A 56,272-nucleotide genomic window follows, 5' to 3' on the forward strand; every position below is an offset into this window, starting at 1 on the left:
TCCCTCAATGCGCTTCCATAATGACCTGGCGGGGTCTGCCAACCGTGAACATCGGGCATATGCAGCACCGCTGCGATATGAACGCCCAGGTACAATAGGATTCCTGCGAGCAGCAATATGCCGCCGATCGCGGTTGTCGCGAATTTATTCATGCGTAAACGCTCCTTTTTTCAGCATACGACTACTCATCTGGCCCGCTTCGAACTAATTCAGGTAAGCACGCAGAATCGCCAGATCGCGACAACGGATAAAATGCCCCGAATAGCTCTTGGGTTGATCGTTCTCCATCAAACTCAGTGCTTCGTCCGGCTTTACCCACATCGCCGCAAATCCGCCTGCCTGCTCTTCCTCGGTAAACGCAGACTCGCCCGGCGATCCGACAAGCTCGGCCGAATAGGCATACGAAAACTGCTTGAGCTTATATTCCGCAATATACTCCGCCGTCATGCCGATCGTCCCCGTTACTTCGATCTCCGCACCGGACTCTTCGCGCATTTCGCGGCGAAGCGCCGAATAGACGTCTTCGCCCGGTTCGATTCCGCCGCCCGGCAGCTTATGGTAGCCGTCTTTGGCAACATGCATCAGCGCCATCCGACCTGCTCCGTCCGTTAGCACGGCCCGAGCCGCTTGTCGCAGGGCAAAGCCATGTTCGTCCGCGGGCTTATCGGGGTTCCGGTCAGCGAACAGTTCCGCATCCCGAATCTCGACGAGGAGTTCCGGCTTCGCGTAATCGAACAGACAAAAGTCCGAGTCCTGCACGGGATAGCTTTCTCCTACTTTTACATATCCGGCATGGGCATAAAATCGTTGATTGCGCGTGCTTCCGGCAGGCGTATCAAGCGACCACGTCCGAGCCTGCGGATAATAACGCTCAATAGCCTCCATCGCCTGCTTACCGATGCCCCGGCCATGCAGTGCAGGATCGATAAACAGCGAGCCCAATCGAAACGTTCCATCACCCAAGTCGAATATCCGGGCTCCGCCCGCAACTCTTTGTTGCGATTCGATCACAAGATAACTTCCGTCACCAAGCCCTTCTTCGTGCCATTCTATCGTTTCAATACCCTCCGGCATCATTCCGTAACGGCGAAGGTCTTCCGCGAACGCAGCGATCGCGATTCGGCGTAATTCCTCCAGTTGAAAAGATTGAACGGGAGATACGGTTACGATCTGTTTGGCTTCTTTTTGCACGGACATTAGAATCGCTCCTTGGTTCGATATAAGTATCAAGCGCAGCCCTATAGACGTCTAAGTTCTTTCAAAATCTGATCCAGCTTGTGCGCAATCTGTTCGTCCGCTTCGGCTTTTCTTTTCAACCTGGATTCGATAATCGAGATCTCGATCGCGACGAACACTAATATGACGAAGATCAAAAACATGATGCAACCTCCCTTTTCTCACCTTTATAAAAAGAACGAGTGTTTGAAAGGAATGGTTACGCGCATCGGTTCGTTCGATCTGATCGGGCAAGCTTAACCTGGAGACGCTGATTTATAACAGAATGAGAAAACCCTTAGTGATGAAAAATCCGCAAAATGAACTCTGCATCCGGCACGTCGAGTTCATGATAAGCGCAATAGTACTCAAGTTTCCCTGCCTGACAGACTTCGCTTGCACCGCCAATCCTCCACCTTCCTATCTCACGTCACCTTCCAACGCACATCTGCCAATTTCTCTCTATTATATCTAACGTCCTTTTTTTAAGCAGAGAAAAAAAGCACCTGCCGAATGACTTCGGCAGATGCTTCATAAATTCGTGATTCAGATTAAGCCTGCGGGACGGAAGCTGGAAGGCTCACCTCGTATTCCGCACCGGCGATCCAGGAACGCTTCACAAAGTCACGACCGCGAACGACAATCCGATCCTCGTAAATCTCGACCTGCAGCCCTTCGCTTCCGGTCAGATGCTCGTCTTGGTCCGTCCAGAGGTAGGCGACTGATGAGGCATTGAACATGGACGGCATCGCGCCTTGTCCATCGAACATCATCCGCTCGGCTTCCAACTGCCAGTGCGTGTGTCCGGTGAACAGAATGGCTTGCGGATAACCGGACAGCACTTCCTTCAAAGCTGCATCCTGATTCACTCCATACCAGCCCTGCTCGCTCATGGAACCCGCCACGGTATCGCGAAGCGGTTGATGCAAAAAGATGAAGATCGGTCGATCCGACGCAGCCTCTTCGGCCAATCGATCCTGCAACCAAGTCAATTGAGCTTCGGACAGATCGCAATCCTTCGGATGCGGGCTCTCGCTGCCCAAGAAAATAAAGTGATACCCGCCGATCCAATGGTCGTGGTAAGGCGCCGCTTCTCCCGTCCCGTCGGCAAAACGACGCATGCGACGCTCCCACAATTCCCGCGCCCGGCCCGAAGTTGCATCGGATCCGCCCAGGCGCTCGGCCATGCCTGCCAGATCCAATCCCATCTCGGCAGCCGCTTCAGCCAGAGACTCCGCCGCGTTTGGCGGTTGTGCGGCCTGCTGCTCACCGTTCGCTGATTCAACCCGGTTTGCGTCAATCGTATCGTTTTGTTGATCGGCTTGCTTTTCTTCGACCGCTGTCCGATCTGCCCGATCCGGAAAATGACCGTCCAAGGCATCCTCCACTTTAAAGTCAGGCAAAGCGCTCAGATCGACAGGCGTTCCGCCTTCTTCCCACAACACAGCCCCGATATCATGATTGCCGAGCGTCACATATAGCTCAGGCAAATTTGCCGGACGCCCGTTCCAAATTCGACGAAACTCGGCGTACTCGCGTGCCAATCCGCGATCCGTCACATCTCCCGCGTGCATAATCCCCAGGCTTCTTTCGCAGTACGAAGAAATATCCTGCAACGCTTCTTCGAAATGCCGGTTGTGGATATGACCAGCCTCATCCCGAACATGCGTATCCGTGATCACCTGAAATGTCGCCAGCAGTCGTTGAGCGCTTCCCGCACCCTGTTGTTCCTTTTGCGTCATATCAATTCCCTCCGGTTCTCTCTATTATTGAATCAAGATTCGCTCCACTTCAGCCCGACGATTCCGATCAGAATAAATCCTATCCAGACCAAAGAATTCAATTTCAACCGCTCTCCGAAAAAGTAATGCCCGACCACCCCGATCAAAGTGATGCCGACGCCTGACCAGATCGCATAAGCCACGCCCAGCGGAATATGCTTCACCGAGAAATTCAGCAGCGTGAAGCTCGCACCGTAGCAGACAAACATAAGTATGGAAGGCCACAGTCTGGAAAATCCGTCGGAAGCTTTCATCAGGACGGTACCGCTCAGCTCCAGCGCAATAGCTACGGCGAGCAGCCCCCATCCGATCGACGAATTCTGATTCACGGCTTCACCGCGCCTTCAAGCAGCCATTCGAACGAAGGGACCGTCAAGTCCGCCAGCTTAAGCACACCGTGCTCGCCGATGCCGATCTTCAGCGCGGCCCCCGCCGCTCGCGCCATTTCCATGTCTCCGTCCGTATCTCCGATCACGATCGTCCGTTCCGGCGGAACGCCCAGACGCTCGCACGCAAGCAGGCACAAATCCGGATACGGCTTGCCCCGCTCCGCCATATCCGTGCCGATCACAACCTTGAAATAATCCTCAATGCCGAGCCAGCGCAAATGCAATCGCGCACTGTCCGTATCGTCCGCGGTGACGACAGCCATCGGGATTCCCTGCAATCGGCAGCGATCCAAAAAGGCTTGTACGCCTGGCAGCAGCCGTGCAGGACGCACCAACTCCATCTCGTCATCGGCATGCCGCAAGCAGTCCCGCACGATCATTTTGGATTCGGCCCAAGATAGCCCCGCCCGATAACCATGCCAGACGAGAATCGCGTACATCTCATCCATCGTGCCCATCGCCAAAGGTCCGCGCTTGTCATAACCGGATGTCCAGCCTGCCGCATCATGCTGCGTTCCCCAGATGCCCGGAATATCTTCCTGCAACATGATTAACCCGCGTTCAGCCAACAACCCGCGGAACATATCGATCACCACATCCGCCCAAAATCCCCACATATGCGTAAAATCGAGCAGCGTGCCGTCTTTATCAAACAAAATCGCGTCCGCGCGCAGCACGTCGCGCTCTCCCTCAAGCTTCCACCCTTCCATGTCGCGCCCTCCCGTACTCCTATAATGAGTGTAAAAAAAACCGCAGGACGGCGCAGCTTGCGCCCCTCCTGCGGTCGGTTTGTTCGATGCAAGTTCGGGTAGCGTACCTTTACTTCGAGATACGATCCAGTTCGCTTTGCGCTTTTGCTTGGGCTTCTTTCAATGCTTGCTCAGCAGGTACATTGTTGATCTGAACCTGGTCAGCCGCGACTTTCAGCGCATCCGTGATCTTGCTTCCGGTCGGGTCCTGGAACGGAACCGACGCGTGCGAAGCTTGTTGCAGCGGAACGCTGATTTGCGGGTTCTTTTCGCTGAATTCCTTGAATGCCGGATCTTCGAGCGCCGACTGGCGAACCGCGATGTAGCCTGTGTTCATCGACCAATCCGCCGTGTTTTCCGGCTGCATGAAGTACGTGAACCATTTGAACGCCGCTTGCTGCTGTTCAGGGCTTGCTTTGGCTACGATACCGGCTTGAATCGCGTTTGCGACCGGTTTGCCTTCGCCGACGCCTTCCCAACCCGGTTGTTCCATTGCCGCTACGATGCTAAAGTCCAGGTCGCCTTGGTCGCCGCTGGAACCCGTGTAACCAGCCGCTTTGTTTTTCATCACGTCATCAATCGTTTTGTACCAATACTCCCAGCCTTGGCCGCCGGAGTGGATACGCATGATCTGATCTTCGTGAATCCATTTGCGGAAATGCTCCCAAGTCTCGATCCATTCCGGAGAATCGATCGTAACCGTCTTGCCGTCTTCGCTCAGCACGCTGCCGCCGCGGCTCAGCGCCGCGTCGATCATGTTGCCTTCGCCCCACATCGGTTCCCAGCCGTAGAAGGTCGTCTTGTCGCCTTCCTTCTTCGTCATCTTCGCCGCAGCGTCGGCCAGAGATTCCCATGTCTTTAAGCTCGCCGGATCAATTCCTGCCGCTTCCAACGCGTCTTTACGGTAATACATCACTTGCGTCGTTCCGTACATCGGCAGGAAATATTGTTTGCCGTCCACTTTGCCTTGGTTGAGGAATGTTTGCACGAAGTCTTCCGCCTTGAAGTTGCTGTCGGCTGCGATCATATCATCCAATTCCGCATAGTAGCCTTTGCGTGCCCAGTCGATGTTCGAGCTGAGTACGGCTGCGGGTACGTTGTTCGACGCGATGGCCGCTTGCAGCTTTTGCTCCGTTTCCGTGTAATCCGCTTGAGCGATGCCCTTTACGATTACTTCGTCTTGCGAAGCGTTGAACGCCTCGATCTTCGCCTTCATGTTATCGCCCAGATTGCCGCCCAGGCCGTACCAGAACTCGATCTCGACCGGCTTGGCCGATTCGGTTGCGGCAGGTGTCGGGCTTGCGGCAGCCGTTGGCGTCTCGCCTGTCGACGAGCCGCAAGCTGCAAGCAGCGTGAAGCTTGCCGCGAGCAGCATGGACATGCCGCCCTTCCAGCTCAATTTTTTGACACCCGATTTTTTCATCGCAAAGCGCGCTGCGTTCAGACCTTGTTTCATTCTTTGTTCTCCTCCAATGGGTGTGGGATGTCCCTCTTTTTATGAATGAATGGGTTGGATCAAAAGGTTGGGCGAAGCTAGAAATCGGATCGATCAGCTCTTGTTGACGCCAGCCGACATGTTGACGCTCTGCATGATCGTCTTCTGCGCAAAAGCGAACAGGACCAATAGCGGGGCGATCGTGAATGCGCTAGCAGCCATAATCTGCGGCCAAGCCAATCCGTAAGCGCCGCCTTCGACGAAGAATCCGCGGAGTCCGGCAGACACGAGTCTCAAATCCGGATCTTTGGTAATCAGCATCGGCCAGAAGTAGTTGTTGTACTGTTCGATGAAGGTGATCAGGATCATGACCGCGAACGACGAACGAATCAGAGGCGACATGATCGTCCACAGGATTCGGAAGTGCGATGCTCCGTCCAATTGCCCCGCTTCGACCAACTCATGCGAGACCTGCATGAACGCCTGACGCAGCAGGAAGATCGAGAACACGCTGACGCTGTTGGAGATAATCAATCCGGCGTACGAATCCAGCAGATGCAATTCGTTCAGGATCATGTAACTCGGCAGATAGACGGCGGTGCTCGGAATCATGTAGCCGACCAGCACCATCGCGGTAAAAGGTCCTTTGAGGCGGAATTTCATATGGGTCAGCGCGTAAGCCATCATGCTGGCGTTGATCACTTGGATCACGCAGATGCAGACCGCCACGAAGATACTATTGAACATGTACCGGGCAAAAGGCGCCGAATTCCAGGCATCCGCATAATTGCTCCAGTTGATCGATTCCGGCCAGAAGGTTGGCGGGAACTGCCAAATCTCGTCGTTCGTTTTCAAGCCGCTTGTGACCATCCAATAGAAGGGAAAGGCCATTGCCAAGCTGATCAGCGCCAACAGGACGTAACGGATCGTGCGGCCGAGACGCTCGCCGACGGGAACAAATTTGCTGCTGCGTTCGCGTTTATTTCCGCGACCGAGTTCCCGTTTTTGCTCTACTTTTCTTGCTTCGGTTATGTTCATGAGTAGTGCACCAGGCGTCGGCTGAGCAGGAACGACAGTCCCGACAACAGTACGCAGATCAGAATGATGATAACGGCGATCGCCGAAGCTTCACCGACGTTAAACGACTCAAAGGCCGATTGGTAATACATATACAACAAGGTACGCGTCGATCCGGCCGGACCGCCCTGCGTCATGACGTTGATCTGGTCATACGCTTGCAGCGATTGAATCGTCAGGATGATCGACAAGAACAGCGTCGTCGGCGAGATCAGCGGCAGCGTGATGCCGCGGAACTTGTCCCATGCGTTCGCCCCGTCCATCGCGGCGGCTTCCATCAGATCCTGAGGCAGATTGCGCAGCGCAACCAGATAGAATACCATCGACCAACCGATCGACTTCCAGACGGTTACGATCATGACGGCTACCAGCGCCCAGGTCGAATCCTGCAACCAACCGACAGGCGAGACTCCGATCCAGCCGAGCACCAGATTGGCAAGTCCCACATCCGGTTCGAAGATCCATGACCAAGCAATCGAGACAGCAACGGTCGGCGTGACCCACGGCGAGAACATCATGGCTCGGAACAATCCGGTAGAGCGCAGTTTGCTGTTCATCAGCAGCGCGAGCGCCAAGCCGCCCACAATAATCGGGATCACTGTGCCGAAGCCGAACAACAACGTGACTTTAAGGGCTTGATAGAAATCAGCGTGCGTCAGCAGATATGTATAGTTTTCCAATCCGACGAACAATTTCTCCGGACTCATAAAGTCCCACTCGGTAAAGCTCAGGTAGACGATATAACCGAGAGGACCGAACCAGAAAACCAGCAGCGGCACGAGAGCCGGCAGCGTGAAAAGAACCGCTTCCCCTTCTCTAAATGCTTTCAAACGCAAAACTCCAACTCCTCTATGTTCAATTTTTTTTGATGACTGCTTAATTTCGGCGTTTTGATGTCTGTACTTGCGATCCGTACAAACATGATTGTACAATCGAATTGAAAAACGCAGATTATCCCAATGTTAAATCTTTAGGCAGTCTTGTAAACATTGAATATGTAAGAAGCGGGCGTATGACGTCCGAATTTCCGTTCAGGGGTGACATTGTGGAAAAGGAATGGATTGAGACGACACCGACGGCTTCCGTATCGCCACAGCGGAGCGAGCTGCGGAAGAAAGTGATCGAATCTATTGCAACAACCATGGATTTGTACGGCGTGAACCATTCGTTCGGTCAGCTCTACGGCATCATGTATTTCGAAGACCGACCGATGACGCTGGAAGAAATGAAAGATTACATGAACATGAGCAAAAGCAATATGAGCTATGCCGTGCGTTCATTAACCGAGTCGCAGATGATTTACAAACTCGACGAGAAACGCGATCGCAAAGATCAATATGTCGCCGAGACCGACTTTTTCCGCACGTTCCGAAACTTCTTCGGGGCCAAGCTGCAAAGAGAAGTGGACGTGATGCTGGAGAGCATTCGCGAGGTCACGCCGGACCTATCGGAGATCGTGCTGTCGGCGAAAACGTCGGCTGACGAACGGGAGGAAGCACTGCGGGATTTGCACAAGATGCGGCATGCGGAACAGTATTATGTATGGCTGCAAGGGTTCGTGGATCGGCTGCAAGGCGGAGATGCGTTTTTTGAAGAGAGTAGGTGAAGGTCCTATTCGTTGTAGGAAGCTGGGGCGCTGCGGGAGAAATTCGTTCAATACGCTGTCTCGCGCATAAAGCCTCCGGCTTTATGCGCTCAAAGGCGTCTTTCACTGAATTTCTCCCTCCGCTATTAGCTTCATTTTGAATAGGAGCTTTTGTGGGTATGAGAAAGCCGGGCATCCGCCCGGCTTTTGCTAGTCAATAAGATCAAATAAATGCGAATATCCATTTATTTCGTTTATATCTTCATTTTTCGAGCGAATACATGCATATATCCATTTAATTTCTGATTTTTTCGCTTATTTTCGCCTATTCACTCCGAATAACTGTATATATGCAGGTAATCGAAACGAATAAAGCAAGCTTCGTCAAATAACTGGATATCCGTATTTATTCCGACTCCATCGAAGCTGCTGCTACCTTGTCAAAGCTAAAAGTAAGATCAAGCCCGTCCGATCAAGAGCCAACAAGATACGATTACATGGATTTATTCGCAGGGTACGAATTATCGATACTGCCTCGGATCATTCGGCTTCGGGATCGGTTCGGGACGGCTTTTGCACCATTCGACGGCGTAATCGCTCAGTTCATCGAATAACTCATAATTACGGTAAGCAATATGCGGTTGGCGCATACGATTCAGGATGATCTCGATCCGTTCACGGTCGTGGTTATTCAGCCTCATCGGGTCAAATGTGATCTCGATAAAGTCGCAAAACAATTCATGACCTTCGTCCCAATTGGCATTGCCGTTGCGTTCGGCTTCGTCGCGCAGGCGCCCTACCGAGCGAATCAATTCTCCCTGCACCGTAGAAGCTTGACCGCCGTCGGGAACCAGGCTTTCCCACAATCTTTTAAATTCTTCCGCATGCTTCATAAGGTTCTCCTCTCGCATCTATACCCTCAGACTCTCTTTGGATATAACCTATTACTCTATACTCGATAAACACAGGGCTTTCGCTAAAAAATCCCCAGCTCGTTCGCAGTCACCCGACTGAGCTGTGCTTCAAAATTTTCGCTCGCCGCGATCTCGGATACAAGATGCCAGCGGCCGCCGCTGTCGAGTCCGTACACGCGCCAGCCTCCGGCGTCCAGTCGGAACTGCGCGACGGGCAGCTCGATCCAGCGCGTGCCGTCTTTCGAGGGGCGCTGTTCGACCAGAGTCAATTCGTCGCCTTCGAGCGCATAGCCGATGCTCCGACGATTGCGCAATTGTTCTTCGGCGGTACTCTCCATATAATGCCGCATAACCTTTTCGATCCGTCTTTTCGTAAAATCATCCATTGCCGCTAAGCCTCTCTTCTCCAAGTTCTACTCTGCCTATTTAGGGTCGGATCTCCAATTTCTTGTTCAATTCCTGCTCAAGCGGCGATCCGTCTTCTACGCGACGATAAGAAAGTGGCGGCCGGAAGCCGAACGTATCGCGAAGTTCGGTAAGCGGCATCGGTTCGATCTTCTGCAGCGACAGCAAAGGAAGCGCATATCCTTTCGACGCGCCTTTGAAATAAGCGAGCGTATCCGCATAGGAACCGGCCTCGTCTTTTTCCGCAATCGCGGCCAGTTCTTCGGGCGTTCCGATGATCGGACGGCCGAATTCGGCATAAGCCGCGACAGCCGAGACCGGCGCAGCCAGATACAAAAAGGCCGAGGTCGCTTCGTCCGGAAAACGCCGCCGGAATTCGTGCCGCTTCGTCCCTTCGATCAAGCGCGCATACGGACCCGGACGAAGACTGAGAATCAACGGCGCGCCGCTCATCGCAGACTCCTTTTGATCGATTGCCGATCACTTTCGTTCACATATCGCGCCATGGCAAACCCTCCGTTTTCGCTATCGAATTCTTCTACATGCTTCAGGATACCACTTCGCTCCGCACGATTCGCGTACGTTCACCGATTTGTGACAAGGTTACGGACGTTGACAATTTTCATTCTTCGATTTTATAATGAATACCGCAAGCAAACGACATACTAAAATCGAACGGTCGTGGATTTTTCTAGGGACGCTTCCCTATTTTCGCCACACGAATGCCTTAGGACGTGTCTTCAAACCTACTGACGTGTATCTTTTACTGCCTTTTCGCCCTCAGCTGCGTCACTTTCCCTTGACGTGCCCCGGCACGCCTGCGGAAAAGTTCCTTGCCGAGAACGAAAATTCAGTAAAATCTACGTCCGTCGAGGTTTGAAGACACGCCCTAGGGCGTTCGTGTGGCTTTTTTGCATTCATTTCAAGGAGGATTTTGATGAAAACCTGGCAGTACTCGTTGATCGTTTTTCTCGGAGGTTGTTGTTACGGTATTCTCTCCACATTCGTGAAGTTGGCTTACAGCGCCGGTTTTTCTTCGCCTGAAGTCACGGGCGCGCAATATTTTTTCGGCGCGGTGCTGAGTTGGATCGGCGTGCTGTTTATCCAAAAGAAACGCCTTGATCCGAAAACAATCGTCAAGCTCCTATTGTCCGGCATCCCTTTCGGTCTTACCGGAATCTTTTACTATCTATCCTTGCAGACGCTGAACGCTTCGCTGGCGATCGTGCTTCTGTTTCAGTTCATTTGGATCGGGAGCTTGTACGAGTGGCTGTTCCATAAGAAAAAGCCGACCCGTCGCAAGCTCGTCTTGATCGGCATTCTGCTCGTCGGCTCGCTGCTCGCGGCCAATGTGTTTTCTCAAGAAGACTTTTCCGTATCCTGGCAAGGAACGCTATGGGCCTTGTTGGCGGCTTCGACGTTCGCCTTGTTCTTGCTGCTCAGCGCCTCTGTCGGGAAAAGCGCTTCGCCGGTGTTAAAAAGCGCCTTTCTCTCGACCGGAGCCACGATTACCGTATTCATCTGCTTCCCTCCGATCTTTTTGCTCGACCCGGACAGGCTCTTTGCGTTAAGCCCTTACGGTCTGGTGCTCGGAATCTTCGGCGTGTTGCTCCCGCCTTTGCTGTATTCGATCGGCATGCCGCATATCGGTTCGGGAACAGGCTCGATCATGACGTCGTCCGAGCTTCCGATAGCGGTTCTGATGTCTTCGATCGTGTTGGGCGAAGCGGTAAACGGGTATCAATGGATAGGGATCATCGTGATTTTATGCAGCATCGCGCTTGGAAGCTGTACACCGAAGGAGGAGACGGGATCATGATTTCGAAAAAAGACATGGAGCACTTGGAACGCTGCGTGGAACTTGCGCGGGAAGGATTGGCCGACGGCAACGATCCTTTCGGCTCTTTGCTGGTCGATCGGCAAGGCCGCGTGCGCAAAGAAGACTACAACCGGGTATCCGGCGGCGATCCGACGCAGCACCCGGAATTCGCGTTGGCGCGTTGGGCGGCCGAGCACATGACGCCGGACGAACGCGCGCAAGCTACCGTCTATACTTCAGGCGAACATTGCCCAATGTGCGCCGCGGCTCATGCCTGGGTCGGATTAGGAAGAATCGTTTACGCGAGTTCTTCGGCCCAATTATCGCAATGGATGCAAGAACTCGGCGCCGCGCCGTCGCCGGTTTGCAATTTATCGATTCCGGATGTGATTCGCGATGCGCAAGTAGACGGACCCGCGCCTGCGTTGTCCGATTCGATCAAGGCTTTGCAGGTCGAAGCGTATCGCCGAAACAAGTAATCATTCGCTTCATGCCGACGATACGCGATAGACGAAAATCTCTCCCCAAACAGACGATGCGGCAAAAGGCCGCTCGCTGCAAGGAGAGATTTTTCGGTTGCGCATCATAAATCCGCGACCATCGTCATCGAGGTTCCTTCCCACCCGACTTCCTGGAATCCGAAACGCCGATACAGCTTTACGGCAGCCGCGTTATCCGGATCTACGCTGAGCGACGCCCGCTTCACGCCTTGCGCCCGCAGTCCGTCCAGCAAATGGCTCATCAAAGCACTGCCGATTCCTTTTCCCCGGCTGGCTTCCGTAAGCGCCATACCCAACTCCGGCACGTCCGGCGCGACGTAGCCGTAACCCCGGTCGCTTTCCGGAAAAATCCGCGCCGTAGCCGATCCGAGCGGCACACCTTCGGGGGTTTCGGCGATCACGCCGAAGTCGCCTTCGCGTCCCCAACCTTCCATATACTTGCGCATAAACGGCTCTTCCAAAATGCTGCGCTCGAACGGCTTTTCGTCTTTTTTGACATACAGCGATTCGAACAGCATATCCCACAAAAAAGGAATATCTTTTTCCTCTGCGGCGCGAATCCGGTATTCGGTCGATAATCGTTCCATGCTTATCCTCCTTATGATGCTTCTTGTTAATTCTTTCGGCCGCGAACGGCAATCCATCCTCCGACGACGATCACGATCAGAGCGACGCCTCCGAGCGTGACGGGAAGCCAGGACAACCCTCTTGTTCGTTCCGGTTCCGCTGCGGCTGATTCTTCAGCGTTCGCGCGATCCGGCGGATCCTCGAATTTCGTGCCCGCCCCAAGCTCCTGCAAGTCCTTCATGACGTCCGCGTTCGCCTGCGTCACTTCGCCGGATCGGCTGCAATTGACGACTTCGTATCGACCGTCATGCTCGTACGGATACAGCAGATACGTTTTCCCTTTTTCAAAATCGAACTGGCAGCTGCTCCAGCTCGTATATACGACCGTTTCCGGTTCGTCCATGCCTTTCCAGCTTTCGTTCACGCTCAAGGTTGCGGCATAATAAGCCTCTTTTCGATCGCTTTTAAATTCCCCGATGCTTTGGACCGTCCCCGTAAACGTCGCAGCCGATCTTTCTTTGGCTTCCGTTGCGTTTTCCGGTAACAAACAGCTGCAAGCCGCGGCTTTTTGTATCGGAAAAGCGACCGACAGCGTCATCAGCAAAAGCGCGATAGCGATTGCAAGTTTCCATACTTTTCGCATCTTTTTCCCTCCTTCGAATCGATCGATAAGCAGAGTCTTCTTTATAGACGCACGTTTTTGGAAAAAAGTTCCACGGACTCCATAATGGCGACACTTATTCGATCTATCCTTTACGCATTTGCGTCTCGACGGTCCATTTCGGGTAATAACTGAAGAATTGTTGAAAACCGCGCATTTATTTCACTCATTTTTTCAACGCGTTTTTTTATCCCACATTGATTATCCAAGAAGGAGAGCTGGTCCATCCTATGAGTAAAACGATTTTCGTATCCAACCGCCTTCCCGTCACCGTCTCCAAGAACGAATCCGGCCTGGACTACAAAGAAAGCATAGGCGGTCTGGCTACCGGGCTTAAAAATTACCATGAACAAGGCGACACGATCTGGGCAGGTTGGCCCGGCGTCTCGCAGGACGACCTGAGCGAGGAAGAAGCGTCTTCGATCGCTTCCACGTTGAAAAGCGACTACAAATGCTTGTCGGTTCCGCTTACGTCCGACGATATCGAAGAATACTACCACGGCTTCTGCAACGAAACGATCTGGCCCCTTTTCCATTACTTCACGAGCGCGGTCGAATACAAAGCCGAGACGTGGGAAGCGTACAAACGCGTCAACCGCAAGTTCTTCGAAGCCGTCGATCCGCTGATTAAAGAAGACGACACGATCTGGATTCACGACTACCAACTCATGCTGCTGCCGCAGATGATCCGGGAAAAGCATCCTGACGTCAAAATCGGTTTTTTCCTGCATATTCCGTTCCCTTCCTACGAGATTTACCGTCAAATGATCTGGCGCACCGAGATTCTCGAAGGCTTGATGGGCGCGAACCTGATCGGTTTCCATACGTACGATTACGTGCGCCACTTCCTGAGCAGCGTGCGCCGTTTGCTCGGACACGAACATAGTCTGTATAAAATGCAGCTGGAGTCGCATATCGTGCAAGTGGACGCGTTCCCGATGGGCATCGACTACGACTACTTCGCCAACACGCCGACCCGCGAGAACGCGTCGCAGGAAACGATGGATTTCGTGAAAAGCACGAAAGACGTGCGCAACATCATCTCGGTCGACCGCCTGGATTACACCAAAGGCATTCCGGACCGCATCAAGGCGTTCAAAGCCTTCCTCGCCAACTATCCGGAATATCGGGAAAAGGTGCGCCTCAACCTGATTATCGCCCCGTCCCGCGTCGGCATCGAAAAATACGACAACCTGAAGCGGGAGATCGAGGAGCTTGTCAGCGAAGTGAACGGCGAATACGGCACATTCAACTGGATGCCGGTCTGGTTCTTTTTCCGCACGGTATCCCAAGACGACCTGATCGCCTTCTATCGGCATAGCGACGTGCTGCTCGTCACGCCGCTGCGCGACGGCATGAATCTGGTCGCCAAGGAATACGTCGCGTCGCGCAACGATTACAAAGGCATGCTCGTCATGAGCGAAACGGCCGGAGCGGCCAGCGAACTGGGCGAAGCCGTAATCGTCAATACGAACGATCACGAAGCGATTGCCGCGGGGATCAAGATGGCGCTCGAAATGCCGGAAGACGACAAAATGGACCGCAACAAAAACATGCACCGCCGCATCTCCCGCTACAACGTCAAGTTCTGGGCGGAAGAGTTCTTGAACACGCTGCAAGGTTCGCCGGAGGAGAAGATCCATACCGAGCCGCTGGACCGCCTGACTTCCGCTTCGTCGGAACTCGATCTGGCGTATCGGACCGCGGAGAAGCGCGTGCTGTTCCTGGATTACGACGGAACGCTCGTCGGCTTCAAGCCGACGCCGGATCAAGCGCGTCCGGACCGCGAACTCAAGCAGCTTTTGACCACGCTGACCGAAGATCCAAAAAATACGGTCGTTATCATCACGGGACGCGATCGTTTCACGGCGGAAAAGTGGTTGGGCGACCTGAATCTCAGCATCGTTGCCGCGCACGGACTTTGGTTCCGTCCGGCGGGCGGCGAATGGACGATGACGCTCAATATCGACAACGAGTGGAAAGAATCGATCCGTCCGATCATGGAGACGTATACCGACCGGACGCCGGGCTCCCTGATCGAAGAAAAAGATTATTCGATCGCTTGGCACTACCGCCAATCCGAACCGGATATCGCGGCCGTAAAACGCAATGAGCTGAAAGAAGCGCTCATGTCGATCACCCAATCCATGACAGTCGGCGTGCTGGACGGCAACAAAGTCATCGAAGTGAAAGACACGCGAGTCAACAAAGGCCACGGCGCGCATTTGGTATTGAGCCAAGGTCATTACGACTTCGTATTCGGCGCCGGCGACGACCGGACCGACGAAGACATGTTCGCGGCACTGCCGGAAGATGCCTATTCCGTGAAAATCGGCAAAGAAGTGACGGCGGCCCGGTACCGCCTGAAATCTTCGAGCGATATCCGCGCATTGTTGGGACGCTTCACGCAAGTATCCGGCGAAGTCGCGGAAGAACAGGCAAAACGTTAAAATAAATATAATCTTCGCTTAAAACATGAAAAGGAGTTCGCGCCGCATATGGCGCGAACTCCTTATTTATTCGACTTCATACTGAAAGGCGCAAAATATTAGAGGCATAACTAGTAGTTTAACTGGATTCCATATTCATTAAACCTTACAATAAAAAGGAATTATTTCAATAGGTATTGCATGTACCTTTGCAGAAAGGAGAACTGCGTCATGAATCGAAAAAAAGCTGCGTTCGTGATCTTATCCGTGTTGATTGCGTGCGTATTCGCGATTGTCGGAGGGCGATACTTCGTAACCGGAAGCCTACCTTTTCACTCAACGAACATCCAATCCGCGATCCTTCTACCTGACCCATTGATCAAAGAAAAGCAAATCGTCCAGTACGGATTTCCGAAATTCAATCGTGATGCCAGCTATATCGGCTTCGCCGAACTCGACGCTTTAGAGGAGCACTCGGATATTATTGCGGTCGGCACGCCGGTTCTTCCTTTTGAAGAACGCGAAAATACGACAAGCCGTTATGAAGACGGAGTCATGCAGGATTTCGCGACCCTCACCGAATTTGCGGTCGAGACCGTACTGAAAGATCCCGGGGAGGTTGTTCAAAACGGACAAGTCAGCTTCTATGAACCGATCGCTTTTGCCAACAACATGCAGGGTTCCAAAGTCCTTTTCTCGATCGCTAACTATCGGGAACTTCAGTATGGAGAACGGTATATCGTATTCTTGTCCGATAACGGGCAGGGCGGCTACAGCGTCATTAACATGAGCAACGGAACTTTTAATATGAACAAGACGGATCGAACCTCGGGCGACCCGACGCACCGTCGATTAATGACGCAGATTTGGGACAAGTATGATTTGGAATGAATCCATGCGGCACATGTTCAGTCTTCCGGCACGATCGCCTGAACTTCGATCTCTACCAATAGCTCCGGATCGATCAGCGCTTTGACCTCGACCATCGTCGCCACGGGCCGAATATCGCGGAAGACTTCGCCGTGGGCGCGGCCGATTTCTTCCCATTGCGAGATGTCGGTCACGAACATGCGGGTGCGCACGACATGTTCCAGCTTGGCTCCGACATGCGCCAAGGCTTCTTCGATCGTTTTGAGAATTTCCGCCGTCTGCCCATATGGATCGCCGACGCCGACCACTTGTCCGTCCTTCATCGCGGTCGTTCCGGCGACTTCCACCGTATTCCCTACACGCACTGCCCGGCTATAGCCCACGATCGGTTCCCAAGGGGAGCCCGTTTCGTATCTTTTGCGTTCCATCTCACTCCACCTCGAAAATCGAATCCACGATAATCGGCAAGTTATCGCGTACCGATACCGCCCCGAAAACGGATCTTGCATGCGAACCGCTTTCGCCGAACACGTCGAGCATCAGCTGCGAGCAGCCGTCCAACACTTTATGATGCTCTTCGAATTCAGGTGTCGTGTTAACGAACCCTTGCAGCTTAACCACGCGTTTCACCCGATCCAGCGATCCCAATTCGCTTTTGAGCACGGCCAAAATCTCGATGCCGGTTTGCCGCGCGAATTCGTATCCCTGCTGCGTCGTATACGCGTCTCCCAACTTGCCTTTCGGACCTCCAGTCGGCCCTTTGCCCGCTACGAACATCAAGCCGTTCACGGTAACCGCATTGGCATAAGCTGCGGCGGGCGCGCTTCCTTCCGGCAGTTCGATCCCCAGACTTTTCAGACGCGCTTCGATTTCTTTAGCCATAAAAGCTTACCTCCACTCTACTTGTTACTCCTTGCTCGCCAACGATCTACAATTTATAATGAATATACTTATTTCATGTAAAGCGGCAAAGGAGTACGGTGATACTGATCATGAACAACAACATTCCGCTCAATCAAAAAAACATCATCCTGATCGGCTTCATGGGCGCGGGCAAAACGACGATCGGCCAACTGCTGGCAGAAAAGCTCGGCCGCGATTTCCTCGATGCCGATCAAGAGATCGAACGCAAACACGGCATGCCCGTCACGGAAATTTTCAAGTCGATGGGCGAACCCGCTTTTCGGCAGATGGAAAAAGACTACATCGTCGAACTGTGCCGCGAGTCGCGCGAGAAGGTCGTGTCGCTCGGCGGCGGATCGTTCATGCAGGACGAGATCCGAAGCGCCTGTCTCGACAACGGCATCGTGTACCATCTGGATTTGACCTGGGAATCGTGGAAAGAACGCTTTGAAGACTTGATCGATACCCGTCCGATTCTGCAAAGCCGTTCGCTGGAAGAGATCGAAGAACTATTCAACAGCCGGAAACGGGTTTACGCCGATAATCATCGCACCGTGGCTGTCGATACGCTGACCCCCGAGCAAATTACCGACATTATGGTCGAGCAGATTCGGGCGAGTTGGGAAAACGAAGCTTAATTCAAAAGAGCGGAACCGCGCAGTTTTACGCGCAGTGCCGCTTTTTTTTACGTTCAAGTCAAACTTGTCGCTTAAATCTTCTTTTCACCGTTTTAATGATCTTTCTCATAGCCAGCAATGTTAAGGTTTTTCGCGAGACTAGCCACACATTCATATGGTTTACGCTTTCGATCTTACGATCTCTCATGAATAACATAGATAATTGTTAGAGTAATATAGGAGGCGAATTACCACACTCAGATATAAAGATCAAAGATCCAATTTAAATTTTTCCCAAAATACTATAGATCCTCTCTTCAGGTAAATTGTTTTGGATATTATCTTAAAACAGCAGTTCACAACGAAAATGTGTTGAGTGTTAAGCTTTTAACTCCAACACAAATCTAGAGGGGAACTGTCGCTTAATTCCCCAAGGAGTATTTTTAACTAGTGGATAAGTTAAATAACAAAGCCTCTTTGATCGTGTTACTGCAACAAACATATTATGTCTTTCTTCAATAATTTGTTTTGTATCTCTTGAACCATTGGATGCTCTTACAGCCCTATAATCAGGGAAAACTCCTTCATTTAATCCCATTATAAATATAACATCGTATTCTAATCCCTTAGACATGTGTACAGTTGTTAAAATTACACCTTTATCGCTGGTTGACTGTGTACTTCCTAGAGAAACAGTCCTCACAAAATTCCCTAACGATCGTTCACCAGAAGAAGAATTTTTCACATAAATATCCCAATTATTTTCCCATGCTTTGATATCTTCACTAATAAGTATTTTTTCATGCTCATCAATTTGAGTTTCTGATAGATCAATAAAAGTTCTCAATACTTTTAATGCTGTATGAAATTTTATTTCCTTTTCATTTTTTAATAGTAGATTCCAAGCATCAGTTAAAGCAGTCATTAAATTTTTCCAATAAACAGATAATTCATCACTATTTATTAAATCATCAAAATTAATATCACTTTTGGGATAATTAATCAATTTGCGCAACTCTATTAAATGTATCTTATCCTTCTTATTTACTAACAGTCTGATTCCTAATTCAAATGCCTTCATGAAATCAGATTCACTTGAAAAAGAGCCTTTTGCTGAAACTTTGAGTGTATAATCCAAATTATTATCTTCAAGTAATTCTTTCAATTTACTAAATACATATCGATTTCTAGCTATGACAGCAATCTGTTCAAGTGTAATCGTTTGATTTTCTACATCAGGATGTCCATTTTTCACTAAAAACATAATTTTAGAAACAATATATTCTGCTTCTAGATATTCATTTTGAAAGTCATGTATCTCAAACTCTCCTTTGTACATGCATTTTCCATATGCTTTGAAAGACTTCTCAATTCTATGTGCGGCCTCTATGACTAATTGTGATGAACGAAAGTTCTCAAAAAGTTGCATTCTGTGAGCATTAAACTCATTTACGAAAAAATTATTAATATAATCGTTTGAAGCTCCGCTAAAACCATAAATAGATTGGTTAGGATCTCCAACCATCGTAATACCGATTTCTTTTCCTGCAAGTGCCTTAATCACTTCATACTGAGCTTTATTTAAATCTTGAGCTTCGTCAATACAAATATACTTATAAACTTTTCTATACAATCGAGCTATACTATCTCGTTCGGTTAATATTTGGTACGTATATCTAAGTATATCATCAAAATCAATGACTCCCTGCTGCAGTAACATATTATCGTATTCTTCAAATAAAGTCTGGATTAACGGATTGTCAGTATAATCATCTGAAAACTTCAGATTTCTTTTGGCAGTACTTAAATCATCAAGAAATTTTTTTATGATTATTTGATTATCTTTAGCAACTCCACTTAAATATTTAGTCTTAAAAGAAGGAATAGTTTCAATTGCTTCTTTTAAAATATGAAGCCTATCATTATAAGATTCACAAATATGAAGGTCATCAGGCAATCCAATTACACTTCCCCTAGAAGTTACGATATCTAAACAAAAACTATGAATCGTACCTATATAGGCATATTCTTTTAGTTTTTGTTTTCCTAATAAGGAAATAAGTCTTTCTTTTAATTCTTCCGCAGCTTTATTACTAAAAGTAATAGCCAAAATTTTCTCGCCTTTTTTTAAATTTGAAATTAATTTATTAATTCGTTCCGTAAGAACTCTAGTTTTCCCACTACCTGCTCCGGCTATTACTAACAGGTTACCATCGGAGAAGTCAACAACTGCTTGTTGAGATTTAGATAAGGTGATAGTCATTAAATCCCACCTTCTTCCATATTTTCTTTTATTTTATTAAAAAGTTCTTTTAGCTTTTGAGGTACTCTCCTTGATTTTGTTCTTATTTTACATATCTCTTCTGCAATTGCTGTCGGATATTTGGTTTTATTAGACATAATACAATCTTTTGTAGCTCTATAATACCCTCCATCAGCATCGGCTTTATAGTTTCGAATTATTCCATGTTTACCCTTTTGATCGTTATAATGATCAATGTAGTAGCTCATATAGTTTGTATTACTTTCAACCTGACAAATCGCCTTTCTTATTTCTTTAATGTAACCTTGAGATAAACAATATGTTTCAAAACATTCATTATTTTCAATTATAAATATGTTTTCAAAATCAGTAAGATTAGGCTGACTTGACGCACCTGTTAATTTTTTCAAACAGGCCCTTAAATCACTTAATGGCTGAGGTTCCCCGTCGCTAAATACATACCACTTTATATTTAGACGATCCAGAATCCTCATGAATGGTGTATAATTATTACCACCTACTCCAATAATATTAATGCCTAATTCGAAAGGCTCCTTATTAAAAAACTCTCTTAGAAATACAGTTAATGCTTGTTCCTCGGTTTCTCCCTCTGCTAAAATAACAGCATTCGCATATAAAATTTCTCCCCTAGTGCTCATAACAGTTCTTCTTATTTTCTGTATATCTTCTTCAGTCAGCCCTTCCATTAAAAGAGGCAGTGCTTCAGATTGTGCTCCAACCTTTCTGACATATCTTATTTTTTCTAGATCGATTTGTGATAAAATATATGGTGAGTGTGTAGTAATGACCTTTTGCCCATTCATTTCATTAATATTGGAAAACAATTGTCTTTGTGCTTGAGGATGCACATGCGCTTCTGGTTCTTCTACGAGTATTAGCGGTAAATATGCTAAATCATCTAGTGTTCTCTTTGTTATCTTGCTACTAATTTCTGCTTTTACAGTGGAAAATACTGCCCAACTACGCACACCTAGACCTAAATTTTCTACAGATGTAGGCAGCGAGTTCTTGTTTGTATAGTAGATATTTATTCCCCTATAGAGAGATTCTATATCTCTTGTAATCGGACTTATATCCACAATGCTCTCTTTATCTGCTGTTGTTACTTTTAGTTCACGACTGATTGATTTTAATATTTCACTTTCTCGAACGATTTTTTTATTCAATCTTTGTAATTGTGTTTCAATATTTCCTCTCACATTATCCGAAACTTTTATATTAGACGTTAACCTTCCCCACATCGATCCTCTGTCTCTAATATCTAACGAAATATCTCTTTGAGCATTGACTAAAATATTCTCGATACCTTCCAACGTTTCTCTCCTAACAGAATTGCCAACTTGTGAGTTCCCTTCGTACTCCCAATTATCTATTTTATATTTAAAATTAGTGTATATTTCTTTATCACTATCAAAAGATATCTCTGTTCGAAATGCAAAATATTCTTTATCTGTTGCGAGATCCAATGATACGCTATCTCCGAAAGCTCTTGACCACTGATCGTTAAAGGTGTCCTGTATATTACCATCCTCATCTATAGGTAATATTCTAATATCAATCCATATTTTTTTAGATTCATTGTAAGGTTCATCAGCCGAAATATAAATGTCGTCCCTAAATACTGATGAGAAATCAAATGCTAAGTTTATAGCTTGAATAATATTTGATTTTCCTGAATTATTTTTACCGACGATCACAGTATACTTATCAAGCTTTAATGATATATTCTTTAGTGAGCGAAAATTATTTATGTACAAGTCACTTACAAGTATACTCACGTTTTTTCCTCCTAATATTTTAGAATATCAAACAATCATCTTAAACCTTTCCTTCGACAGCATTATGTCGTATACCTCTTAGCTTTTATAAAAATCGAAACAATTAGCTTTCAAATGAAGTTATTTTCCCAATAAAAAATACATTTTTTTCTTATTCTCCGTAAAAGTCTTCCTGTACCCGCTCCGCGTCATACGGATGATCGCGTCCCTCGTACCATTCCAAAACAGCCGGGTCGGTCAACCATTTGAGCAGCAGCGGTGCATCTTCCGGCTCAAGCGTGCGCAGCGCAATATCCTCGTGTTCGAGTAAACGCATATGAACCCCCTTTTATGTAAAAAAACTCGGTCAATGTTCGATTGCAATATGTAAAACTGCTCGCCCGGCTGCTTCCATGTAGACGTGTGCTCCTCCGATATCGGCAGACGTAACCTCCATCCAATTGGCATTCGTCAGGTCCGCCGCATAGAAACGCACGACGATGCAATCCCGGCCTTGATAACGGTCTTTGCGCATGGAGATATGAACGCGGTTCAAGTCGTAGCTGTTCACCCAATTCGTGCGCTTCACGGCTTCGATGGCTTTAAGCAGGAACGGCGTATAAGCTTTATCGATTTTCAAAAATGCGGGTTCTTCCGTATCGAGGTCATTCGACGAATCCATTGGGCTAAGCCTCCTTTGCGCCATGAATCATTTCAACATTCCGTCGAATGATTGGCGTAACTCCCCACTCCGCAAACAATCGGCGAAGGTCTTGTCCGTTTGCGAGAATAAACTGTTCCAGTCTTTCGGGCGACAACACCTCAAGCGAGACTTTCGATTCGTCAGCCGGTTCTTCCTGTAAGCCGAGCAGCTTCATATCCCGATAGGCATGTACTTCTTTCGCGGACAACCCGCCGAATTCGAAAGCACGATCCGATTGGAGTTGACGCAGCCATGCCCGAGCATCCGGCCTTTCTTGCAGCAGCATGAACTCGATCCGCTTCACTTCCCGGTGATACTGTTTGCGACCGTCCGAACGGGCTTCGTAGCCGGGATAAATCTCGAACGTCCAGCGTCGATCCGTATAGATGTGGGCGATGTAGCCAAGCAGATAATGCAGGAACGCCGGATCGGCTTCGATGTGCTCGGCGTTGGCTTTGAATACGTCGTGCAGCTGCTCATCCGTCAAAAACTCGCCTTCGACGATCATCAGATGCGTTTTTGCTTTTTCGCCGCGATCGTTGCTGCGCACATGCACGGCATCCGGCGCCAAGCTTCCTATCAATAGTTCGGCGGAAGGTTCGGGCATGATAACCGCTGCAACGGCCAGGTGAACCATGGGCCAAGGCATAACAAGTTCCTCCTTTTGAGCAGGACTTCTACCTATGATCATACCATCGGGAGAAAATAATGGCATCTTCCGATCAAGGCGCTGCGATCCATGCAAAAGAAGACCCTCCGTTTAGACAGAGGGTCAACGTATCGAGAAGATCACGCAGATGCAGGAAGCCTTCCGGTTTCCTGCTGCGTTGGATTATTTGGACAAACTCACGTATTTCGCGTACACGTAAGCGGTCCGTCCATCCAGTTTGACTTTCAGCCAACCGGACTTCTCTTGGCCGATCACTTCAAGCATCGTGCCTTTCGGTACGGCTTTGATGATCTTGGCCTTGGAGGAAGGAGCAGTCCGAACATTCAAGTAATCTGCGGTAACTTTGGCCCGTTGAACGGCAGTGTCTTTCCCGGCTGCCGGCTTGGACGGTACCGGCTGCGGTCTAGGCTGTGCGGGAACCACGGGTTTTTCCGGCAGCGGTTTTGTTGCGCCTGTCGCCGGTTTGCGGGCCGCATTCAATTTCCGGTAAAATTCGCCTTTGTTCTTCGCGCCGGAAAATTGAGCCGCATCCACGTTTGCTTTGGCGGATAACGCTTCGATCTCTTCTTGAGTAACGGCATCCCGGATATTGATCGACGCAATATTGGTGTATTTGCCGTCTTCGGTAGTCGGAACGGACAGAATGCCTTCGTTAATCAGTTCCACGACATCCGCGCGTTCCGGCGCATCGAAGTCGACGCCGGTGATTTTCCAGTTGTTTTGAAGCGTCGGCTCGTATACGCCGTTCTTTTCTTCTTTGAGGTAAGCGATGGACAGATTGCGGATCGTGCCTTGAATCTCGCCGAATGCCGAAGCGTCTTTGGAAGACCAAAGCTGCTTGAATTCGCGTCCTTCCAGCGGTCCGCCTTTCGCGATCAACGCTTCCATCCGGTAAGCGTTCATGCCGAGCTTGAGCGTGTCTTTCTCATTGACGGCATCGCCGTTCTTGTACTTGAGGTTCGCGATCCGGCTGCCGTAAGGCTTGGTAAGATCGATCTCGTAGGTCACGCCGCCGAAGAAATCGTTGGTGCTGTACTTGGAAGCGCGGCGTTTCGGATCGAAGCTGACCGTCACGTCTCCGGGACGCGTCGAGTTGAAGTAGCCTGCCGACCATTCCATGTAGTCTTTGAGATCCCGGCCGGTGACTTCGTACACCGTGACTTCGCCGAACGTGTATTGGTAGTTGAACGCGATGTCTTTTTTCTTGATCGGCCCGATATCCAATTTGGCTTTGTCGTTATCGATCTGGTGCGCGACCACGTCCGCATCGCTGTAATGGATCATGACTTCGGTGAAGAAGTCGGATAACGGAGTTTCTTGAACCTGCACGGCAGGAATGCCTTTGATCTCGTCGTCAGGCACCAGATCAGTTCCTTTCAATTCCGCGACTTCGATATTGGCGTCCGCGCGGGCGAACTCATGGAACGGATGCAGCGTTTTTTCCAACTCCGCGTCCGACACCTCGTAACTGCCGTCTGCCGCTTTTACGGCCAGGGCTTGCGCTTCTTTGCTTTTCAACACGACGCGGTCGCCCTCTTTCTCGAAAGTCAGGTCGATTCGCGAGATGTGCGATCCGTATTTGTTCGGCTCGGAGATTAGTACGCCGTTTACCGTCTGCGACTCGATCAACGTATGCATATGTCCGGCGAAGATCGCTGCAAGCTCCGGGTTGGCGTTGGCGATATCGGTGACTCCGGTTCCCGGATTCCCGTTCTCGTTATCCAGACCCATATGCATAAGCCCGACCATCACGTCGACTTTGCCTTTCAACTCGGCAACCGCTTTTTTCGTTTCTTCGACAGGATCTTTCACGATCACGCCGTCCAGATGGTCGGTGCCTTTCTCGAACTCGGTAATCATCGGCGTGTTCATTCCGATCACGCCGACTTTGATTCCGTCTTTTTCGATAATCGTGTACGCAGGCATGTAGCGGTCGCCGTTTTCTTTGAAAATATTGCCGACGAGGGGCTGCCCGTTGAACTGGGAAGATATTTTCTCCAACACGTCCAAGCCGAAGTTGAACTCATGGTTGCCCATGACCCAGGCGTCATAGTTCATTTCGTTCATCGCCACCATCATCGGAGATTGAGGTTGGTCGTTGAACAATTCGGCCGAGTTGTCCTGAATCATGTCGCCGGCGTCCAGCAAAATCGTATTCGGATTTTCCGCGCGGACTTTTTTGACGATCGTGTACAGCTGCGTCATGCTTCCGGTCGGATTCGGTCCGTCCAATGCGTAATCCCAAGGCATGAATCGGCCGTGAATATCCGACGTGCCGAGCAGCGTAATTTTGGTTTCGTCGGCCGACTCCGCGGCTTTAGCCGCTTCTTTCGCTTCTGCACGAACAGAAGCAAAAGGAGAAAATAAAATCGAAGCTCCCAAAAAGAAGGATAAAGCCCCTCCCGCGAAACGTTTTTTCGAAAATTCGCGCATGTAATAAACTCCCCCTGTTATGTATGATGTAAATAAATATCGCATCGGATTTAATACTAGTGAAACATTTGTAAAATGTAAACGCTAAGTTTGTAAAAAAGGTAGATATACCTAACAAGAAAAGGAGTCTTCCTGTCATACCCTTCAAAAGAAAGGATAAACGGAAAACTCCTATGTAACGGTTTGCGCCTAATTCCTCACTTCTGTCCGCTTTTGCTGAAACAAAGCCGATAAATCTTCGTTTCCGCACCGTCGATGCCATATCCTTTTCCGATATGAATCCAGCCGTACCGCTCGTAATATCCTTCGAGATCGGTGCACAGATAAAGGCTGCCATATCCTTTGCCCCGTGCTTCTTCAGCCGCATGCTCAAGCAGTAAACGGCCCAAACTTAGGCTCCGCCAGTCCGGTTCCACATACAGGCAAGCCAACCACGGACACAGGTCCTGCCTGCTGTTCAAGTCGCTGCGCAGCAAGGCGTAACCTCCGGCGATCGATCCTTTTTCCCCGTCCGTCAACAGATAGAACCGCGGCAGGTCGGCTTCGGTATCGCAAGAGCGTTCGATGCAATCCCGGTAAAAGTCGAACGTCGACTCGTCGCCCCAGCGGCTCCAGAAGTAGTCCACGGCTTCAGCCGATCGTTCCGCATTTTCCCTCACAGGGGTGATTCTCAAGGAGGGAAGTTCATGCTGTCGATCTTCTATCCAACCTTCTACGCTGCGATGCCGCCCCAAATGAACCGTATCGAATTCATCGACGGCCTCCGCGGAACAAACGACGCCCAGCAGCTTCAACGCATGATTGATCGCCTTTTCCGTTCGTATTTCCCGCAGCCATTCTTTCCCTTTTTCCCATACCACGCAAGATTGATCGCCCGTGCCTCCGAAATAATCGGCTTCCGCGTAAGCCACGATTCCGTGCCGGGACAATTCGCAGCCGACTGACGCGATCTTTTCCGTAAGAGTATCCCACGGTTCCAGGAGCTGCTCAGTGCCTTGATTAATCTCGTCTTGCAGGGCGTCATCCAACGGAACAAGCGCCAACTCATCCGATAAAGAAACGACCTTGGCTGTCAGAAAGCGGACGCCTAACGTTTTCAGTACAAGTGCCGAACCGATAAATCCTTGTAACGTATATCCCATCATAAATGGCGCTGCCGATCTTTTTTGATCAGCAGATTTCGCAAAGGAACCAGCAGCATGGACGGAAGCAAGCAGAACGCGCCGTACAAAATGTAGGCAAACGGCAGCCAGGCCCGAGTCTCCCGCACGCTGCCCATCTGCATATAATCGACCTCCGTCACCCACAAGCCGATCGATAACGCGAGCAGCAGCCCATTCGACAGCAGCACGCAGCCGATATTTTTCCACAGCGCGCAGTAGACCAGCATCGTCGCGACCGCCAGCAGCCAAAACGCGGATTGCATCCATACGAAGAATATTCCGATCAGTACAGGGTACAGCACCGTCAATGCAAGCTGAATACGTTTGTTCGCGTGCAAGTTCATAGCAATCCCCCTATTTTGCCTTAGTCTTCGCTGTTCGACCGTCTGCTCAAGTACGTATTCAATGCAGGCCGATCGGCCGGGTTCCACTCATGCACGGGCGGCAGCGCATCAACAGGGAAAAAATGCAATTCCGAGCCTTCTTCTCCGTCCGCAAAAGCTTCTCCCTGAGCATCCCGACAGCAATAAGCCGCGATTACATTATGTACTTCATCCCCGTTGGGATACCGATAATACAGCCCTTCGCCGGAAAAAATCTCCAGCAGCTCCAACTTGCCCGCTGCAAGCCCCGTCTCCTCCAACAGCTCGCGCCTCGCCACCTGTTCCATCGACTCGCCGGGCTCAAGCGCTCCGCCGGGGAGTCCCCAGAAGCCGTTGTCCGTCCTTTTTTGCAGTAAAATCGCCCCGCCTCGTTCCACGATCACGCACGCGCCGGCCATGATTAACGGTCGGTTGCCGACCAGCTTGCGCAACTCCGCGATATAGCCCATTTTCCCACCCGCTTCTTCTTTTAAATGCTTACGTCCGCTTCACGGTTTCTTTCAATGTCGTATCCGTCTCCTGATCGTAAACGGCATACACCTCAAATGTGCCTTCGTCGAAAAAGAATGACAATCGCAGCTTGAACCAGTCCTGCATCGGATAGGTTGCCGCTTCGTTGATCGGAACCCATTTCAATTCGCCTTCCGGCGGATTTTCCAATAACTCTCCTTCAAATTCTTCCGCTACGTAATTGAACACCATGTACCGGAAATGTTGCTTGGGATCGACGAATTCGTCCAGCCCTTTGTAAATCAGATTACGCACGGTCAAGCCGGTTTCTTCCAATACTTCGCGCGCCGCGCCTTCGGTCAGGCTTTCGGGGAAGTCCACCTTGCCGCCCGGCGCGATCCAACCCGGAAATCCTTTTTCGGCCGGACGGTTCATCAACAGCACCCGATCCCCGTCACGTACCAAACACATCGTGTACAGCGCAACTTTCAGTTCGGATTGTACAGCAGACATGAGTCGAGTCCTTCTTTCTGTCAACGAGTGTGCTTTGCGTTTCGTTGTTCGTTTATTTTTTTGCCGCACAAACGGCTCTTCATACTTAAGGAACCGCTGCATGATCGGGATGTATTCGGCATCTCTTCGTTCGTCTACGTTCCCCTCTCCATGACTTTTATTCCCATCGTACCACTTCTGACGGCGTAAAAAAACAGACCTTCGCCGCGCGGCGAAAGTCTGTTTTTTAGACGTATCAACCGGAACCGGTCGATCACTGTTCGGCTTTGGCGACGATCAGATCGGCCATGTCTTCGGCTTGAAGAATAGCGGTGAACGGATCGGCCGTGAAGTACTTCCGCAGATCCAGTTCGATGCGGCGATCGTTTTTGACCGCGTCGAGCTGCGACCAGACTTTTTGCAGCCGCTGCGGCTCGGCGGCTTCGTCCGTCAGTTCCAGCAGATAAGTACCGACGTATTCGTCGAAGACTTCCCAACTGATCACGGAGCTTTCTTCGCCTTTGTCGATGATTTGGCTCTGCACGTCTTCGTCGGGTTTCAGACCCAACAGCTTGTACAAAGCACTTCCGCCGCGGTTTTCCGAATTCCCGAGCACCAGCACGCCGCCTTCCCAGTTGTAATCGACCAGCGTAAACGTATCTTCGGGAGACACCGCGGCTTGAACCTTTGCCCGAGCCGCTTGAAGCCGTTTGTCGAAGTCGGCGTTCCAGGCAGCGGCTTCGTCTTGCCGGTTCAAATATTCGCCCAGCGCGGTGATTTGGTCCTGCATGGTCTCGTACTGCGATGTATCGAACACCAGCGTCGGAGCGACTTTGCTGTAGGCTTCGTATTTGTCGGCCGAGAACGTGATAATCAGATCCGGCTGCACGGCCGTCAGCTGCTCCAATGATATCGCGTTATGGTCGCCGAGATCGGCTACGGTATCGGGAATCGATTCGCGCAGGAATTTGCCGTATTCGAGCAAGGTATGCGGAATCGCGATCGGCGTGATATCCAGCGCAAGCAGATGGCCGACGTTCCAATCGGCGACGATTCGCTGCGGATTCGCAGGCAGTTCAATCTCACCGACCGCCGTGTCCACTTTGCGCATGCCGCCTTCTTCGGAAGCCGTATGTTCAGTTGCTTCTGCCGGGTCTGCTGCCGTCGCCGCTTCCGTCGAAGCCTGCGCCTCCCGATTGCCGCCGCCCGAGCAAGCTGCCAATATCATAACCGATACCAGCATAATAACGAACAAAAGCCCCCATTTGCTTGTTTGTCTCATCTTTTTGTTTGATCCCCTTTCAATCTTTGCCTGTAGGTATCCGACACTCTATTGAGAATCGTTTTCATTAACTTGTCCCAGTATAAATTCCTCGACTGCGCGGGACAATATCTAAAAAAGAAATACGGCATACCCGATTCGGCAATTTACGCTTACCTATTGAGTTGAGAATCGTTATCAATTAAAATAAGCAGATAGCAAAAATGACTCGGCAGATCCGGGGCGTGTCCGCAAACTTCGCCGACGGCAAAAGACGCACGTCGCTGAGTTGGCCTGCGCGCCCTAAGAAACGCTGCAAAGAAAAGGGGAACTACCTATGCCCGATACGCCCTCGGCGGATCGTTTGATCCGGGATTGGAGCGGATTGCCGGCCAGATTGCTGGATGTCAGGTTCAAAAGATTGGAAGCGGAAGAAAGGTTTCGCTTCGGCGGCTCTTCCTCGGCCGCGTTCGTGCTTGTCTCAAGCGGAAAAGGGCATCTGACTCTCGGCAAGGAAACGGCCTACTCTTTCGACGGAGCTTATGCGATACATGTCTCTTGCCGTTCGGAGCTTGCGCTCACCGCCGAGCACGAGACGGAGTTGTATCTATTCGACTATGCGTTTCCCGGCACGGACTGCATGAACGAATATTCGAAGGAGTCGGCGGATCTGGCATTCACGCCTTCGGATCTACTGGAGTTGAAGCGTTCGTTCGATCTTTTGTTGGCGCAATGGCACAGACTGAAAGCGTTGGATCAGCTTCGATTGACGTCGCATTTGTATGAATCGGTACATATTTTTCTTAAGCAGCAGCAGGAATCGGAGAAAAATAAAACGGCAAATCCCGCAGACCGACGCGTTCTGCGGGCCTTGAGATACATGATCGGGCATCTGTCGCGAACCGTTACGCTCGCCGAACTTGCGGAAACGGCAGGCTGCGGAACTCGAAGGCTTTCCCAACTGTTCCGCGAACGGTTCGAGCGCTCGCCGCTTCAAGTATTGATCGGGATCCGAATGCGGCAGGCGAAAAAAGACTTGAAGAGCACATCCGCGAACTTGCAGCAAATCGCCGAACAAGTCGGGTATGCCAACGCCTATTCCTTCAGCCGTCAATTCAAGCAAAGCTGCGGCCTCTCGCCGGAGCAGTATCGCAGGTCGGATGCCTCGGTACACCGGCTCGGCGAATCCGATTCGACGTCCGCGTCGGCGGCCGCCCGCTTGCTGAGCGATCTGCAAGCAGCCGAAAATATCGGACGCGAGGCTGCTTGTCTTCCCGCAGCCGAAGTCCGGACGAAACATTCCTCTCCCCCGATCGGTGCTCCGGCTGTTTTTATTCCGGGACCGACCCGGACCGTCAGTACCGTCATGGGCAATATCGAAGTTCCCGACCGCCCTCGGCGCATCGTCACGGACTGGAGCATCGGGCATCTGCTGGCACTGGGCGAGCAGCCGATCGGCGCGCCTTCCACGCTCACGGACAACGGCGGGCTGCTTGATGCGTATTGGAAAGCGGCTCCTGCGGATATCGGGAGACATAATGAAATTTCGTATGCGCGCATTATCGAACTGGATCCGGATCTGATCTTGACCTGGAATCGGGAAGCTTATGCTTCTTACGCCAGAATTGCGCCTACGCTTGTCTTCGAGTCTGATCATTGCGGCGGAATGGAAAACGAAATGCATCGGCTGGGTCAGTGGATCGGACGCAAAAAAGAAGCCGAAGCCTGGATACGCCAGGCTCGGCTGCGTACGTATAATCTGCGAAGCCGATTGGCCGCGCGTTTCGCGAAGCCCGCGACGTTCACGTTGGCCGATCCGTATTGGTGCGACGCGCAGGTTACGTTGATCGGCAACGCGGCGTATCGCGGAGGGCGTGCCGTTTATGACCGACTGAATCTGTCTTCGCCTTCTTCCTTAAGACGCATGCTCGCCGGCAGCGGGCAGGACTCGGCTCGCGTCGGAGAATCCGAGTTGGAAGCCAATCTGGGCGAATGGGTGCTGGTCATGAATTATGACGCTTCGCATAATCTGACTTCGGCGCCGCAGTGGAATCGCGAAGCCGTCGCGCGGCGGCACCGGATCGTCGACCTGCCGTGGAATCGCTATTTCCAATCCGATCCGCTCTCGTCGCTGCTTCAAGCCGAAGAATTGACGCAGATGCTGGATCGACCGTTTTCGCCGTTTTGAGCTTTTTCTATCGGATCAGATCAAAGACCCGTAAGCTCCGTTCGTCAGCTCCCGCAATTCTTGCTGCGCCGCGTCGTTGCAAAAAACGACGGTAACCGTCTGATCTTGAACATGGTGAACGAATCGTTGATCGGTTCCTTGCACGATATTTTGCACGCTTCCGAACACGAACAGATCGATCCAATCGCCTTGGTTCATCGCGGATAATTCATGCGTTTTTCCTTCATATACGAAAGAAATACGCGTAGCGCTTTCAGTCGGATCGAATTTGCCGTGCAGATCGGAAATTTGAATGCGCCCTTCCGACAATCCGATCATGCTGGTGATATATTCTTCGTAGACATCCGACCCTTCCGCGCTTTCGAGATCAAACGTCCAAATATTCGCGGATAAACTAAACATGCCGAGTTCGGCCAACAAGCGCGTATACGGCTCTTCTTCGTAATAAGCCGATCCGTTGATTCCCGTCAGTTCCAGCACTTTTTCTTTGGGCTTCTTGAATGTGATGCCCAAATCGGCAAGCTTGTCCAGCTGTTGTTCCAAGGTTAGCATAGGCTCACTCCTTCATACGAAGCATAATTGGATGATCGTCGTTCAATTGCAGCAGATCCCACAGATTTCCGTACAGGTCTTTGAATACCGCCACGGTTCCGTAAGAGTCTTCTTTCGGTTCGCGGACAAATTCGATTCCGTTCGCGACCATCTCCCGATAATCGCGCCAGAAGTCGTCCGTGTTCAAAAATAGAAATACCCGTCCGTCCGCCCGCCTGATTTCCGACAAACGGCTCCTGCTCGGGCTTGGACGCGCGGGCCAGCAGCAGCGTCGTGCCCGCCGATCCCGGAGGCGCGACGACGACCCAGCGCTTGTCCTGCTCCGGCTGGTAGATGTCTTCCACCAGCGTAAAATGCAGCTTTTTCGTGTAAAACTCGATCGCTTCGTCATAATCGTTCACGACGAGCGCGATATGTACGATGGATTGGATCATGATGGTTTCCTCCTGCAAAACGGAACACGCCCGCTGTTTTGTCCTATTGTACCACTCCCATCCGCTTCAATTCCTCTTGCAGCACTCTTTTCAACTCGGCCAATTCGTCTTCCGTCGGTCTGACCTCGTCGGCGTACATCTCTTCGCGATTCGTCCACCAGACGGGATGCCGCGGGTTCGGTTCGCTGAGCCTGCGGGGAAAAAGATGCCAGTGCAGATGCGCGTCCCCGTTACCGAGCAGCTCGTAGTTCATCTTGTCGGCTCCGAAAGCACGCTGCACCGCCTCGGCGACCTCGCTCATTTCGACCAAATACTTCGCTTTGAACATCGGGTCCAGCAAATGCAGCTCGCTCACATGCTCTTTGCATAGAAACAACGTGTAGCCTTTGAAATACTGATGATCCCCTATCACGATATACCCGGTTTCAAGTTCCGCCACCAAATAAGGATTGTTTCCCGCCTTGATATCCTCGATCCGACTGCAAATCAAACATTCTTCCATATTCGTCCTCCTTGTTCTTCTCATGCTCCACTACCCTTCGACTTTTCGTTCTGCCCTACCTGCTCCAACCGTATAAAAAAAGGACGTTACCGCTTTTTACGCGGCAGCGTCCTTTACTTGGACAATATTCAGCTTACTTTCACCGCGTATCGGCCCGAACCGAGTTCAAGCACGAGAGTTCCGTCCTCATATCGGCGCGACTCTGTTCCTAACACTTCCGCCGGATCGCGTTCATCCACTTTGACCTTTTTCCCGTCGGTATCCGGCAATCGCAGCTCAACTGTCGTGTTCGGCGGCAGTTCGATCTCGTACACCACCTCGCCGTTTTCCCGCTTGGTCCAGCCGCTGACGATTTTGCCGTACGGTGAATCGTACTGCGCGCGCGCATACGTCAAGCCGGAATCCGGATTCGGACGCAGCACGATACGCTTGTAGCCGGGGATTTGCTCATCCAGATCCAACCCTGCGACCGCCCGGTACAGCCAATCGCCGATCGCGCCGTACGCGTAATGGTTGTACGAATTCATGGCGTCGCTCCAAAACGAGCCGTCCGGCTTGATGCCGTCCCAGTGTTCCCAGATCGTCGTCGCGCCCTGATGAATCGAATACAGCCAAGACGGATACTCTTCCTGCTGCACGAGCTGCACCGCGATATCGTGGTAGCCGTTTTCGGACAGCACATGGCACAAATACGGCGTTCCGACGAATCCGGTGGTGAGGTGCATCTTTTCCCCGCGTACCGATTCGGCCAACGCATCCGCCACCTGCCGCTTCGTCTCGCCTTGAACGAGATCGAACATCAGCGCCAGCACGTACGAAGTCTGCGTATGCCCGGCCAGGCGGCCGTTCGGCGTGACGAATTCGTCGGCGAACGCCTGAACGATGCGGCCGTGCAGGTCTTCGTAGTTGCGCGCATCGTCGCTTTTGCCCAGAATGGCCGCGGTCTTGGCGACCAACGAAGTCGAATAGGCGAAAAAGGCCGTGGCGATCAGATCGCTGGGGGTCGCGCCGACGTAGCTATTTTCTTTCGCGTCCAGTCCGAGCCAGTCGCCGTAATGGAATCCGTTGTTCCACAGCAGCTCCTGATCGCCTTGCGCCCGGATATACTCGACCCAACCCGTCATGCTGTCGTATTGCTCTTCCAGAATGCGCGTATCGCCGTAACACTGGTAGATCGTCCACGGGCAAATGACCGCCGCGTCTCCCCAAGCAGACGACGAATGGTGCGATTCCTCCATGATGGACGGAATGACGGACGGAACCCCACCGTCTTCGCGCTGATCCGCCGACAGATCTTTGAGCCATTTGGCGAAAAACGGTGCGACGCCGTAATTGAACGCGGCCGTGCGGATAAACACCTGCGCGTCGCCCGTCCAGCCCAGCCGCTCGTCGCGCTGAGGGCAGTCGGTCGGCACGTCGAGGAAATTGCCGCGCTGCCCCCAAACAATATTTTGCTGAAGACGGTTAAGCAGCGGATTCGAACACTCGAAAAAGCCGGCAGGCTGCATGTCCGTATGAATGACCTCCCCGACGAAATCTTCGAGATTGATCGGTTCGGGGAACCCTTCGAGACGCACGTAGCGGAAGCCCTGAAACGAGAAGGACGACCGGTACGTTTCCGTTCCTTCGCCGCGGCATGTATAGACGATCTCCTGCCGCGCCGAGCGCAGGTTGCCCGTATAGAAGTTGCCCGCCTGATCGAGCACCTCGGCGTGATGCAGCTTCACCGTCGTTCCGGCGGGAGCTTTGACCGAAAACGCCATGCGGCCGACCATGTTTTGTCCCAGATCCAGTACCGTTTCGCCCGCGGGCGTACGGATGACGGAGACCGGCTTGAGGCGTTCGGTGACTTTGATCCGTTCGCTCTGCTCGCCGATCAGGCTATGTTTCGGATGCTCCAACGTCTCGACGTTTTTCCACTCGGCATCGTCGTAAGCATGCATGCTCCAACCTGCCTGTTCCAGCCGCGCGTCGTACGTCTCGCCGTCGTACAGGTTGGCCGTGAGACTCGGACCGATTAAGGCTGTCCAGCCGTCTCTGCCGCTGGCGACGATCTGCTTGGTGCCGTCCTCGTAGCCGATATGCAGCTCCAGCAGCAGCGCGCGGCGGTCGCCGTACAGTTTGCCGCGCTCGGTCCAGCCGTAACGCCCGATATACCAGCCGTCCGCAAGCGCCGCGCCGATCGCGTGACTGTCGCCTTCTTCCGCTGCGCCGTTCAACTGCTGCGTCACGTCGTAAGCCTGCACCTGAAGCCGCTGATCATAGCTGGTCCAGCCCGGCGCGTACAAGCTGTCTCCGACGCGGCGACCGTCAAGCTCCAGTTCGTAGATGCCCAGCGCCGTCGCGAAAATCGTCGCCCGTTCCACTTTTTTTTCGCTCAATCGGAACGTACGGCGCAGCAGATAGGTCTCGCTTGCCTGCGGATCGATCTCGCCGGAAGCCGGCGTGATCCAATCGGCGCTCCAGTCTTCCGCGCTTGGCAGGCCGGTCTCCCAATAGGCGGTATCGCTCCACGGCGAAACTTCTTCCTGTTCGTCCCAGACCTGCACCCGGTATAGATACCGCTGCGCGGATTCCGTTTCCTCCCCCGCGTATTCGACATGGACGCTTTCGTCCGATTCCACGCGGCCGCTGTCCCACGCCAGAAGATCGCGGCTCTCCGCCGTCTCCCAATCCGCGGGACCGACGCTTTTCGCGACCTGCACGCGATAGGCTATCTGACGCGCGCCGCGGCGGTCGGTTTTCAGTTTCCAGCCGAAGCGAGGACGGCTAACCGTCAGTCCCAGCGGATTTTTCAAATATTCGCAGCGCAGTTCCGTCACCATCGTTGAACGCATAATCCTGATTCCTCCCGTTGTTTGAATTCGATTGTTTGGACTGATTCGTCGATCTTCAGGTCCATTGTAGTCAAATAAGAGAAAGAATAACGGGGCCGATTCAGACAAAATGATAGGTGGATATGGACAATTACAGCGGAAAAAGAGTAGGATCGACGCATGGAGGCAGAAACCTTTTACAAGGCAAAAAGAGGAGGGAAAAGAAATGAAGCGCATCGTGGACCGAATGCTGGGGAGCAGCTACTTTGATGACGGATTGCCGATCTATGTAAACCGGGCATCCGAAAATTTCGATCTTTCCGAGCATACGCACGATTTTATCGAACTGGCGTACATCGCGGAAGGCTCGGGCGTGCATTATATCGGCGAAGAAAGCCTGCGCGTATCGCAAGGCGATGTCTTTTTTATTCCCGTCGGAACGTCGCATGTGTTCCGTCCGTCGGCACCGGGACGCGGACGGGAGCTGATCGTATACAACTGCTTGTTTCCGACGGATTACGTGGAGCGGCTGGAACAGCAATTTCCGGACGCTGCCGCGATGCTGGCTTTTTTCCGCGAACCTCAACGTTCCTGGCTGCGATTGCGCGATCCGGGAGAGTTCAGCGGCTGGTTCAAAGAGCTGTTTCGGGAATATGCGTCGCGCCTGCCGGGCTGCGAAGCCGTGCTTACCTCGCTGATCGTCCGCATGTTGGTGACGCTGCACCGGCAAGCGCAAAGCGAGGCTGCCGTGTCCGGATCGGCAGATACGCCGTTATCCCGTACTTCCGTCGAACACGTCGTGCGTTATATCGAGGAACGGTATGCAGACAATCTGATGTTGCAAGAATTGGCGGCGCAGGTCGGACTTAGCGAACGCCAATTCAGCCGCTTGTTCAATCAGCAGACGGGCATGAACTTCTCGACTTTTTTGCAAAACACGCGCGTGGAAGCCGCCTGCGTGCTGTTGACTTCCTCGCACCGCAGCATTCCCGAGATCGCGGCGGCTGTGGGATATAGCGATATGAAGTTTTTTTATCGGTTATTCAAGCGCAAAACAGGCGAGACGCCGCTAGGGTATCGGAAAAGTCGATGAGCAACGTTCGATTTAGCTCTGAGTCAGCCATTCCGCCGCCGTATACGAGATCAGATTGCGGTCGCGTGAAGCCGCGGCGATCGTATCGTCGTGACGACTGAGCAGACCGTTTTGCAGCAGAACCGGACTATAGCCGCGCTCTATCGCTCCGTTATAAGTGAACAGCACGCAGTGCTCTGCCGCATAACCTGCCAAAATGAGCTTTTCGACGCCTTGCTGAACCAGTACTTCTTCCAGCTCTGTTTTCCAAAACGCATTCGAATATTCCTTGGTCACCATCAGATCGGACGGATCGACAACAATTTCTTCAATCACATCGTAACGTTCTGCCGTCTCTTCGGTCATGCCTTCGATATCGCGAATATGGATAATCGGATGCCCGGCCGCACGCAGCACGCCCGATACGTAATTGATGTACTCGCAGGCGTTGTCGATTTTGCTTTGCGGGACGTCTTTGATATGTTGATATTGAACGTCGATGATCAGAAAAGCGATTTTCATGGGCATAATCTCCTTGGATAGGAATGTGGTTAGAAACTCCGATTTAAAATCCGAAGCACTTCTTGTTTACTTTTCGACATGACCCGCATGATTTCCTCGACCATCGTGTCATCGAATCGAATTTCCGTATCGGTCTTTTTCAAGGTATTAATGGATATCGTTCGCTGCGTCCTAAGTAACCGTTCCCAATTAATTGTTTGACATGTTCCGACGGCTTTCTTTACATCTGCGAAGCCAAATCCACAATTCGGTCCAACACTGCCTCAAGCTCCGCCGAATCCGTCACGGTCAGCACATAATCCGCTTCATGTTCCGACGGCGCTGACAGATTCGGATCATCCGACTGTTTTTGCTGTCGCAACAATACTTCTTCGAAGCTGGATGCACTGCGGAATATTGCTTTGCTGCGCGTGCTGTTTCGAACCCGCTCCATCAGCAATGCATCCGGCAGATCGAAATAAACCATCACCGCAGTAAACCCCTGTTTTCGAAAGTTCTCCAAAATTTGCGTGCGCTCCGTACGGCCCCGGTTAGCATTGCATAGAATCAGATGCGAATCGGTCTGCTTCGCCGCATGCTCCACGATCACTTGCGTAACCTTATGCTTAAGCGTATTTTCGCCGGAGGTAGGCACGATCTTGCGATAATACGTGTTGATGAACCCGGAATGATTGTCCTGATCGATCACTACCGAGTTTGAGAGACGCTGCTCCAATTTTCGGGCGAATGTCGTTTTCCCGCTATGGGTTTTGCCGATCGTCATAATCAATAAGCGTACCATCCGTCATGCCTTCCTTTCCTACTGTTCTGTCAGGCTTTGCGTTATTCGTAAAAAACGATGCGATTGCCGAACGGGTCGGTCACCGACATTTCCTTCGTCCCCCACGGCTGATCTTCAATTCCCGGACGCGAAAAACGATAAGACTTCGCCGTCAACTCCTGATGCAGCTCAGGCAAATCCTTCACGCCGATCCGCACTGCCGAACCCGGCGTGCAATCCCCGTGATGCTCGGATAGATGCAGCTCGACCGGGCCGCGGGATACCTGAAGATACAGCGGCATGTCCGCTTCGAACCGATGCTCCCAATCCACTTTGAAACCCAGATAACCCACATAGAATTCTTTGGCTTTTTCCTCATCGAAGATTCTTAAAATCGGCGTTGTTCGGTTTAGTTCCATTCGTTATCCCTCCTGTTTGATATTAGCGTTTACGGTTTCTCGACCAATCGCCCGCTCAGCCAAAACGTCCCGCTCAAAATCTCGCCTTCCCGCACTTCCCGTTCGCCAATCAGCCGTTCGTCCGCGACGACGTCGATATCCCCGCCCAGCGTCCGCACGAGCACCCATTGAAAATACGATCCGCTCAGTTCGTTTTTGACCCAGCCTGCACGCAGTACCGTTCCGCTGAACACGGCTGTCGAGACGGCTTCGCCGCCCTGATCGTTTAATCCTGTAGATACGAAATGATGAGCCGGGACAATCTGCGCAGTCAACGATTGGCTGAGTTGGTAATGCTCGTACTCCACTTCGTTGGCAAACAGGTTCAGCTCATGCGCAAAAGCCGCCAATTGAACATGCTGAAGCAGCGGCTGGATCAACGGTCCGTAAGTGTCACGGTCAGGCAGATCGAACACGAACGAATATAATCCTTCTCCCGGCTTGCCCGGTCCGGCCCAAGCATAGAACGTCCCGTCCATCTCGTTGGCGTCTTCGCGCATCACTTCGGCTTCGATCCCGATCTCCATCAGTCCGGCTCCGGTAAAATGCGGGTGCATGCCGATCGCGACGCCTTCGCTGTTAAGCTGAAGCCATAACTCCGCTCCGCCGCCGGCCTCCAACCGAACGTAAGCGCCTTGCTGTGTCTGCATTAATGTTCCGTGCTCGTACGCATAATTCGCAAGCTGCAAAAAATCTTCTTCCTCCTGCATCCGGAATCCCAGCATCGTCATATGATTAATCATTGTAACCCTCCCAAGCGCGGTATGTATTCGTAGCAAGCGTTTTCTGTCTTCTATGCTAGAGGGCGGTGACAGGCAAGTCAAATCGGAAACGGAAGAAATCCGGCCAGCAGCAAAAAGACGACCGCTTTAGCGATCGTTACAGATTGTCGAGAAAGTCGCTTCGGCGCGGGAAGCAAGAAGACTCCGAGAGAAATTCGTTCCGGTCGCGTGTTGAAATCGAGAAAAGGATTGAATTTTTAGCGGAATTTTCTCGATTTCAAAGGCGAACATTCCATTCCTACACTGAATTTCTCTCTCCGTCTCCTTGCTTCCAGCAACGCTAGGTTTTCTCGATCGACATTCTAAGGAAAAACCCGTCACCGTTCCGGCTCAAGATGCCTACATCATTGTTCAAGACTTCTTCGGCATTGAGATCCTGTGCTGGCAATTTCTCTTGGAGTCTTATGGCTTCCCGCATAAGCGTAACTTTCTAGCGCGTCCTATGACAATCGCTATAGCGATCCTCTATCTTTTTATCCGCTGATTCCTAACCAATCGAAAAAACGCATGATCAACACGTATTCGCCTATAATCATCGCTACGGAGATGATCAGCATCAGTTTGACTTGGGCTTCGTTCATTTTATGCTCCCAATAACGACCTTTCCATGCCGCATACCAGCTCGGCGTGTACGTGTCTTTAATCGCCTGATCCATATCGTTACGGTCGCGAAACAAAATGCGGGATAGCAGGTGGACCAGCGGAATGTTGACGGCGAACAAAACAAGCAGCAAAATCCCTTCCATATAATCTCCCCCTCTCTAGGTCTCTACGGTTATGAGAGGAATAAGTTCCTTATTCATCCAAAAAAGAGGGGATGCTATTCAGAAATCGCTTGCCGGCGGTCTCCACCCGGCGTCCTTGCTCCAGCGGCTTGCTTCCTGCATGATTTTCCAAATGATCGGGTCTTTGCCGTCGACGTAAAAGTCGCGCTCATGCGGCGCGGAGTAACGCTCGGCCAAGGCGTGTTTTTCTGCCGCGTATACGCGTCGCCATTTCTCGCTTTGCCTCAGGAAATCTCGGAATAACAAAGCAAATTGCTCCGACCAACTTCCCGCTTCGCGCACATGAATATGGGTCCGGCGCATGCCTTCCGTTTCGCGGAAATAACGCTTGGTCAGATCGGGATTATCCGCCCGGTGGCGATACCCGGCTACTTCGAGCGCGGAACGATATGTCGTCGGCTCCAGAGACTTGACCGAGATTTGAATATCGATCACCGGCTTCGCATCGAGTCCGGGAACAGCCGTCGAACCGATATGATCGATGCGCAGCGCTTCGTCTCCGATCATCTCGCGCAGTTGCTTGGCGATTCCAACGAATTCCGTTTGCCATTTACCGTCATAAGGCACTACGATTACGGCTTCTTTCATCGATTCGTCCCCCTTTTCATCGCATCGTTTTCCCTTCAGATGCCAAAATGAATCACGCAAATTCCGGTCTCCAACGCTTTTTCGGTCACCTCGATCAAATGATCCATTTCCTGAATCAGCTCATGTTTGGGGAACTTCAACTTTTCGTAAAAACCATTCTGCGGATCCGCGCCATCCCAACCGTAATTACCTGTCAGTCCGATTTCTTCAGGTCCTGCGCCGAAAAGACTTTTCCAAGCGATCGCGATTTCTTGAAGTTTGCGAATGTCCTCCGGATGCTGAATCAGCGAAGAGCCGTAATTGTCGAGTCCGTTTCCCCATTGTCCGTTCGGATACTGCGCTCGCAACCATCGGAACGTATCGTACATGTAGTCGAACAGATCATCGTCGATGACCGCCTGCGGCGAGATTACAACCCCGCCTCTCCATACATGGCCTTGCTCCCAACTCAGCCATTCGTGATTCGTATCTTCTTTTTTGCCTGCGATAAATTGGTGATAGGGCATTATGTTTCTCCTCTCTAAATCTACTTTCGCCGTAGTTTGCGTACACGAATTAAATAGACGGGGATAAGCTCTTCAAAGTTGGCTGCGGATTTATCGGGAAAAGTTATCTGTTATGTATTGAACCGGATAGATGAGGATTGAAGATTCCAAGCGTTGCCCGATAGCCCTCGCGATATTTGCAAACACCGTACATTTTCAACTCAATTATATCGTCAGAGGGTATACATTTTCAGGAAAATTGAGTATGTATGAACAGACACGTTACGAATCCCTTATCAGAAAGACGGTGACGCGCTTGGAAATGTTCGAACTTATTTTGTTGATGCTATCGGCGATTGCGCTGTCCAACCTGATCAACCGCTTCGTGCCTTCGGTATCCGTTCCGATTATTCAGATCGCGCTCGGCGTCGGATTGACGTTTTTGCCGATGCATGTCGAGGTTACGCTCAACCCGGAGTTGTTCCTGCTGCTGTTCATCGCGCCGCTGTTGTTCAATGACGGACGCATGACGGATCGGAAATCGTTTTGGAGTTTGCGCAAACCCATTTTGCTTCTGGCGCTTGGGCTGGTATTCGTCACTGTGGCCTCGCTCGGCTATATGCTGAACTGGCTTCTTCCCTCCCTTCCGCTGGCTGCGGCTTTCGCTTTGGCTGCGGCGCTCGCACCGACGGATGCAATCGCGGTCGGAGCGTTGGAAGATAAGGTCGCCATTCCGCATCGGACGATGAAGATCTTGGAAGGCGAATCGCTGATCAACGATGCTTCGGGTCTGGTCTCGTTCCAGTTTGCGGTAGCCGCGATGGTGACCGGAGCATTCTCGATCTGGTCGGCAGGTTTGGCTTTTGTCGGCATTTCGCTTGGCGGCATCGCATTGGGCTTGGTCATGACGTTTTTGAAGCAGCTGTTCGTCATGTGGCTGCGGCGGCTCGGCATGGAGACGGTCAAGCTGCATATGCTGATCGAAGTGCTGACGCCGTTCCTGATTTTCCTGACGGCGGAACAACTCGGAGTCAACGGGATCTTGGCGGCGGTCAGCGCGGGGGTTGCTCACTCGATCGGCTACCGCAAGCTGAACCCGGAAATCGCCAAGCTGAATATCGTTTCCAAAAGCACGTGGTCGGTGATCATTTTCGTGCTGAACGGTCTGGTCTTCCTGCTGCTCGGTACCCAACTGCCGGAGATCGTGCGCACGATCTGGGAAAGCCGGGAAATCAGCAACCTCGAAGCGATCGGCCATTCTCTGCTGCTGACGATTCTGCTACTGGGTATTCGCTTCGTTTGGGTGCTGCTGACCCGGGTGACGGAAGCGAAAGACCATGATGATGAACACGCTCATGCGCAGCCGGGCCGATTCAAAAACGCGCTGATCTTCAGCCTTGCGGGCGTACGCGGCACCATTACGCTTGCGAGTGCGTTATCGCTGCCTTTTTTGCTCGATGACGGCAGCCGTTTCCCCGAACGCCACCTGATCATTTTTCTGGCCGCCGGGGTGATTCTATGGACGTTGCTGGCTGCCAATTATCTGCTTCCTTTATTGATCAAGAACGAGGAAGTACCGGAAAACGAAGATGTACAAGCGGAACTTGCGATTTTACGAGGCGTCGTGGTGGCGCTTAACGATCAGGCGAATACGGAAAACGCTACGGCGGTCAAGATTGTCGCGCATATGTACAATCAGCGTATTTTTAAACTCAAACAAACGTCGCAGCTGGGAGAGTCTCCGCAGACCCTGATGATTCGTACGCTGCAATGGCAAAAAGAATATGCGACGGAAGCGGCACGCAGCCAACACGTCAACCCCTTCGTCGCTTATCGCTTCGTGCGTCAGTTGAATAAGCTTCTGTATCGATCCACTCGGGATAAAAGTTATCTGACCGAGCTTCGACGGCTGCCTCGGGGCAGCGTGAAGCAGCTCCGGCAATTTGTCGATCTATCCGCTGACACATTGAAAGAACGCAGGCGTTCGGAAGAGGTGTTTAAAACAGAGGTTAGCCAACATGTGGTGGATCGGCTTAAAGCACTACTGGCTTCCGGTCAAACGGAAATCGAAGCGGAAGATATTCATGTTGCGCTGCTGCGATATGAGCGGTTCCAGCTTCGCCGGGGAAAAGATTCGGAAGCCCTGGCTGCTCGTCGAAGTTCGGAAGAAGAATTGGATGAGGTGGCTCGGGTGGGGATTCAGCTGGAGCGCGATGAGATTCAGCGGATGTTCGAGAACGGGAAGCTGTCGCGGAACGGGATGAAAGAAATGAAGAATAATTTGTTAGTGATGGAGCATGATTTGAGGGGGTAGGCGGGAGGGGAGACGCTGCGGGAGAAATTCGGTCAAGACGCTGTCTCACCCAGAAATTTGAGATTGGAATGTATTCCAATCTCAAATTTCTGGGTTCAAAGGCGTCTTGACCTGAATTTCTCCCTCCGCTACGACCTTCCGCCGTGGGGGGTTGAAGAGATAAAGAAAGAGCTCTGGGAATCTCGTCCCAGAGCTCTTTCTATTGCGATTATTGATACTTACTGATCTCGATACTTACTAACTCTTATGGTGACTTCATGAGGGTGATTTGCATGGATCTCGTTTTTTTTGAAGATGAAGGGCTGCTTCCTATTAAAGCTTAGGCTTCTTTAATCACGTACAGCACGCTTTGGAAATCGCCGTTGAGCATCGGTAGCGGAAGGCCGAAGTTCATCAGTTCGTCGCCGCCGTAGACTTGGCCGCTTTCGCCTGTGCCGAGGCGTCCTTCGACGGTGTAGCGTTTCAGCGGGTCAAGACCTTTGAGTTTCAGGCGGCGCAGCGGCGCGTTGGGTTCGCCGAGTACGCGGAAGTAAGCGGCGAAAGCTTCGGAACGGTCTTCGGACACGTAAGCCCAAGCGGTATCGTTGCTTTCGAACGGGTTTTTGATCCGGTAGAAGTTGCCGAACTGGATCAGGTTGCGCAGTTCTTTGTATTGTTGAACCTGCGCTTTCACTTCCGTTTTCTCTTCTTCGGTGAATTTCGTCAGATCCAATTCGTAGCCGAAGTTGCCGCTCATGGCGACATGTCCGCGCATTTCGAGCGGCGTGATGCGGCCGACCTGATGGTTCGGAACCGCCGATACGTGCGCGCCCATGCTGCTCGCCGGGTAGACGATGCTGGTTCCGTATTGGATCTTCAGGCGCTCGACCGCGTCGCTGTCGTCGCTCGTCCAAGTCTGAGGCATGTAATAGAGCATGCCCGGATCGAAGCGTCCGCCGCCGCCGGAGCAGCTTTCGAACAGGATATGCGGGAAGCGCGACACGATGCGTTCCAGCACGCTGTACAAGCCGAGCATATAACGGTGAGCCGTTTCGCGCTGGCGGTTGGCTGCCAGCAATTCCGAACCGATCTCGGTCATGTTGCGGTTCATGTCCCATTTTACGTAGGTGATCGGCGCCGATTCCAAGACTTTGGAAACGGAATCGACGATGTAGTCGCAGACGTCCGGTCGCGACAAGTCGAGGATCAGCTGACGGCGCGCTTCCGTCCGGCTGCGGTTCGGCACGTGCAGGCACCATTCCGGATGATTCCGGTACAGTTCGCTGTTCGGGGAAACCATCTCCGGTTCGAACCACAATCCGAATTCCATGCCGGTTGCGGTAATATCGCTCGCGAGTTTGGACAAGCCTTCCGGCAGTTTGCGGGAATCTTCGAACCAATCGCCGAGCGAGCTGTCGTCGCTGTCGCGTTTGCCGAACCAGCCGTCGTCGAGCACGAACAATTCGATCCCCAGTTCTTTGCCCGATGCCGCGATCTCCTTGATTTTATCTGCATTGAAATTAAAGTACGTCGCTTCCCAGTTGTTAACGAGGATCGGACGCGCTTTGTCGCGGAATTCGCCGCGGCTCAGACGGGTGCGGTACAACTTGTGATACGTGCGCGACATGCCGCCGAGTCCTTCCGACGAACGGACCATGACCGCTTCCGGCGCTTGGAACGCTTCGCCTGCTTCGAGTCTCCACTCGAAATCGAACGGCTGGATACCGAGCTGCGCGCGCGTTGTTCCGTACGAATCGACTTCGACTTGTCCGAGGAAACCGCCGCTGTAGACCAGACTCAATCCGTACACTTCGCCGAAGTCCTCGCCCGAATCTTTGGCAAGCAGCGCGATGAACGGGTTTTGGTTATGACTGCTCGATCCGCGTTTGCTGTCGATTCGGTGAATGCCCGGAACCAATTCGCGCTTGTGGATATGACGCTCGCGAATCCATGCGCCGGAAAGCTGCAAGAACTCGAAGTCGCTATGGTTGAAATCTACGCTGGCGCTGAGTGCGCGACCCAGAGCGATGACTTCTTGCCCTTCATTGATGAAACGAACCGAGCGGGTAATGGCGTCCAGCTCGTTGAATACGCTATAGCTCAGCACGACATGCAGACCGGTCAATGCGTCGCGCAAATGCAGGTGCAGCGTCTCGGCTTCCGCGTCATTTTCCACGTAGGTTGCCGGAAGTCCCTCAAGCGCGGGCTTGCCGGATACGATCTCATGACGCTCGTAGGCCAGGCGGCTGATCGTCGTTCCGTCCGTATAACGGGCTTCAAACGCAGGCTCGCGGAAATCGCCGCTGCCGTACGACGGATACTCCTGAGGCAGCGTATCGAGCGAGAATTGCATCGCGTCCGCGCTCAGGTTCGGGTGGAATGAGCAGCGCTCGATCGAAAAAATATGTTTATCGAACGTTTCCTGAGACAACTTGGGTCCCCAGTAGACATGCGCAGGGTGCGCCGACTCGACAAGCTCGATCACGTAACTGGACGCCGCCGATTGCAGATGGAACGTTTGATGTTCGGAATTAAAGAAAATAGGCAAGGGAAAATCCTCCGTTTCGGGCTAAGTTAACGATAAGCGTTATACTGAATCGATAATCCGAGGCTGCCTGATTCGTATCAACGATTGACATGGCATGATCCCAGCTTGATTACCGATAACAATCCCAGTATAAGAGGAAAGCAGGTAAATGGAGAATGTCAGGATGTATGATGTGCATGTCATAAAGCAAGATAAGCACGAAAAACATAAAGCGCTTCCCTCCCCTTCTTGATCCACATGCCAAAAAGCTCCGCAGTAGCGCTTTTCTGCGAAGCTTTTTTCAACCTGCAATTTTGACTTCGATGCTAATCTCGACCGATCACAATAGTATTAAACGAACCCGCCGTCAGTTCAAAACGCAGCGTCTGTCCGTCATGCTCCAAGTTCAATTCCCGACTGTCCGTAAACGAATTGTTCACGATCACCGCGATGCTGCCGTCCGGGTTGCGGAACGCCGTCGCCTTTCCCGTCCACGGCCCTGCAAGTCCGATCCGGTAAGCGCCGGGTACGACGTAACGGGCATAATGCTTCATCACGTAATATTCCGGGTTGAGCGTCAGTTGCCCGCTGTCCGGTTCCGCCGTTGCCATCGAATTCTGCTCCCAACCCCATGTGCTGCGTCCTTTGGGTTCAAGCGTCATATTCCAGTAGATATAGGCGTTCACGCCGTTCGCAAAATAATGCTGGAACAGATTGTACACGTAACGCGCATAGCCCCAACTGTTCAATCCGTCGCCGCATTCGTTTTCCGTTTGCATATAACGCAGTTCGGGATAGCTGGCAACCGTGCGCTGGATCGCATGTTTGCCTGCCCATTGGTACCCGACGCCTTTGATGTGACGATATGCCCGAGGGTCGCTCAGCACGACGGCCGCGTAATCGTCGAAGTCCGTCGTTTTTTTCTTGATCAGCTCTTCCCACGGGTCCGGCGCATTGATCGTTCCGAGCCAAATCTCCGTATCCAGTCCATGCTCCTCGAACGCCGGGCCCAAGTAGTCCGCAATGAACTCCCTCAGCTGCTCGCCCGTCCATACGCAAGAAGGGAATTTCTGATCCGCGATGACCTCGTTTTGCACATGGATCTGGTGAATCGTAATCCCTTCTTCGCGGTACGCCTGCACGAACTTCACGAAATACAGCGCGTATGCCTTCAATATCCCGGGTTCCCAGCGCAGCGTGCCGTAGTTGTAAGCTTTCGGCGTCTTCATCCAGGTCGGCGGGCTCCACGGCGAAGCGAACAGTTTCAGATCGGGATTGTAGCTCAAGGCTTCGCGAATATACGGAATCAAATACTTGAAATCCCTCTCGATCGAAAAATGTTCCATCGCGTAATCGCCGTCATGTTCGTTGTGGCTGTACCATTGCTGCGCGTAGTCGCTTGCCCCGATCGGGAGTCGGCAAATCGCAAAGCGATGCTCGCCTTCCGGATGGAACAACGCGTGCATCAACTGCTGACGATTCTCCTGATCCAAATGCTCCAGAGCCAGATAACCCAATTCGTTAAAGCAACCGCCGAATCCTTCGACCTGTTGAAACCGCTGTCCGGTAAAAGATAAATTGGCGACGCCTTCGCCTTTTTCGTAAGTTCGTTGCTGCCAAGCATTTTGTTCGTCCGTATAAAAATGCTGAATGTTCAGATTGGTCATTTTCACGTTTCCTCCTTGGTCTTGCGCGTCTGCACCAGGTACGTTACAGTCATTATAGCAAGCGTTTTCATAATTGAAGATACGCTAATCCAAGCAAAACTTGCCCAAATCCAAGGTGGTGGACGCAATCGAAATTCCTGAAAATTACCGATCCTATTTGTCTCCGCAATCCAACTGGATGCCCGCGATCGATTGGAACGTAAAGCTGTTCGGCGCGCATACCCAGGAAGTGCCGTACGGCTGGAAGGTTCCCGAAGAGTCACATACGGCATTTGAGCTGATGTTGATCCTGCGCGGCTCTCAGTGCACGAAGCTGGAGCGCATCCAATACGATCTGCTCGAAGGCGATATTCTGCTGGTTCCGCCTGGCGCACGTCATGCGACGGACTGCCGGCAAGCGGAAGGCTTGCACTATTTTATCGCCCATTTCAATCTCGACGATCCGCTGTTCCGGCAAACGATGCGCCGCTGCGGACCGCTTCATTTCCGTTCCGGCAGCGAGGATAACGAACGTCTGAAAGCCACGATGAAAAAATGGGTGCAGCTGATTCACAGCGACGGCCAGTACACCACCGCAGATTTGTTTCGTATTCAGGCAGGTTTGTTCGAGGTGCTGTACCTGCTCGCCGATTATGCTTCGAATCACGCGGAAACGATCGTATCGCCGACGGCCGGACATTACGCGACCTTGATCGCCCAATCGATCAAGTCGGCTTTTTACATGGAAAACGTCCGGGAGCAGAATCTCCAACACGGCGAGATCCGCATCGAACAAATCGCCGCGAATCTCGGCATCAGTTCCGGTTACGCGCTCGAAGTATTCCGTCAGGTGTACGGCACTTCGCCGCGCAGCTATCTGTCGGAACTTAAACTTCATGAAGCGAAGCAGTTAATTCAGCAACCGGATCTCGCCTTCACCGCAATCGCGGCTAGGCTCGGATACTCCACGTTGCCCCATTTCAGCCGGCAGTTTAAGCGCTGGACGGGCATGAGTCCGCGCGAGTACAGGCAGACGTTAGGCCGCGTGAAGCTGATTTGAAGCAACAGGCGAACATTCGGTCATGACAAAAAGCCGCAGATCGCGAATCGGCGGCTTTAATTAATGAGCGGAACGGTTCTCGACCAAGCTGCTCGTACTCTATACTAACTCACGATCCGCTCCAGATTTTGCAGCGTCGAAGCCAGGGCTTTCTCGTGATCTTTCCGACCGATCCCGCTCGGTACCTGTTCGCAGACCACCGTGACTTCCGTCCCGCTGCCTGCGGCTTGCAGATTCCAGGTCATTCGCATTTCTCCGGCAAAAGCAGGATCGGGCGAGTCGAACGTAACAGCCTGCACGATCTTTTCGCCGGGAACCAATTCCACGAATGTGCCTTCCACAATATCCGTATCCGTCGACGATTTGCCCATAGCGGAACCTGAACTGCCTGTATAAGTCAGCACCATCCGGTAAGCGCCGCCCGCTTGCGGTTCGAAGCGCTCGATCTTCCCACGCATCCCTTCGGGCGGAAGCCAACGTACCAGCACATCCGGATCGACGAATGCCCAATACAGTTTCTGCGGCGAAGCTTGAATGACGCGGGAAGCCGAGTCTGTGCGCGGACCTTGTACCCTGCTTGCTCCTCCTTGTGCAAAACCGGATGTCGGCAAAGAATTAGAATTCGCGACATGCACGCCATCCTCTTGTTCGGCAGCAACCGTAATTCTCTGCATTTCCAATCGACTTAACGGACGTAACGCCTGAAATAATCCCACTCCCGCCAAAATGGCTCCAAGCGTCCGATAAGCGGCGATCCCGCTCTGCTGCACCAACCAAAACCTCGTTCCCGAACCGTACTCATCTTGACTACTCGTCAACGAATCCGCTTGGGCCAACCCAAGCTCCGTGCTTCGCAGCACGAGCAATATGCCGACTATGCCCAACAGCAGCGAAATTCCTCTCAGCGCAAACGACAACGACGACTTTTTCATGGGTACTCCTTTCGGAAGCGAAAGGCTTGAGCTAGCCATTCGCATTCAGTTGGTGGCTTATGATCCAAATTACGCTCAAAAGCCGTTCCATGAATCATCTGTCGTTCTCTTTTCGTTATGCGTCAAGCCAAATCTTCCCTGCCAACAGCAAACAAAGCACCATACAAACCATCATGATCCGAAAGACTTTTCGATTTCCGCGGAACGGGTACGCAGCGGCACCGAAAAATACCGCGGCAGACAACTTGGCTCCAACCTGCGCATACAGATGGAACGCACTGCCGCTAAACACGATCGCTGAAGCCAGGGCCGACAGAATCAGAATTTTGTACCCCAAAGGTTCGCGCAAGAACATGGCATATAATCCTTTGAGCCGCGGAATAAACATTGAAAACCTCCTTCGATCGAATGGTACTCCTGAAAATATACGCTTTATCACTTCATTATGATAAAGCGTATACGCGGCAAATTCCTGTCGGTTCCGTTTGGATAAAAAATCATTAATCAGGTTGTGGCTCGCGCAGATTTTGAGCAAATACGACTTCGATTCGTTGACGGTCGTACTCTAAGATCCAATTATTGCAAGCCGTATACACCTCGCGTAATGCGTCCTCCGAATTCGCGATCACGTCGCAGCCCCGATCATCATAGACATGAAAGATCGTTCCGGTCGTTTGGTTGATGATATACACCTCATGCTCAATCGAGGGCTTTACTCCCATATCCGTATTGCACAACGATCGAATCAGATGCTCGGCTCGGAGAACCCGTCCCCGGCACTCCAACACAAATCGATGCGTCTCGATATTTTCATCCTTTTCCCCTTCGGCATAAATATACGGAATCGCGACCTGACTGAGCTTTCTCAACACTCTATGATCCTTAACCCGGCGACGGTACACATTCAGCTTTCGCTCATGGCGGCGAGGCCGATCAAGGAAATGCGCGTTCGTCACTACCAACAGTTCGTCGTCTTCCCGATGTAGCAGTCTGTACAGATGTATCGCCCGGTCGCCGGCTTCGCGCAAGTAACGTTCTTTTTGCGACATGTCCAATTCAGGATCGCCAAGTTCAAAACGGATACCGATATCCCATGAGTAGAAAAGGGGCTTGCGCAAAGGCAAACCCGGAAATTGCTTATCCATAAAATCATCCAACATCACATACCTTACCTCCTCGGTCAATCTTTTTCCGCATGCTCCAAAAATCGCAGCATAAGCGCCGCAATTTCATCCGTATGCGTCTCGAGCGCAAAATGTCCGGCATCCAGCAGATGAACTTCCGCAGCCGGAAGATCCCGCTTGTACGCCTCGGCTCCGGCAGGAAGGAAAGCAGGATCGTTTTTCCCCCATACGGCCAGAAGCGGAGGTTGATGCTGCCGGAAATACGCTTGAAATTCGGGATAAAGCTTCACGTTGGTCCGATAATCCAAAATCAGGTCCAACTGGATCTCTTGGGCTTCCGGACTTGCCATATAGGCGATATCCAGCGAATAACCGTCCGGCGATACAAGATCGGCATCCGCTCCGTGCAAATACTGAAAATCGCGAATCGTGTCCGGCGCCAAGGAATCGCGGCACGCTTCGCGATTCTCCAGCGTCGGCGAATGCCAATAGTTCTCCCAAGGTCCCCAAGCTTCGCTGAAGCCCTCCACATACGCGTTGCCGTTCTGACTGACGATCGCCTGCACCCGTTCGGGATGAGCGACGGCCAGACGGTATCCGACAGGCGCGCCGTAATCGAATACGTACAGGACATACTTATTCAGAGCCAGCGCCTCGGTAAACCCTTCAACGACTTTGAACAAATTGTCGAACGTGAAATCGAATTGTCCGCGCGGCGGCGTTTTCGTTTGTCCGAAACCGGCCAGATCCGGCGCGATGACGCGATAACGTTCGGCAAGTTCGGGAATCAGGTCGCGGAACATATGACTCGACGACGGAAAGCCGTGCAGCAACAAAAGAACCGTACCGTCTTTCGGACCGGCTTCGCGATAAAAAACATCAACTTCTCCCACTTTTTGCTTCCGATAATGAATCTTCATCGTATTACATCTCCCTTTGCTATTTTTTAGTCACACAAATAACTAAAGAAATCGTATAATACAATCATCTATTTGACTAACGAATAGTTCGAATCCCTATTATTCCAAAATGAAATACGAAAGGTTGAGACAGTCATGATCGATGCGTTGGAAGGACGACTTTTTGTGGCTTTTATCGCGTTGGCGGAAGAAAAAAGCTTCAGCCGTGCCGCCGAGCGTCTAGGTTATGTGCAATCCACGATCACGACGCATATTCAGCAGTTGGAGAAGATCGTCGGGCAAAAATTGGTGCATCGCTATCCGAGAGGCATGGAACTGACCGAGGCGGGAAAAGTATTCGCGCAGTACGCATATCGATACGTCCATTTGATTCGCTCCCTAGACGAGCAGATGCACGAATTGACCGAGCCGTCCGGCACGATCCGAATCAGGGCGCAGGAATCTTTTTTCCTGACGCGAATGCTTCCTTTCATTCAGGAGTATGCCAGCCGCATGCCGAACGTGAACGTGCGGATCGAACACGGTGCGCATCAAGATATCCTGAGCGGCGTGTTGAATCACGAGCTGGATTTCGGCATCGTGCCGCAAAATCCGAATCGGCATGAACTGCTGTTCGAACCGATTCTGGAGGAAACGATCGTGTTTGCCGCATCGGAACCCGTCGCCCGGCAGGTGCGGGAGTCGGGAGCGCAGGTGCTCGGCGATCAACTGTTTATCAGCAACGGTACCTCGTGCCTCTACCATACGTCGGCCGCGGATGTGCTGAAACAAGCCGGGATCACGGTAAAAGACGCGTTGGAGCTGCCCAGTCTGGAGATGATCAAACAATATGTAAGCTGCGGAAAAGGCTTTGCCCTGGTTCCGGAGATCGCGATCCGCAACGAGATTCAGACGGGCAACCTTCAAGTCCTGTCTTTTGCTCCCGAAATGAAATTCACGCACGGCCTGATCGCTCACCGCAACCGGGAGCACGGTCCGACCGCCCAAGGATTTCGAACCGCGCTCATGGATTTTTATCAGTCTTCCATCGTCTCTTCGCCGAGCTGACCGCCTCTACGCTTTCCCTTCGACCACGATATACGACTGCTTGTAAAACGGATTCGTCCGCCATAGCTTTTCCAGCTCGGAGACCGGCAGCTTTCGGTTATAGCCGTTCTCCTTGGAATTGGTCTTATGCTTCAACGACTCGGCCAAGTACAGATGCTCGCGGTCATACCCGACGACGGGCGCGAAATGCGCATACCTTTTATTCGGAAAAACTTTGATGAACGCGATCACGGGAACGCCGAGGCTGACCCGTTTTTTGAGCGTTTCGATATTGCCCCGGTAGAACGAAGCTTGGTAGCCCATGCGCCGGAAAAGGACCAATATGCCGCGCGGATCGACCGTGCCGTCCAGCAGCTTGCGCGGAAAGCCTTTGTATAACTCTTTCCCGTCTGCTTCCACCCCCAGATGCCGCAGCACGTAAGCACTGGAAAAAGCCGCACATTCCGTTTTCGGCTGAAGATCGGTCCGGTTCGGCGTGTCGATCAGATAGCTTTCCGGCATATCTGTTGTGTGAATCGCGTCTTTTTTGGGCAGCGCGTGATAATAGGGAAGCAGTACGGCTGTCGCCACCCCGGTCACTGCCAAAGCCACATCCAAAGCGTCCACCCGTTTCTGTTTGAGATGAATGTCTTTTTCCTCGCTTGCTCGCGGTTCGGATTGATTGTTCATATTTTTGTAACCTCCTTCATGCATCTAATTGTTTACAATAGATAAGTTGCACGTATGTAAGCGTTATCTATTTTATGTTAAAAGGAGCTATTCATGATGATTTCTCTTCGCAAAATTACGCTGGAAAATCGCCGTCTCATCTTCAATCTGGAGGTTGCCGAGGATCAAAATCGTTTTGTCGCGTCCAATCTGTCCAGCGTTGCTTCCTGTTATGTCCTGTTGACGAACGGCGGCACGCCTTTTCCTCTGGCGATCTACGCGGACGAGCAGCCTGTCGGCTTCGTGATGATTACGTACGGCATCACCGGCTACGAAATCCCGTCGATCGCGCATGATAGCTACTGCATTTTGCGCCTGATGATCGATCGGGAGCACCAGGGAAAAGGCTACGGGCGGGAAGCCATGATTAAGATTTTGGAGTTTATTCGCACTTACCCTGCCGGGCCTGCCACGTACTGCTGGATACAATACGAAGCCGACAACATTGCCGCAAAAAATCTTTACGAAAGCTTCGGTTTCCGCGATAACGGCGAGGTGTGCGACAACGAACCGGTGACGGTGTTGAAGCTGTAGGCGGTCTTACTGCGGAAGCACCACGGCTTCTTCACGGAATCTTCGCCGAATTTCCTCGACCGTCGATTACAGTCACAGTCGTTCTTCGTCCTCCGCATATTCGCGTAACGCGAGATACGGAAATCCTCCGGCTTCAAGCAGTTCTTTTACATAGCGCTGCTGCTCCTCCAGAGGAACCTGATACGGCGGATGTACATTTTTCATATTCACAAAAAGCACCCAGCCGATCTCCGGATTGTCGAATTTGCGCTTGCCCTCTTCGTCTACGTTGGGATACAGCTCGACATATACCTGGATTTCTTTGTTGAGGTTCCAATAGAAATGCTTGTAGACATAGGGCAAACGCGCTTCCAGCAGCCCTTTGCTTTTCGTCTTGACCATCACCCGATTCAACGGCTCGAAAAAAGATTTCATTTTAGCCGTTAAAGCCTTCTCGTCGGTTGCTGTACTTATCAGTCCGTATTCGATGGATCTGGTCATTTACGCGCTCCTTCTCACTCTCATCAAAGGATCTCTGCGAATTTGGATGACAAACTCGGGGTGAGAGCTACTTCATTTTACCACAGCAAAGTTGCCCGTTCCCTCTGCTCAAAACCCGATCCGCTCAAGCAACCTCTCCCCGTTCAAAAACGGCACGCAATGCTCTTCGCACAGCTTCGGCATGCGTTCGCGCATCCACTCGTGCATCTTCTCGTTTTCGAATTGGAATACGTAATAGCCGATGATCGCCACCAGCATAAAACCGTCGATTTCCCGCAATTCCGCTCCGCTCCACGCCACTTCTCCATGATAGGCGTTCAGGAAATTCTCGCGCTTTTCGCTCGGCAGCATCATCGCCCCCATCGCCGCATCCGTGAGCGCGTATCCCTGTCCATAAAATCCGAAGTCGATAAAACGCACCTCGCCGCCCGTCGTCAGGATCGCGTTATTCAACCAGATGTCGCCGTGGATCAGATCCGTACCGGTATCCGGCCCTCGCCCTGCCAGGCGTTCGTTGATCAGACGCAGCGTTTGTTCGACGGTATTCGCATCCTGCGAGGTGAACAGTCCTTTTGCCACGCCCGAATGAATGACGCCGGCCATCATCTCGTTGTACGCTCTGCCCTGGTGAGGACGCGCCTCCATCCCGACAGGTTCGTATTCCCGGAAAAAAGCATGCAATTCCGCGAGCTGCTCCCCGAGTTTGCGCACCGTTTCGTCGTTGTCCATGTCGTCTTTGACCAGATCGCGACCGTCCATCCAGCTCAGAAGCGAGACGTCGCAACTCCGGCCGTCGATCTCGAACGCGGTGACCAGCTCTCCTTGCCGATTCCGCACCGGAGCCTGGGCAGCGCCGCCGTTCCATATTCCCCACTGCTCCAGCATATGCAGCTCCGAAGCAATTCCGGCCCGGGTATGCTGCACGCCTTTCATTCCTTCGACGAACGGATCGTGGATACGGAGCAGATAGTTCGTGCCCGATGCATCCGTTACCCGGTATGTACGGTTTTCATTGTGTCGCAAAAAAGCGGTTTCAGGTCGGTCCAGATCGTATCGGTTCAACAGTTCGGCGAGGTGTTGATCATTCATCGGCAATCTCTCCTTTTCGGCTAGGGCGTGTACGCAAACTTAACGACGTGCATCTTTAGCCGCCTTTTCGCCCTCCGCTTCGTCAGTGCCCCTTGACGTGCCCCGGCACGCCTTCGGAACCCTTCCTTGCCGAGAACGAAAATCCGCCTAAATCTGCCTCCTTCGAAGTTTGCGTACACGCCCTAGCAAATCGAACTTCCGCGTTTTGAATTCATTTTTCAAATTATCTTTAAATCGGGTAAAAAGGACATAAACCCATTATAGCATCGGGAATGCAGGAGGCAGAATTCAATGAATCCCAAACCGTTGATCGGCATGATGCTGGGCTGGGCCGTCCGACAAGATCTGATGAGGGCGTGCTCCCTGGCGGCTTCGCATTACGGAGCGGATTTTTACTATTTTCAGACTCGCAACATCAAGGAAGACACGATTATCGGCATGCAGTTGGAAGATAAT

Annotated in this window: 59 protein-coding genes and 1 pseudogene (2 of these 60 only partly in view); 13 read left to right on the top strand and 47 right to left on the bottom strand. The window is 51.7% G+C overall.

What is annotated here, in order from left to right; translation table 11 throughout:
• From SACSAC_RS23470 to SACSAC_RS23510, 9 genes are all read right to left on the bottom strand, one after another.
• Positions 1-152: the start of a hypothetical protein gene (locus SACSAC_RS23470; protein ID WP_037290855.1), read on the bottom strand. The gene continues 196 nt to the left of window position 1, outside the view; the window shows 152 of its 348 coding nt (coding positions 1-152); the start codon lies at positions 150-152; its stop codon lies off the left edge, out of view.
• 52 nt (positions 153-204) lie between these two features.
• On the bottom strand, positions 205-1,197 hold the full coding sequence (locus tag SACSAC_RS27400) for a bifunctional GNAT family N-acetyltransferase/NUDIX hydrolase (protein WP_051507360.1): 993 nt from the start codon (positions 1,195-1,197) through the stop codon (positions 205-207).
• Positions 1,198-1,238: 41 nt separating this feature from the next.
• Positions 1,239-1,379, bottom strand: coding sequence for a hypothetical protein (locus tag SACSAC_RS28125; protein ID WP_156951081.1), 141 nt, complete (start codon positions 1,377-1,379; stop codon positions 1,239-1,241).
• Between the two features lie 387 nt (positions 1,380-1,766).
• Positions 1,767-2,957 carry a metallophosphoesterase family protein gene (locus SACSAC_RS23485; RefSeq protein ID WP_051507361.1) on the bottom strand — a complete coding sequence of 397 codons (1,191 nt, stop codon included), beginning with the start codon at positions 2,955-2,957 and terminating at the stop codon, positions 1,767-1,769.
• Between the two features lie 32 nt (positions 2,958-2,989).
• Positions 2,990-3,325, bottom strand: a complete 336-nt coding sequence (locus tag SACSAC_RS23490) for a DMT family transporter (protein ID WP_084778320.1) — start codon at positions 3,323-3,325, stop codon at positions 2,990-2,992.
• Positions 3,322-4,095 (bottom strand): HAD family hydrolase, encoded by a 774-nt coding sequence (locus tag SACSAC_RS23495; protein WP_037290856.1) that lies wholly within the window; start codon positions 4,093-4,095, stop codon positions 3,322-3,324. The genes SACSAC_RS23490 and SACSAC_RS23495 overlap by 4 nt, the downstream gene beginning before the upstream one ends.
• Positions 4,096-4,204: 109 nt before the next feature.
• Positions 4,205-5,590 carry an ABC transporter substrate-binding protein gene (locus tag SACSAC_RS23500; protein ID WP_084778322.1) on the bottom strand — a complete coding sequence of 462 codons (1,386 nt, stop codon included), beginning with the start codon at positions 5,588-5,590 and terminating at the stop codon, positions 4,205-4,207.
• A gap of 93 nt (positions 5,591-5,683) precedes the next feature.
• Positions 5,684-6,607, bottom strand: a complete 924-nt coding sequence (locus SACSAC_RS23505) for a carbohydrate ABC transporter permease (protein ID WP_084778325.1) — start codon at positions 6,605-6,607, stop codon at positions 5,684-5,686.
• Positions 6,604-7,482: a carbohydrate ABC transporter permease gene (locus SACSAC_RS23510; protein ID WP_084778327.1), complete on the bottom strand. Its 879-nt coding sequence runs from the start codon at positions 7,480-7,482 to the stop codon at positions 6,604-6,606. Before SACSAC_RS23510 ends, SACSAC_RS23505 begins: the two co-directional genes overlap by 4 nt.
• 209 nt (positions 7,483-7,691) lie before the next feature.
• Here SACSAC_RS23510 and SACSAC_RS23515 point away from each other — a divergent pair, with 209 nt between their 5' ends.
• Positions 7,692-8,252 (top strand): GbsR/MarR family transcriptional regulator, encoded by a 561-nt coding sequence (locus SACSAC_RS23515; RefSeq protein WP_037293645.1) that lies wholly within the window; start codon positions 7,692-7,694, stop codon positions 8,250-8,252.
• A gap of 500 nt (positions 8,253-8,752) precedes the next feature.
• Here the strand turns inward: SACSAC_RS23515 and SACSAC_RS23520 are convergent, their stop codons facing one another.
• From SACSAC_RS23520 to SACSAC_RS23530, 3 genes are all read right to left on the bottom strand, one after another.
• On the bottom strand, positions 8,753-9,124 hold the full coding sequence (locus SACSAC_RS23520) for a hypothetical protein (RefSeq protein WP_037290858.1): 372 nt from the start codon (positions 9,122-9,124) through the stop codon (positions 8,753-8,755).
• Positions 9,125-9,207: 83 nt separating this feature from the next.
• Positions 9,208-9,531, bottom strand: a complete 324-nt coding sequence (locus SACSAC_RS28515) for a DUF3024 domain-containing protein (protein WP_051507362.1) — start codon at positions 9,529-9,531, stop codon at positions 9,208-9,210.
• Between the two features lie 40 nt (positions 9,532-9,571).
• On the bottom strand, positions 9,572-10,003 hold the full coding sequence (locus SACSAC_RS23530) for a hypothetical protein (protein WP_037290862.1): 432 nt from the start codon (positions 10,001-10,003) through the stop codon (positions 9,572-9,574).
• A gap of 484 nt (positions 10,004-10,487) precedes the next feature.
• Between SACSAC_RS23530 and SACSAC_RS23535 the strand changes: the two genes are divergently transcribed.
• Positions 10,488-11,369, top strand: coding sequence for an EamA family transporter (locus tag SACSAC_RS23535; RefSeq protein WP_037290864.1), 882 nt, complete (start codon positions 10,488-10,490; stop codon positions 11,367-11,369).
• Positions 11,366-11,848: a nucleoside deaminase gene (locus SACSAC_RS23540; protein ID WP_037290866.1), complete on the top strand. Its 483-nt coding sequence runs from the start codon at positions 11,366-11,368 to the stop codon at positions 11,846-11,848. The genes SACSAC_RS23535 and SACSAC_RS23540 overlap by 4 nt, the downstream gene beginning before the upstream one ends.
• 104 nt (positions 11,849-11,952) lie before the next feature.
• Here SACSAC_RS23540 and SACSAC_RS23545 read toward each other — a convergent pair whose 3' ends face one another.
• Positions 11,953-12,456 carry a GNAT family N-acetyltransferase gene (locus SACSAC_RS23545; protein ID WP_037290867.1) on the bottom strand — a complete coding sequence of 168 codons (504 nt, stop codon included), beginning with the start codon at positions 12,454-12,456 and terminating at the stop codon, positions 11,953-11,955.
• 26 nt (positions 12,457-12,482) lie between these two features.
• On the bottom strand, positions 12,483-13,079 hold the full coding sequence (locus SACSAC_RS27405) for a hypothetical protein (protein WP_051507363.1): 597 nt from the start codon (positions 13,077-13,079) through the stop codon (positions 12,483-12,485).
• 248 nt (positions 13,080-13,327) lie between these two features.
• Between SACSAC_RS27405 and SACSAC_RS23555 the strand changes: the two genes are divergently transcribed.
• Positions 13,328-15,547 carry a bifunctional alpha,alpha-trehalose-phosphate synthase (UDP-forming)/trehalose-phosphatase gene (locus SACSAC_RS23555; RefSeq protein WP_037290869.1) on the top strand — a complete coding sequence of 740 codons (2,220 nt, stop codon included), beginning with the start codon at positions 13,328-13,330 and terminating at the stop codon, positions 15,545-15,547.
• A gap of 210 nt (positions 15,548-15,757) precedes the next feature.
• The gene (locus SACSAC_RS23560) at positions 15,758-16,417 is read left to right on the top strand and encodes a hypothetical protein (protein WP_037290871.1); all 660 of its coding nucleotides are present in this window, start codon (positions 15,758-15,760) and stop codon (positions 16,415-16,417) included.
• Between the two features lie 17 nt (positions 16,418-16,434).
• Here the strand turns inward: SACSAC_RS23560 and SACSAC_RS23565 are convergent, their stop codons facing one another.
• Entirely contained in the window at positions 16,435-16,824 is a 390-nt protein-coding gene (locus SACSAC_RS23565; RefSeq protein WP_037290872.1) for a RidA family protein, read from the bottom strand.
• Between the two features lies 1 nt (position 16,825).
• Positions 16,826-17,278 (bottom strand): RidA family protein, encoded by a 453-nt coding sequence (locus SACSAC_RS23570; RefSeq protein ID WP_037290873.1) that lies wholly within the window; start codon positions 17,276-17,278, stop codon positions 16,826-16,828.
• Positions 17,279-17,388: 110 nt separating this feature from the next.
• On the opposite strand from SACSAC_RS23570, the gene SACSAC_RS23575 reads away from it, so the two are divergent.
• Positions 17,389-17,937 (top strand): shikimate kinase, encoded by a 549-nt coding sequence (locus SACSAC_RS23575; RefSeq protein WP_037290874.1) that lies wholly within the window; start codon positions 17,389-17,391, stop codon positions 17,935-17,937.
• A 358-nt stretch (positions 17,938-18,295) separates the two neighbouring features.
• On the opposite strand, the gene SACSAC_RS23580 is transcribed toward SACSAC_RS23575, so the two are convergent.
• From SACSAC_RS23580 to SACSAC_RS23625, 11 genes are all read right to left on the bottom strand, one after another.
• A complete protein-coding gene (locus SACSAC_RS23580; RefSeq protein ID WP_051507364.1) occupies positions 18,296-20,179 on the bottom strand; it encodes an ATP-dependent helicase in 1,884 nt (627 codons plus the stop codon).
• On the bottom strand, positions 20,179-21,978 hold the full coding sequence (locus SACSAC_RS23585; protein WP_037290875.1) for an ATP-dependent nuclease: 1,800 nt from the start codon (positions 21,976-21,978) through the stop codon (positions 20,179-20,181). Before SACSAC_RS23585 ends, SACSAC_RS23580 begins: the two co-directional genes overlap by 1 nt.
• Positions 21,979-22,129: 151 nt before the next feature.
• Positions 22,130-22,294, bottom strand: coding sequence for a GNAT family N-acetyltransferase (locus SACSAC_RS28130; protein WP_156951082.1), 165 nt, complete (start codon positions 22,292-22,294; stop codon positions 22,130-22,132).
• 30 nt (positions 22,295-22,324) lie between these two features.
• Positions 22,325-22,639 (bottom strand): hypothetical protein, encoded by a 315-nt coding sequence (locus tag SACSAC_RS23590; RefSeq protein ID WP_037290876.1) that lies wholly within the window; start codon positions 22,637-22,639, stop codon positions 22,325-22,327.
• Between the two features lie 4 nt (positions 22,640-22,643).
• Positions 22,644-23,309: a hypothetical protein gene (locus SACSAC_RS27410; RefSeq protein WP_051507365.1), complete on the bottom strand. Its 666-nt coding sequence runs from the start codon at positions 23,307-23,309 to the stop codon at positions 22,644-22,646.
• 183 nt (positions 23,310-23,492) lie between these two features.
• The gene (locus tag SACSAC_RS23600; RefSeq protein ID WP_051507366.1) at positions 23,493-25,763 is read right to left on the bottom strand and encodes a 5'-nucleotidase C-terminal domain-containing protein; all 2,271 of its coding nucleotides are present in this window, start codon (positions 25,761-25,763) and stop codon (positions 23,493-23,495) included.
• A gap of 197 nt (positions 25,764-25,960) precedes the next feature.
• Positions 25,961-26,908, bottom strand: a complete 948-nt coding sequence (locus SACSAC_RS28135) for a GNAT family N-acetyltransferase (protein WP_245608682.1) — start codon at positions 26,906-26,908, stop codon at positions 25,961-25,963.
• Positions 26,905-27,270: a hypothetical protein gene (locus SACSAC_RS23610; protein WP_037290877.1), complete on the bottom strand. Its 366-nt coding sequence runs from the start codon at positions 27,268-27,270 to the stop codon at positions 26,905-26,907. The genes SACSAC_RS28135 and SACSAC_RS23610 overlap by 4 nt, the downstream gene beginning before the upstream one ends.
• 20 nt (positions 27,271-27,290) lie before the next feature.
• Complete coding sequence (locus SACSAC_RS23615) at positions 27,291-27,758, bottom strand: NUDIX hydrolase (protein WP_037290878.1); 468 nt, start codon at positions 27,756-27,758, stop codon at positions 27,291-27,293.
• A 28-nt stretch (positions 27,759-27,786) separates the two neighbouring features.
• Positions 27,787-28,272 carry an 8-oxo-dGTP diphosphatase gene (locus tag SACSAC_RS23620; RefSeq protein ID WP_037290879.1) on the bottom strand — a complete coding sequence of 162 codons (486 nt, stop codon included), beginning with the start codon at positions 28,270-28,272 and terminating at the stop codon, positions 27,787-27,789.
• A gap of 253 nt (positions 28,273-28,525) precedes the next feature.
• On the bottom strand, positions 28,526-29,533 hold the full coding sequence (locus SACSAC_RS23625) for an ABC transporter substrate-binding protein (RefSeq protein WP_037290881.1): 1,008 nt from the start codon (positions 29,531-29,533) through the stop codon (positions 28,526-28,528).
• A 316-nt stretch (positions 29,534-29,849) separates the two neighbouring features.
• Here SACSAC_RS23625 and SACSAC_RS23630 point away from each other — a divergent pair, with 316 nt between their 5' ends.
• Entirely contained in the window at positions 29,850-31,700 is a 1,851-nt protein-coding gene (locus SACSAC_RS23630) for a helix-turn-helix domain-containing protein (protein ID WP_037290882.1), read from the top strand.
• 15 nt (positions 31,701-31,715) lie between these two features.
• Here SACSAC_RS23630 and SACSAC_RS23635 read toward each other — a convergent pair whose 3' ends face one another.
• The 4 genes and pseudogenes from SACSAC_RS23635 to SACSAC_RS23650 form a co-directional block, all read right to left on the bottom strand.
• Positions 31,716-32,252 (bottom strand): hypothetical protein, encoded by a 537-nt coding sequence (locus SACSAC_RS23635; protein WP_037290884.1) that lies wholly within the window; start codon positions 32,250-32,252, stop codon positions 31,716-31,718.
• A gap of 4 nt (positions 32,253-32,256) precedes the next feature.
• Positions 32,257-32,686: pseudogene (locus SACSAC_RS23640) on the bottom strand (VOC family protein).
• Between the two features lie 43 nt (positions 32,687-32,729).
• Positions 32,730-33,188: an HIT family protein gene (locus tag SACSAC_RS23645; RefSeq protein WP_037290885.1), complete on the bottom strand. Its 459-nt coding sequence runs from the start codon at positions 33,186-33,188 to the stop codon at positions 32,730-32,732.
• Positions 33,189-33,316: 128 nt separating this feature from the next.
• Complete coding sequence (locus tag SACSAC_RS23650; RefSeq protein ID WP_037290886.1) at positions 33,317-36,025, bottom strand: glycoside hydrolase family 78 protein; 2,709 nt, start codon at positions 36,023-36,025, stop codon at positions 33,317-33,319.
• A 205-nt stretch (positions 36,026-36,230) separates the two neighbouring features.
• Between SACSAC_RS23650 and SACSAC_RS23655 the strand changes: the two genes are divergently transcribed.
• Positions 36,231-37,097, top strand: a complete 867-nt coding sequence (locus SACSAC_RS23655; protein WP_037290887.1) for an AraC family transcriptional regulator — start codon at positions 36,231-36,233, stop codon at positions 37,095-37,097.
• Between the two features lie 12 nt (positions 37,098-37,109).
• On the opposite strand, the gene SACSAC_RS23660 is transcribed toward SACSAC_RS23655, so the two are convergent.
• The 7 genes from SACSAC_RS23660 to SACSAC_RS23690 all read right to left on the bottom strand — a co-directional run bounded on the left by SACSAC_RS23660 (position 37,110) and on the right by SACSAC_RS23690 (position 41,477).
• Positions 37,110-37,598 (bottom strand): cysteine hydrolase family protein, encoded by a 489-nt coding sequence (locus SACSAC_RS23660; protein ID WP_037290888.1) that lies wholly within the window; start codon positions 37,596-37,598, stop codon positions 37,110-37,112.
• Positions 37,599-37,818: 220 nt separating this feature from the next.
• A complete protein-coding gene (locus tag SACSAC_RS23665; RefSeq protein WP_037290889.1) occupies positions 37,819-38,379 on the bottom strand; it encodes an ATP-binding protein in 561 nt (186 codons plus the stop codon).
• Between the two features lie 41 nt (positions 38,380-38,420).
• A complete protein-coding gene (locus SACSAC_RS23670; RefSeq protein ID WP_037290890.1) occupies positions 38,421-38,777 on the bottom strand; it encodes a glyoxalase superfamily protein in 357 nt (118 codons plus the stop codon).
• 29 nt (positions 38,778-38,806) lie between these two features.
• On the bottom strand, positions 38,807-39,559 hold the full coding sequence (locus tag SACSAC_RS23675) for a hypothetical protein (RefSeq protein WP_037290891.1): 753 nt from the start codon (positions 39,557-39,559) through the stop codon (positions 38,807-38,809).
• A 512-nt stretch (positions 39,560-40,071) separates the two neighbouring features.
• Complete coding sequence (locus SACSAC_RS23680) at positions 40,072-40,344, bottom strand: hypothetical protein (RefSeq protein ID WP_037290893.1); 273 nt, start codon at positions 40,342-40,344, stop codon at positions 40,072-40,074.
• Between the two features lie 78 nt (positions 40,345-40,422).
• Positions 40,423-40,971 (bottom strand): GrpB family protein, encoded by a 549-nt coding sequence (locus tag SACSAC_RS23685; RefSeq protein WP_037290895.1) that lies wholly within the window; start codon positions 40,969-40,971, stop codon positions 40,423-40,425.
• A 35-nt stretch (positions 40,972-41,006) separates the two neighbouring features.
• Positions 41,007-41,477, bottom strand: a complete 471-nt coding sequence (locus SACSAC_RS23690) for a hypothetical protein (RefSeq protein WP_037290897.1) — start codon at positions 41,475-41,477, stop codon at positions 41,007-41,009.
• Positions 41,478-41,721: 244 nt separating this feature from the next.
• Here SACSAC_RS23690 and SACSAC_RS23695 point away from each other — a divergent pair, with 244 nt between their 5' ends.
• The gene (locus tag SACSAC_RS23695) at positions 41,722-43,770 is read left to right on the top strand and encodes a Na+/H+ antiporter (RefSeq protein WP_245608683.1); all 2,049 of its coding nucleotides are present in this window, start codon (positions 41,722-41,724) and stop codon (positions 43,768-43,770) included.
• Between the two features lie 319 nt (positions 43,771-44,089).
• On the opposite strand, the gene SACSAC_RS23700 is transcribed toward SACSAC_RS23695, so the two are convergent.
• Together SACSAC_RS23700 and SACSAC_RS23705 are read right to left on the bottom strand one after the other, a co-directional pair.
• Positions 44,090-46,297: an alpha-galactosidase gene (locus tag SACSAC_RS23700; RefSeq protein WP_037290898.1), complete on the bottom strand. Its 2,208-nt coding sequence runs from the start codon at positions 46,295-46,297 to the stop codon at positions 44,090-44,092.
• Positions 46,298-46,602: 305 nt separating this feature from the next.
• A complete protein-coding gene (locus tag SACSAC_RS23705; RefSeq protein ID WP_037290899.1) occupies positions 46,603-47,943 on the bottom strand; it encodes a glycoside hydrolase family 30 protein in 1,341 nt (446 codons plus the stop codon).
• A gap of 100 nt (positions 47,944-48,043) precedes the next feature.
• Between SACSAC_RS23705 and SACSAC_RS23710 the strand changes: the two genes are divergently transcribed.
• Complete coding sequence (locus SACSAC_RS23710; RefSeq protein WP_245608684.1) at positions 48,044-48,982, top strand: helix-turn-helix transcriptional regulator; 939 nt, start codon at positions 48,044-48,046, stop codon at positions 48,980-48,982.
• Positions 48,983-49,086: 104 nt separating this feature from the next.
• On the opposite strand, the gene SACSAC_RS23715 is transcribed toward SACSAC_RS23710, so the two are convergent.
• The 4 genes from SACSAC_RS23715 to SACSAC_RS23730 form a co-directional block, all read right to left on the bottom strand.
• Complete coding sequence (locus SACSAC_RS23715) at positions 49,087-49,914, bottom strand: SRPBCC family protein (RefSeq protein ID WP_245608685.1); 828 nt, start codon at positions 49,912-49,914, stop codon at positions 49,087-49,089.
• 115 nt (positions 49,915-50,029) lie between these two features.
• Positions 50,030-50,302, bottom strand: a complete 273-nt coding sequence (locus tag SACSAC_RS23720) for a hypothetical protein (protein WP_037290900.1) — start codon at positions 50,300-50,302, stop codon at positions 50,030-50,032.
• 112 nt (positions 50,303-50,414) lie between these two features.
• Positions 50,415-51,074, bottom strand: a complete 660-nt coding sequence (locus SACSAC_RS23725; RefSeq protein WP_051507367.1) for a DUF3885 domain-containing protein — start codon at positions 51,072-51,074, stop codon at positions 50,415-50,417.
• A 20-nt stretch (positions 51,075-51,094) separates the two neighbouring features.
• Positions 51,095-51,958, bottom strand: coding sequence for an alpha/beta fold hydrolase (locus SACSAC_RS23730; protein ID WP_037290901.1), 864 nt, complete (start codon positions 51,956-51,958; stop codon positions 51,095-51,097).
• 135 nt (positions 51,959-52,093) lie between these two features.
• On the opposite strand from SACSAC_RS23730, the gene SACSAC_RS23735 reads away from it, so the two are divergent.
• Positions 52,094-53,005 carry a LysR family transcriptional regulator gene (locus SACSAC_RS23735; protein ID WP_037290902.1) on the top strand — a complete coding sequence of 304 codons (912 nt, stop codon included), beginning with the start codon at positions 52,094-52,096 and terminating at the stop codon, positions 53,003-53,005.
• 6 nt (positions 53,006-53,011) lie between these two features.
• On the opposite strand, the gene SACSAC_RS23740 is transcribed toward SACSAC_RS23735, so the two are convergent.
• Positions 53,012-53,674, bottom strand: a complete 663-nt coding sequence (locus SACSAC_RS23740) for a cysteine peptidase family C39 domain-containing protein (RefSeq protein WP_084778332.1) — start codon at positions 53,672-53,674, stop codon at positions 53,012-53,014.
• A gap of 96 nt (positions 53,675-53,770) precedes the next feature.
• Here SACSAC_RS23740 and SACSAC_RS23745 point away from each other — a divergent pair, with 96 nt between their 5' ends.
• Positions 53,771-54,247 carry a GNAT family N-acetyltransferase gene (locus SACSAC_RS23745; RefSeq protein ID WP_037290903.1) on the top strand — a complete coding sequence of 159 codons (477 nt, stop codon included), beginning with the start codon at positions 53,771-53,773 and terminating at the stop codon, positions 54,245-54,247.
• A 72-nt stretch (positions 54,248-54,319) separates the two neighbouring features.
• On the opposite strand, the gene SACSAC_RS23750 is transcribed toward SACSAC_RS23745, so the two are convergent.
• On the bottom strand, positions 54,320-54,727 hold the full coding sequence (locus tag SACSAC_RS23750; protein WP_037290904.1) for a hypothetical protein: 408 nt from the start codon (positions 54,725-54,727) through the stop codon (positions 54,320-54,322).
• Between the two features lie 108 nt (positions 54,728-54,835).
• Entirely contained in the window at positions 54,836-55,816 is a 981-nt protein-coding gene (locus tag SACSAC_RS23755) for a phosphotransferase enzyme family protein (protein WP_037290905.1), read from the bottom strand.
• A gap of 291 nt (positions 55,817-56,107) precedes the next feature.
• On the opposite strand from SACSAC_RS23755, the gene SACSAC_RS23760 reads away from it, so the two are divergent.
• A protein-coding gene (locus SACSAC_RS23760; protein WP_037290907.1) for a YheC/YheD family protein crosses the window boundary here: on the top strand, positions 56,108-56,272 show its start. The gene runs 912 nt beyond the window's last position; 165 of the gene's 1,077 nt are visible here — the first part of the coding sequence; its start codon is at positions 56,108-56,110; its stop codon lies beyond the right edge, outside the window.

This window comes from Saccharibacillus sacchari DSM 19268 (genome assembly GCF_000585395.1).
Classification (GTDB): domain Bacteria; phylum Bacillota; class Bacilli; order Paenibacillales; family Paenibacillaceae; genus Saccharibacillus; species Saccharibacillus sacchari.

Coding starts and splice junctions, on each gene's coding strand:
- SACSAC_RS23600 (WP_051507366.1), bottom strand. CDS start 25,763: ATGCGCGAATTTTCGAAAAAACGTTTCGCGGGAGGGGCTTTATCCTTC.
- SACSAC_RS23615 (WP_037290878.1), bottom strand. CDS start 27,758: ATGGGCTATATCGCGGAGTTGCGCAAGCTGGTCGGCAACCGACCGTTA.
- SACSAC_RS23520 (WP_037290858.1), bottom strand. CDS start 9,124: ATGAAGCATGCGGAAGAATTTAAAAGATTGTGGGAAAGCCTGGTTCCC.
- SACSAC_RS23620 (WP_037290879.1), bottom strand. CDS start 28,272: ATGTCTGCTGTACAATCCGAACTGAAAGTTGCGCTGTACACGATGTGT.
- SACSAC_RS23715 (WP_245608685.1), bottom strand. CDS start 49,914: ATGAAAAAGTCGTCGTTGTCGTTTGCGCTGAGAGGAATTTCGCTGCTG.
- SACSAC_RS23530 (WP_037290862.1), bottom strand. CDS start 10,003: ATGAGCGGCGCGCCGTTGATTCTCAGTCTTCGTCCGGGTCCGTATGCG.
- SACSAC_RS23705 (WP_037290899.1), bottom strand. CDS start 47,943: ATGACCAATCTGAACATTCAGCATTTTTATACGGACGAACAAAATGCT.
- SACSAC_RS23610 (WP_037290877.1), bottom strand. CDS start 27,270: ATGAACTTGCACGCGAACAAACGTATTCAGCTTGCATTGACGGTGCTG.
- SACSAC_RS23545 (WP_037290867.1), bottom strand. CDS start 12,456: ATGGAACGATTATCGACCGAATACCGGATTCGCGCCGCAGAGGAAAAA.
- SACSAC_RS23630 (WP_037290882.1), top strand. CDS start 29,850: ATGCCCGATACGCCCTCGGCGGATCGTTTGATCCGGGATTGGAGCGGA.
- SACSAC_RS23695 (WP_245608683.1), top strand. CDS start 41,722: ATGTATGAACAGACACGTTACGAATCCCTTATCAGAAAGACGGTGACG.
- SACSAC_RS23725 (WP_051507367.1), bottom strand. CDS start 51,074: ATGTTGGATGATTTTATGGATAAGCAATTTCCGGGTTTGCCTTTGCGC.
- SACSAC_RS23730 (WP_037290901.1), bottom strand. CDS start 51,958: ATGAAGATTCATTATCGGAAGCAAAAAGTGGGAGAAGTTGATGTTTTT.
- SACSAC_RS27400 (WP_051507360.1), bottom strand. CDS start 1,197: ATGTCCGTGCAAAAAGAAGCCAAACAGATCGTAACCGTATCTCCCGTT.
- SACSAC_RS23485 (WP_051507361.1), bottom strand. CDS start 2,957: ATGACGCAAAAGGAACAACAGGGTGCGGGAAGCGCTCAACGACTGCTG.
- SACSAC_RS23665 (WP_037290889.1), bottom strand. CDS start 38,379: ATGGTACGCTTATTGATTATGACGATCGGCAAAACCCATAGCGGGAAA.
- SACSAC_RS23745 (WP_037290903.1), top strand. CDS start 53,771: ATGATTTCTCTTCGCAAAATTACGCTGGAAAATCGCCGTCTCATCTTC.
- SACSAC_RS23690 (WP_037290897.1), bottom strand. CDS start 41,477: ATGCCCTATCACCAATTTATCGCAGGCAAAAAAGAAGATACGAATCAC.
- SACSAC_RS23540 (WP_037290866.1), top strand. CDS start 11,366: ATGATTTCGAAAAAAGACATGGAGCACTTGGAACGCTGCGTGGAACTT.
- SACSAC_RS23570 (WP_037290873.1), bottom strand. CDS start 17,278: ATGGCTAAAGAAATCGAAGCGCGTCTGAAAAGTCTGGGGATCGAACTG.
- SACSAC_RS23720 (WP_037290900.1), bottom strand. CDS start 50,302: ATGTTTATTCCGCGGCTCAAAGGATTATATGCCATGTTCTTGCGCGAA.
- SACSAC_RS23535 (WP_037290864.1), top strand. CDS start 10,488: ATGAAAACCTGGCAGTACTCGTTGATCGTTTTTCTCGGAGGTTGTTGT.
- SACSAC_RS23560 (WP_037290871.1), top strand. CDS start 15,758: ATGAATCGAAAAAAAGCTGCGTTCGTGATCTTATCCGTGTTGATTGCG.
- SACSAC_RS23655 (WP_037290887.1), top strand. CDS start 36,231: ATGAAGCGCATCGTGGACCGAATGCTGGGGAGCAGCTACTTTGATGAC.
- SACSAC_RS27410 (WP_051507365.1), bottom strand. CDS start 23,309: ATGCCTTGGCCCATGGTTCACCTGGCCGTTGCAGCGGTTATCATGCCC.
- SACSAC_RS23755 (WP_037290905.1), bottom strand. CDS start 55,816: ATGAATGATCAACACCTCGCCGAACTGTTGAACCGATACGATCTGGAC.
- SACSAC_RS23590 (WP_037290876.1), bottom strand. CDS start 22,639: ATGGATTCGTCGAATGACCTCGATACGGAAGAACCCGCATTTTTGAAA.
- SACSAC_RS23680 (WP_037290893.1), bottom strand. CDS start 40,344: ATGGAAGGGATTTTGCTGCTTGTTTTGTTCGCCGTCAACATTCCGCTG.
- SACSAC_RS23575 (WP_037290874.1), top strand. CDS start 17,389: ATGAACAACAACATTCCGCTCAATCAAAAAAACATCATCCTGATCGGC.
- SACSAC_RS23625 (WP_037290881.1), bottom strand. CDS start 29,533: ATGAGACAAACAAGCAAATGGGGGCTTTTGTTCGTTATTATGCTGGTA.
- SACSAC_RS23685 (WP_037290895.1), bottom strand. CDS start 40,971: ATGAAAGAAGCCGTAATCGTAGTGCCTTATGACGGTAAATGGCAAACG.
- SACSAC_RS23555 (WP_037290869.1), top strand. CDS start 13,328: ATGAGTAAAACGATTTTCGTATCCAACCGCCTTCCCGTCACCGTCTCC.
- SACSAC_RS23735 (WP_037290902.1), top strand. CDS start 52,094: ATGATCGATGCGTTGGAAGGACGACTTTTTGTGGCTTTTATCGCGTTG.
- SACSAC_RS23495 (WP_037290856.1), bottom strand. CDS start 4,095: ATGGAAGGGTGGAAGCTTGAGGGAGAGCGCGACGTGCTGCGCGCGGAC.
- SACSAC_RS23675 (WP_037290891.1), bottom strand. CDS start 39,559: ATGATTAATCATATGACGATGCTGGGATTCCGGATGCAGGAGGAAGAA.
- SACSAC_RS23750 (WP_037290904.1), bottom strand. CDS start 54,727: ATGACCAGATCCATCGAATACGGACTGATAAGTACAGCAACCGACGAG.
- SACSAC_RS28135 (WP_245608682.1), bottom strand. CDS start 26,908: ATGATGGGATATACGTTACAAGGATTTATCGGTTCGGCACTTGTACTG.
- SACSAC_RS28125 (WP_156951081.1), bottom strand. CDS start 1,379: ATGTTTTTGATCTTCGTCATATTAGTGTTCGTCGCGATCGAGATCTCG.
- SACSAC_RS27405 (WP_051507363.1), bottom strand. CDS start 13,079: ATGCGAAAAGTATGGAAACTTGCAATCGCTATCGCGCTTTTGCTGATG.
- SACSAC_RS23650 (WP_037290886.1), bottom strand. CDS start 36,025: ATGCGTTCAACGATGGTGACGGAACTGCGCTGCGAATATTTGAAAAAT.
- SACSAC_RS23645 (WP_037290885.1), bottom strand. CDS start 33,188: ATGGAAGAATGTTTGATTTGCAGTCGGATCGAGGATATCAAGGCGGGA.
- SACSAC_RS28515 (WP_051507362.1), bottom strand. CDS start 9,531: ATGGATGATTTTACGAAAAGACGGATCGAAAAGGTTATGCGGCATTAT.
- SACSAC_RS23565 (WP_037290872.1), bottom strand. CDS start 16,824: ATGGAACGCAAAAGATACGAAACGGGCTCCCCTTGGGAACCGATCGTG.
- SACSAC_RS23660 (WP_037290888.1), bottom strand. CDS start 37,598: ATGAAAATCGCTTTTCTGATCATCGACGTTCAATATCAACATATCAAA.
- SACSAC_RS28130 (WP_156951082.1), bottom strand. CDS start 22,294: ATGCGTTTACTCGAACACGAGGATATTGCGCTGCGCACGCTTGAGCCG.
- SACSAC_RS23505 (WP_084778325.1), bottom strand. CDS start 6,607: ATGAACATAACCGAAGCAAGAAAAGTAGAGCAAAAACGGGAACTCGGT.
- SACSAC_RS23670 (WP_037290890.1), bottom strand. CDS start 38,777: ATGGAACTAAACCGAACAACGCCGATTTTAAGAATCTTCGATGAGGAA.
- SACSAC_RS23740 (WP_084778332.1), bottom strand. CDS start 53,674: ATGAACAATCAATCCGAACCGCGAGCAAGCGAGGAAAAAGACATTCAT.
- SACSAC_RS23500 (WP_084778322.1), bottom strand. CDS start 5,590: ATGAAACAAGGTCTGAACGCAGCGCGCTTTGCGATGAAAAAATCGGGT.
- SACSAC_RS23635 (WP_037290884.1), bottom strand. CDS start 32,252: ATGCTAACCTTGGAACAACAGCTGGACAAGCTTGCCGATTTGGGCATC.
- SACSAC_RS23580 (WP_051507364.1), bottom strand. CDS start 20,179: ATGACTATCACCTTATCTAAATCTCAACAAGCAGTTGTTGACTTCTCC.